The organism is Pseudomonas sp. GW821-FHT07B01 (assembly GCF_059419065.1).
The window spans coordinates 1-41,029 of record NZ_JBWKRA010000034.1 but is presented as its reverse complement, the minus strand read 5'-3'; the positions used below and the strand labels follow the sequence as shown (position 1 = coordinate 41,029).

The window sequence follows — 41,029 nt, the reverse complement described above, 5'->3', positions numbered from 1 at the left end:
TCAAACGGCAAGATCCCATCCAGCGCGCCGTCAGTAAGGGTGAGCAATTCCTCACCGGTAACCATCGACACCGGGCAACCATGGGTGACCGTTTTATCCGCAGGCGCCGCCGCATCGCCCTTCGGATTCGACGCCACCGCCGGCACATCATCCACACGCTCTTTCTGCGTCAGCACCGCGTTCTGTCGCGCCCGCCAGCGCATCTGCACCGTGCCTTGCTTCAGCCCTCCCACCACCCCGCGAACCGCCACCGCTTTGTAGCGGTCCACCGCCCGCATGAACGTTGTGAGGATCGTCAGCACACCGGTCACGAAACCCACGGCTGACTGAAGAATCCCTGCGCCGTACTTGACCAGGCGCATACTCAAATACGCCACGCCCGCTGCCGGCAGCGCGATGGTCAACACCACGCCAATCACCAGGTCAATCAGCAGCGATACCATAAAACCGGCGGCCGCTTGCGCAACTTCACTAGGCGGTAACGCCTCCAGCCAGATCATGGCGGTGCGCAGTAACAGGTACAGCGCCGCCTCATCACTGGCCAGCAACATCGCCTGTTCCATGACCTTGGGCGCATCGGTGGCGATTTGCGCCAACCTGGCCGCCTCGCTACCCAGGTGCTCGACGTACTTGAGCGGGTCTTCAAGAATCGCCTGCACCTGCTTGATGCTGTCCCACACGTCACGGATCGCTGCCCAACTGCCGGCGAGCACGCCGTTGCCTATTGCGCTGGCCGGGGATTGCTGCCAATGCGGCTTGAAGCCTTGCCACTGCTCGCGCAGCCATTGCTCCAGATCCGCAGTCAGCCCGGCATAGGAAGCAAACAAGGCATCGACTTGCTGCGCTGAAACACCGCTCTGAACCCTTACCTGATAGCGCCCGCCGGCGGCGCATTCGTGGAAACCGTCGCCGTGCTCGTCGAGCAGGATGACCCTGGAGCTGCCGTCATCCAGCCCGATCACTTCAACCGGAATATTGCCGATCGCCACGTCGTACGCTGACTCGAACCTGCTCTGGATCTTCAGCACACCCCCTGCCGGACAGCGGGCCACGGTGGAAAAGTCCGCATCGCCAAGACCGACCGACTGCTGTGCATCCCCAACCCGCAACACCCGATCCATACCCAGCAACGAAGGCATGTCCGCTGCATGACTGACCGTATCCAGCGCACGCGAATACCAGGCGCCCATCTGCTGGCGGTACTCCACCAGGCTCTGATGGAAACCATCCAGCTCGTGTTCGATAAAGGTAATTTTGGCTGCTTGGGTCATCCGCAGCGGCTCCCCACGAGGGGCGGCCAGGTAACCAAGGCACTAACAGGAAAAACCATCTGCAATCCCTCGCACTGTTTGATCAGTCGAGGGACTTTGCAGCGGTGGAAAGCGGAGGGGAGTAGAGCTTATCCGGCAGTTACGTGGGACGTTTCAGCAACCTTGTCGCGCAGTACCAGGCTGCACAGCGCCGGCAGAAACAACAGCGTCAACACCGTGCCCACCAGCACACCGCCAATCAGCACATAAGCCAGCGACGACCAGAACACAGACAACGTCAACGGAATAAACGCCAACGCCGCCGCCAGTGCCGTAAGGATCACCGGCCGCGCGCGCCGCACCGTGGCTTCGATGATGGCCTCGCGAATTGCCATGCCGTGGTCCTGGTTCTGGCGGATCTGGTCGGTGAAGATCAGCGTATTGCGCATCAGAATGCCGCCGATGCCAATCAGGCCCAGGATCGCGTTGAAGCCGAACGGCTGGTTGAACAGCAACAAAGTCGGCACTGCACCAATCAGGCCCAAAGGCGCGGTAGCGAACACCATGAACATCACGCCGAACGAGCGCACCTGGAACATGATCACCGTGAGGGTCAGCAGGATCATGATCGGAAACAGCGCCGCCAGGGCCACGTTGGCCTTGGCGCTTTCCTCAACCGGCCCGCCGATGTCGATTTTGTACCCGCTGGGCAGTTTGGCGATCAGTGGCTGCAGGTCTTTGTACACGGCCATTTCCACATCGGGCGGTTGTACGCCGTCGATGATGTCGGCGCGTACCTCCACGGTGGTGGCGCGGTCGCGGCGCTTGAGGATCGGCTCTTCCATTACCGCCTGGAAATGCCCGACCTGGGCCAGCGGCACCGACGTACCGGCGCTGTTGGTCAGCGTCATGTTGTTGAGGTTGGCCAGGTCTTCGCGTTGGCTGCCTTGGGCGCGGGCCACCACTGAGACGGTGCGGTTGCCTTCGCGGACTTCGGTGATCGGGTTGCCGCTGAGCAGGGCGTTGAGTTGGGACTTGACCTCGTCGGGGGTAAAACCCAGCAAGCGCAAGCGATCCTGGTCCAGCACCAGGCGATATCCGCTGGCACGCTCGCCCCATTCAAGGAAGGTGTCTCTGGTCAGCGTGTTGCCGGCCACGACCTGACGCACGTCTTCAGACAGCCCGCGCAGCACATTCAGGTCCGGCCCGGAGACGCGAAACACCACCGGGAACGGCACCGGCGGGCCGAAGACGAGCTGCGTGACCCGTACCCGCGCCGACGGAAATTCGCCTGCCGCAATGCGCTCGCGCATCCGCAGTTTCAGCGCGTCGCGGGCGTGAGAGTCCGGGGTTTGCACGATCAACTTGGCGAACGCCGGGTCCGGCATTTCAGGGTTCAACGACAGGAAAAACCGCGGTGCACCGCCGCCCACATAGGTGTCGACCATACTGGTCTGCGGCTCTTGCAACAGCGCCTTCTCCACCTGCGCCGCCACGGCTTCGGTGCTTTTGAACGCGCTGCCGGGTGGCATATACACTTCCAGAATCAGCTCCGAGCGGTCGGAGTCCGGGAAGAACTGTTTCTTCACCACCGCCATACCCAGGCCGCACACCACGAACGCGGCCACCACCAGCCCGGTCACCAGCCAGCGCCCGCGCACGCAGGCCTCCACCAGGCTGCGCAGTGTCTGGTAGTAGCGCCCGGCATAAATCGCATCATGCCCGCCGGGCACTGGCTTGATCTGCGGCAACAACTTCACGCCCAGGTAAGGCGTGAACACCACGGCCACTAGCCAGGATGAAATCAGGGCGAAACCCACGATCCAGAAGATATTGCCGGCGTATTCACCCGCCCCGGAACGCGCAAACCCAACCGGCAGAAAACCGATGATGGTGACCAGGGTGCCGGTCAGCATCGGCGCCGCTGTTGAGCTCCAGGCGTAGGTGGCCGCGTGGATGCGGTCAAAGCCTTCTTCGAGTTTGACCACCATCATCTCGATGGCAATGATCGCGTCGTCCACCAACAGGCCCAGGGAGATAATCAATGCGCCGAGGGTCACGCGGTCGAATTCACGGCCGGTGACCAGCATGATCACGAACACGATCGACAGCGTAAGCGGCACAGCCGCCGCCACCACCAGCCCCACGCGAAAGCCCAGGGCCAGCAGGCTGATCAGCATCACCACGGCCAGGGCGACGAAGAATTTGAGCATGAACTCATTCACCGCCAGGCTGATGTTTTTCGCCTGGTCGGAGACCTTGGCGAAATTCACGCCCAGGGGCAGGTCGGCCTGGATCCGCGCTTCTTCGGCTTGCAGGCTCTTGTCCAATTCCAGGCCGTTCCAGTGCTTCTCCATGATCACGCCCAGCATCAACGCCGGGTCGCCCTGATGGCGGATGCGATAACTGGGCGGGTCTTCATAACCGCGGCTCACGGTGGCCACATCGGCGATGCGCAATACGCGGCCATTGACTTGCAGGGGCACGTTCTCGATCAAGGCCAGGCTGTCGAACGCGCCGTCGATGCGGATATAAGCGCGGGCGCCCGCCGTTTCGACGAAGCCTGAGGGCGCCACGGCGTTTTGTGCGGCGAGGGCGGCGAAGATCTGTTCGGGCTTGATGCCCAGGGTTGCCAGGCGTTCATAGGAAAACTCCACAAACACGCGCTGGGCCTGCTCGCCAAGGATATTGACCTTCTTCACCCCCGGCAGGTTGAGCAAACCCTGGCGCAGTTCCTCGGCCATTTGCACCTGTTGACGGTGGGGCAGGTGTTCGGCTTCCAGGGCGTACAGCGCAAAGTACACGTCGGAATATTCATCGTTGAAAAACGGCCCGATCACGCCCTTGGGCAGGCGCGTGGCTTCGTCGCTGAGTTTTTTGCGGGTCTGGTAGAACAGCTCCTGAATCTCGCTCGGGCGCGTGGACTCCAGGAAGGTCATGCGCATCGACACAAAGCCTGGCTGGGCGATGGTCTCGACGCGATCGTAGTAGTCCAGTTCCTGCAGGCGCTTTTCCAGGCGGTCGGCTACTTGCTCCTGCATCTCCTGGGCGGTGGCGCCGGGCCAGGCGGCGGTGATGGTCATGACCTTGACGGTAAACGAAGGGTCTTCTGCGCGCCCCAGCTTGCCGAACGCGAAGACCCCGGCAACGAGGATCGCAATCAGCAAGAACAAGGTGACGGCGCGGTGCTTGACGGCCAGTTCGGAGAGGTTGATCCCGCGCATACTCATTGATCCTGCTTACGGTTGAGGGCCAGGGCCTGGGCGGGCAGCAAGCGCACCGTGTCGCCGCTGTGCAACAGGTGAGCGCCGAGGGCGACGATGGTTTGGCCGGGTGTTACGCCGCTGTCGAGCAAGGCGTCTTCCTGGCCGAGGCTGGCGACCTTCACCGGGGCAAAGCTGATCTTTTGATCATCGCCAATCAGCCATACGCCCGTGCCTTGCCCCGCATCCTGCAAGGCGCCAATCGGCACGCGGGTTTGCAGGGGCTGGCCGTTGCCTTGCAGGCGCACGGTGATGGTGGAACCGAGGGCGAAACGCTCGACCGAACCCTGCAGCACGTAACGTGCGCGGTAGGTGCGGGTGACCGGGTCGGCGCTGGCGGACAGTTCGCGCAGGGTGGCGGTCACGGCCTGGTCCGCTGCGCCAAAGGGAAACGCCAGGGCTTTTTGCGCGGCCAGGTCACGCCGGTTCTCCGGCAGGTTGACGATGGCTTCGCGGGCGCCGTCATGGGCCAGGCGCGCCACGATTTGCCCTTCGGCCACCACTTGGCCGCGATCGGCCAGCACGTCGGTGATGATGCCGTCGCCATCGGCCTTGAGGACCGAATAAGTGCGACGGTTTTCGATCTGGCTGGCGTCCGATTGCGCCGCGGCCAGTTCGGCCTGGGCGACGCGCAGGTTGGTGGCCGACTGGTCGAAGATCTGCCGCGACACCGCGCCGGTGCTGGCCAGGCGCTGGTAACGGTTTTCATCGTCACGGCGCTGGCGCAGTTGGGCCTGGGCGGCGTTGACGCGGTTCTTGGCCGAGCGCAGCGCCAGTTCGAAGTCGCCGATGTCCAGCACCAACAGGGTGTCACCACGGGAGACGTGCTGGCCGGGGTCGACCTTGCGCTCGATCACCTTGCCGCTGACCCGAAAGCCCAGGTCACTTTCAGTGCGTGCCGCCACCACGCCGGTATAAGCGCTTTGCTGGGTGCCGGCTGCTTCGACCTTGACGGCCAGCACCGGGCGCGATGTGGGCGCCTGGGCGGCGCTGTCGGCCTTGCTGTTACAACCACTGAGGACCACCAGCAGAGCCAGGGGCGTGAGAAGGCGCAGGGGGAGAGGGGGCATGACGAACTCCAGGGTGACCATAGGGCAAAAAATTATGGACATAATTTTTTGTTCATATTATGGTCGAAATATAAATTAATCCAGCCCCCGGATATTCCCCATGGCAAACGCCCCGGCACCCTCACGCAGCTTGCTGTTCTTGCTGGTTGCCCTCACCGCATTGGGTGAAGTCTCGACGCAACTGATCATCCCCGGCCTGGGTGCCATCGAGCACGCGCTGCAGGCGCCGCAAGGCTCGGCACTGATGGCGCTGTCGGCGTTCGTTGCTGCGTTTGGCCTGGGGCAGCTACTGTTCGGGCCGCTGTCGGATCGCATCGGCCGGCGGCCAGTCTTGATCGGGGGCCTGGCGCTCTACGTAGTGGCGACGCTGGCGATGCTGCTGGTCACCGACATCCAGCAGTTTATCGCCGCTCGGGTGTTGCAAGGCCTGGGCGCGTGCGCCGCGCTGGTACTAGCGCGCACCGTGGTGCGCGATGTGTGGAAAGCCGAGGCAGGCCCGGCCCTGGCGCTGACGATGATCGGCATGTTGTATGCCATCGTCGTTGCGCCGATAGCAGGGGGCTTGCTGATCAAATTACTGGGGTGGCGTGCGCCCATCGCCCTGGCGTTGGTGATCGGCAGCCTGGTGTTATTGCTGGCGCTGCTGTTCTTTCGCGAGAGCAATCATCACCTCGATCCCAGGGCCGCACACTGGCGCACCCTCGGCGGGCAGTATCTGGATCTGCTCAAGGGGCGCCAGTACCGTGCTTACGCGGTGGCCCTGGCGTGTACCTATGGCGCGATGTTTGCGGTGATCGCGGGTTCATCGGCGGTGTTTATCAATCTGCTGGGGTTCAGCAGCCTTGAGTACGGGCTCAACTTCGGGCTGATTGTGTCGATGCTGATCGTCGGCTCCACTTATACCCGGCGTAACATTCAGCGCTTGGGGCCGCAGCGCATTGTGGCGATGGGTGTGACGATGGTGGCGGTGGGCGGGGTGGCAGCCCTGGCGATTTACCTGGTGTTCGGGTTGTCGGTAGTAGGGCTGGATATTCCCATCGCCCTGGTCACGCTCGGCGGCGGCCTGGTGCTGCCCGGTTCCGTTACCGGGGCCGTGATGCCCAATGCGCACCGTGCAGGTTTAGCCGCCGGGCTCATGGGATTTGCACAGATGTTCGGCGCCACGTGCAGCGGGTTGTTGCTGAGCCAGTTACGCGATGGCAGTGCCGCGCCGATGATCATTATCCAGGCCGGGTTTGCACTGTCGGCACTGGTTGCCTTTCAACTGCTGCGCCAACGCCAGGTTAAAACGCTGTCCTATATATAGAACGATCAGGGCCATTTTTACCGGCTAGTGCTCAAGGGTGAGGCGATTTAAGGTGTACTCACTTTGGAGGTACACCATGAAAAAGCTGATTGGTATCTACACCAGCCCCCGCGCCCACTGGGTCGGCGACGGCTTTCCGGTACGCACGCTGTTTTCCTACGACACCATGGGCAAGCACATCAGCCCATTCCTGTTGCTGGATCACGCAGGTCCAGCCGAATTCACCCCGACTGAACAACGCCGCGGCGTCGGCCAGCACCCGCATCGCGGTTTTGAAACCGTGACCATCGTCTACGACGGCGAAGTCGAGCACCGCGATTCTACCGGTGCCGGCGGCAAAATCGGCCCGGGCGATGTGCAATGGATGACCGCAGCCAAAGGGATCCTGCACGAAGAGTTTCACTCCCAAGACTTCGCCCGTAGTGGCGGCGCACTGGAGATGGTGCAACTGTGGGTCAACCTGCCGGCCAAGGATAAAATGGCGGATGCCGGTTACCAGACCATCGTCGATGGCGACATTCCGGTGCTGCCATTGGCAAACGACGCCGGCCACCTGCGCCTGATTGCCGGGGAATTTGCCGGTACTCAAGGCCCGGCCCGCACCTTCACGCCGATAGACGTATGGGACTTGCGCCTCAACGCCGGTAAACCGGTCACGCTGGACCTGCACGCCGGGCGTAACACCGCCTTGGTGGTGCTCAGCGGCACGTTGTTGATCAATGGCGAGGAGGTCGCACGCCAGGGGCAATTGGCGCTGTTCGAGCGCGACGGTAAGCAACTGACCCTGGAGTCCAACGACGACGCCAAGGTGCTGCTGCTCAGCGGCGAACCCATCGACGAGCCCATCGTCGGCCACGGTCCGTTCGTGATGAACACCGAGCAGGAGATTCACCAGGCATTTGCCGACTTCCAGTCGGGCAAATTCGGGCAAATGCACGCCTGACGGTTCACCGCCACCTCCTGTGGGAGCTGGCTTGCCTGCGATAGCATCACCCTGGTGTAGCTGATACACCGCGGTGTTTGCATCGCAGGCAAGCCAGCTCCTACATTTTGTTTCCAGGTTTCTGATTTCATGCGATCTTCTCGGCATTCGCCCTGGAGTCGCCTGGATGCCCTCATTTATCGCTGATCACCCGATGTTGTGCGCCATGGCGTTGATCCTGATCGACATCGCCGTGTGGCGCCTTATTTCCCCCAACCTGGCTAACTGGAAACTCGCAGCGCGGCTGGTGATTTTCGCGGTATTCAGTGCCGTGTTGTTCAACGACGGCATGAACCCCATGCAAGCGGCGCCCTATGCCGATGACACCACCTTGCACCTGGCCGCCACGGCGCTGCAGATCGGCTGGTGGTTGTTCGCCGCGCGCACCCTCACGGTGTTGCTCGGCGCGGTGATGATGCAGCGGGTCGGCCATACCGGGCGTTTGTTGCAGGACCTGATGGGCGCGGTGATTTTCCTGATCGCGATCATCGCCGCCATGGCCTATGTGCTCGACCTGCCGGTCAAGGGCGTATTGGCCACCTCCGGCGCGGTGGCGATCATCGTCGGCCTGGCCTTGCAAAGCACCCTGAGCGATGTGTTTTCCGGGATCGTCCTCAATACCACCAAGCCTTACCAGATCGATGACTGGATCTCCATCGACGGCACCGAAGGCCGTGTCACCGATATCGACTGGCGCGCCACGCGCCTGCAAACCTCTCAGGGCAGCCTGGCGGTGATCCCCAACTCCCTGGCGGCCAAGGCCAAGATCATCAACTTCTCGCGTCCGGCGGACATGTTCGGCCTGGCGGTCAGCCTGCAAGTCAGCCCCCATGCGCGCCCGCAAACCGTGATCGAAGCGCTGGAGCGTGCGATGCAGGGCTGCCGGCCGTTGCTGGCCCAGCCGGCGCCCAGCGTCGCGTTCAAAGCGTCCACCGGCAGTGGCGTGGAATATGAGATCAGCGGCTTTGTGCCGGCCATGGGCCTCAAGCGCGAAACCCGCAACCAGCTTTACGACCTGGCCTACCGGCATTTGCAGGCGGCGGGCGTGGGGCTGTTGTCCGCCACCGAAGGCAGCACGCCGCCTGCGGTGTCTGGCGCCCGCGCCTTGCTGGAGCGCTCGTCGATCTTCTCGACCTTGCGCCAGGAAGAAAAAGACACCTTCAGCCAGAACATGACCCTGCACACCTACCGCGCCGGTGAGATGATCCTGGCGGCGGGGGAGGTCAGCGATCACCTGTTCATCATCGAGTCCGGCGTGGTCTCGGTGCTGTTGATCAAGGACGGGCACAAGTTCGAGGCTGGGCGCATGGGCCCTGGTGAGGTGATCGGTGAGTCCGGCATCCTCTCCGACCAGGCGGCGCTGGCGGATTTTTCGGCCAAGACCTACTGCACGCTCTACCGCATTGAAAATGAATACCTCAAGCCGTGCCTGGACGCACGGCATGATATCGGCGAAGCCATGAAGGCGCTCCTGGATTTCCGCCGCCATGCCGCCCAGGCCCTGACCGAAGACGCGCCCGTGGTACCGGTCAAGAAGGGCTTCATCCAGTGGCTGAGGAACCGCGGCCTGTAGATTGGTCACCTGTTCTTCGCCCGGATTGGCTATTTCTCCAGAACGCTGCGCTGACTACTCTGCGCACCTATCCCAACGTTCTGGAGATTCACCATGCAAACCCGTACCGATTTCTATACCGCCTCCCCGGACGCCATGAAAGCCATGCTCGCCCTGGAAGCGGCGGTGGGCAAACTCTCCATCGAACTGCCACTGCTGGAACTGGTGCGCTTGCGCGTATCGCAGATCAACGGCTGCGCGTTCTGCCTCGACATGCACACCGCCGATGCGCGCAAGGGCGGCGAGACCGAACGGCGCCTGTACACCGTGTCGGCCTGGCGTGAAACGCCATTTTTCACCCCACGTGAACGCGCCGCGCTGGCCTGGGCCGAAAGCCTGACGCTGCTCAGCCACACCCACGCCCCCGACGAAGACTTCAACGCCCTGGCTGCGCAGTTCAGCCCCCAGGAACAAGTGGACCTGAGCGTCGCCATCGCCACCATCAACAGCTGGAACCGCCTGGCGGTGGGCTTTCGCAAGATGCCCAAGTAACGATCGGAGAGTAGCCGTTTTTTGTGGCGAGGGAGCTTGCTCCCGCTCGACAGCGAAGCTGGAGCCGGATTTTGGGGGGCGCTTCGCACCCCAGCGGGAGCAAGCTCCCTCGCCACAGAGTCGGGGGTTCAGAAATTCACTGAAGCACTCAGGCGCGCCGTCAGCGGTGCGCCCTGGAACAGGTAGTCATCGCCCATGTATTCGCCGGCGTCGCGCCAGTAGCGCTTGTCGAACAGGTTATCGACGCTCAGGCGAAACACGGTCTCGTAGCCATCGACCTTGGTGGTGTAGCGGCTACCGACGTTGACCACCGCGTAGTCGCCCACTTCCACGTTGCCGGTGCGATTGGCGGACTTCTTGGCGCTGTATTGCACGCCGCCCAATACCGCCAGGCCGTTGACCCAGGGCAGGGCGTAGTCGGCGTAAAGACTGGCGCGCAGCTTGGGCACGTTGATCGCCTGATGGCCTTCGTATTCCTGCGTGCCGCTGCCGCTCACCCGCGCTCGGATCGCGGCCACGCTGGTGGCGATCTGCAGACGGTCGGTGGCCCAGCCGTTGGCGGACAATTCAATGCCGGTGTTTTTTTGCTGGCCCTGCTGCACGTAGTTGAACGTGCCACCTTCGGGCTTGGCGTATTGGTAAGCCTGGCGCGTCTGGAACACAGCGGCGGCGAAGCTGATACGGCGCCAGTCGTATTTCACTCCGGCTTCGATCTGGCGCGAGACGGTGGGGGCGAGTGTTTCATCGGCATTGTTTGCAAACCACGGCGCGGTGCCGCCCAGGGACAGGCCCTTGCTGTAGCTGGTGTACAGCGAAACGTTGTCCACTGGCTTGTAGATCAACGAGGCCTGGGGCAGGAACACGTACTGTTGGGTGTGGCGTGTCTGGTTGCCAGTGACGCTGTCGAAGGCTTTTTCGTCCAGGCGCACTTCACGGCCGCCGAGGATGGTTTGCCAGTGCTCGTTGAAGCGGATGCGGTCGGTGACGAACAGCCCGTACTGGCGGCTGTCGAGGTTGCGGTGGCTGTCGTTCAAGGGCTTGTCGGTCGGGGGAAAGCTCGGCACCTCTTCGTTGATATTGGCGGTGCCGATGAATTCGTTGACCGACTTGCGTTTGTCGATCACTCGGCGAAACGCGCTGCTGCCAAAGGTCAGTTCATGGCCGATGCCGGCAGTGTCGAAGAGGCCGGTCATGGCCGCCTGGATTTCGTCGTCGCGGCGAGTGTCGTCCGGGCTGCGGTAGTCGTAGACGTCGTAATTGCCTTCGGGGCTGAAGTAGTTCGGCACGCTGGCGGCACTGCAACTGGCCGAACCATAGCAACCCCAGGCAAACGAGCTGTAGTCATCAATCACCACCTTGCTACGCGCCGCGCTGACACTGCCTTTCCACTGATCGCTGAAACGGTACTCGAACTTGCCGTTGAGGTTCAGCGAATCAATCCCGACCTGCTTGCCGCCCGTCTGGTGCCCCAACAGCTTCTTCGGTGAAGCACCGTGGGGCACTTCGGTGCCCCCCAGCAGTTGATTCCCCGGTACCGAACGCTGTTGCTTGTTCTGGTATTCGGCGTCCAGTTGCAGCACGGCGTCGGGGCTGATGTTCCAGTCAAAGGCCAGGGACACGAAATCGCGCTGGCCGTTGGCGTGTTCCACATAGGAATTGAGGTCTTCATGGGCGACGTTGGCACGCAGGCCGAACTGCTGCTCGCTGCCAAACCAGCCGCCGACATCGGTGGCGATATAACCGCTGCCGCGATCATCGGTGGACACCGTCACCGAGCGCACATCCTGGGGGCGTTTGGTCACGTAGTTGATCACCCCGCTGGGCTCGGAAATGCCGCTCTGCAAACCCGCCAGGCCCTTGAGCACTTCCACCTGCTGCTTGTTCTCCAGCGCGACGTTCTGCTCGCCGGTGATGGTGCGCCCATTGATCTTGTAACTGCTGGCCGCGTTCAGCGAAAAGCCACGCACCACGAAATTCTCGTAATAACCGATGGGCGCGTAACTGTCGCCCACTGAGGCATCGTTGCGCAGCACTTCACTGAGCAAGCGTGCCTGCTGGTCCTTGATCAGCGCGGCGTTGATCACGGTGATCGAGGCGGGGGTGTCCAACAGCGGCGCTTCATCAAAGCCGCCCACCGACGCGGTTTCACTGCGGTAGCCCGACTCATCCTGGCCCTGGACCTTTACCGTCGGCAACTCGATCTCGGCGGCCAGGCTGCTGCCGATGCCGCCACTGAGCAACAGGCCGAGGGCGAAACGTGAAGTGACGACGGGGCGAAAACGCAAAACCATGGGGCAAGGCCTTAAAGCGCTGGGCGGGGGGCGCCTAAGCTAGGCATAAGTGCGGGCTTTTACAAGCTTTCGCGCAAGGTTCGCACGGCGAGACAACCCGTCTCAGCTCCGATGCCGATCCCGTTGCGTCTCGACAGCCAGGCGCCGGCTTGCGATAGACAAGGCTCCCCTCATCGTTTCAGGAGATTGTCATGGGTATCGCAGGTAAAGTCGCGCTGGTCACCGGCGCCGGGCAGGGCATAGGCCGGGCTATTGCCATGCGCCTTGCACAGGACGGCGCCGATGTCGCGTTGGTGGACATTGACGGCGCCAAGCTCAACGCCGTGGCCGCCGAAATCGTCGCCACCGGCCGCAAAGCCTCTGTGTTCATCGCTGATGTATCCAGGCGCGAACAGGTGACGGCTGCGGTAGAGCATGCCCACCAGACGCTGGGCGGTTTCGACATCATCGTCAATAACGCCGGAGTGGCGCAGATCGACTCATTGCTCGATGTCAGCCCGCAGCAGGTCGAGCGCACCCTGGATATCAACGTCAAGGGCGTGCTGTGGGGGATCCAGGCGGCCGCCAACAAATTCAAGGCGCTCAAGCACAAGGGCAAGATCATCAATGCTTGTTCAATCGCAGGGCATGAAGGCTTTGCGTTGTTAGGAGTCTACTCGGCGAGCAAATTCGCGGTGCGCGCCTTGACCCAGGCGGCGGCCAAGGAACTGGCGAGCGCGGGGATCACGGTAAACGCCTATTGCCCCGGTGTGGTGGGCACCGATATGTGGGTTGAGATCGACAAGCGCATGGCCGAGATTACCGGGGCGCAGGTGGGGGCAACCTACAAGCAGTACGTGGATGGGATTGCCTTGGGCCGTGCGCAAACGCCGGAGGATGTGGCGGGGTTTGTGGCATTTCTGGCAGGCCCGGACGCAGACTATATGACCGGGCAGGCGCCGTTGATCGACGGTGGCCTGGTCTACCGCTGACAGCGTGGGTCGACTCGCCTGCGTGGGAGTCGACCCCTTGTATCAGTGGGTTTTGCCGGGCATATCAATACCCAGCTGGTTCACGCGTCGGTACAGGGTTGCCCTTGAAATCCCCAGGGCCTGTGCTGCAGGTGAGGGTTTCCAGCGATGGCGAATCAACGCATCCAGAACCATTTGACGCTCGGGGCTGGCGCTCTGTTCGGCCAGCCCTTGAGGCTGCTCGCCCCGGATATCAATCGGCAAATCCGCCACTTGCAGCGTAGTGCCTTCGCACACCGCACAGGCGTACGCCAGCACATGCCGCAGTTGCCGCACATTGCCCGGCCACGCATAACCCAGCAGCAATTGCAGTGCGGCCTGGCCGATGCCCAACGACACGCCACTGTTACGCCCCTCTTGCTCCAACAGCCGATTGATCAGGGCCAGCTTATCGGTGCGTTCGCGCAACGGCGGCAGGCAGAAGCGCGCACAACCCAGGCGAAAGTACAGGTCTTCACGGAATCGGCCCGCGCTGACCAGCGCCGCCAAATCGCGGTGGCTGGCGCAGATCACCTGAATGTTCACCACGCGGGTTTTCGCTGCGCCCAACGGCGCGACTTCACCCTCGGCCAGCACCCGCAGCAACCGTGTCTGCAACGCCAGCGGCATATCGCCGATTTCGTCGAGGAACAACGTACCGCCGTCGGCTTGCAGTAGCAGCCCGCTCATGCCTTTGCTGGAGGCTCCGGTGAAGGCACCGGGGGAATAGCCGAACAGCTCGCTTTCTATCAGACTTTCGGGAATCGCCGCGCAGTTCACCGCCACAAACGGCCCGTCCCGGCGCGCGCTGTGCTCGTGCAACTGGCGGGCGAAGACTTCTTTGCCGACGCCGGTTTCACCTTGCACCAGCACGGGCAGGTTGCGGTCCTTGACCCGCGCAGCCAAGCGCAGGTGCTCCTGGATCCGCGGGTCGACTTGAGTCTCTGGCAGCGCCCGAACCGAGGAGCGTCGGGGTGCATTGACCCTCACGTGTACCGCGTCGGGCTTGCCCCGCCAGTGCAACTGCCGGGTTGACTGATCAGTGGCTGCGCGCAATGCATCCACGTCGAACACTTCGCCGATATGCTCAGGCAGCTGGCCAAAGCGCAAGCGCAGGGCTTGACGCGCCTTGCTGTTCAAGGCGTGCAGACGTCCGTCCTGGTCCCAGGCCAGCAGCAGGTCGGGTTGGCTGTCGACAAAGCCTGGAGTGCTATGGGCTTGTAACACCCAGTGCTGCCGGGCGCTGTGCATGAAAAAAGCGTTTTCGATGGCCTGGGCGCTCTGCGCCACCATCTGCCGTATCAGGTGCTGGCTGCCGCGGTCATCCGGCGACTTGAGCGCCGAGACATCCAGCACACCCAACAGGTGGCCCTGCGGGTCGAAGATGGGCGCGGCGGAACACGTCAGGCCGATAAACGCTGCGCGAAAGTGATCACGCTTGTGCACCGTCACCGCTGTTTTACTGGTCAGCACCGTGGCCACGCCGCAGGTGCCTTCCTCGGCTTCCGACCAGCAGGTGCCCAGGTAAAGGCCGGCCTTGCGGCAGTCGGTACGAATGTTCGCATCGACACGGTGATCGATGGTCTGGCCCTGAGCGTCGGTGAGCATCACGCAGTAGTCGGCATGGCGCACGCGATGGTGCAACTGTGCGACTTCTTCGCCGGCGATGCGCATGAACAGCTCGGCGCGCTCGCGGCATTCCTTGAGCAAGGGTTCGCTGAGGATACGTGGACCTTGCAGGGAGCCGGGGTCCAGGCGGTGTTGCTCCATGGACCGCCGCCACGAATCGAAGATCAGCGACGGCACGGGCGCCTGGGGCAGGCGCTCGGCATTGCGGACCACGCGACTGACACAGTCGACATGCTCCCTGGAGTTCATGGCGAGCATAAAGCCTCCGGTTCTCAAGCTTTGTTGTTATGCGCGTCATTAAGCGCGCATGTGCGCCGACGGACAAGGGCACCCTGACCAACGCCTGCATTGAGACGCTGCGTCTCATGCCGCTGAGACTCAAGGGTCGAACTGCGTGGTTGCGTCTCACATTTAGTCGACCACTTGCCTGGGCATCGCTGTGTGGCACGGCTCTGGATCAAGGCTTTGCCAGGTTTTCTCGACGGTTGGCACAAGCTGTGCTGAACAGCTTGGCACTGGCCGCAGCCAGTTTTTTGTGCGTCGAGACAACCTGGAGAACAACAAGATGTCCACCCACCTGTGCACCGATCAGTTACTGCATGCCTACACCGTGATGCGCACCATCCGCGATTTCGAAGAACGCCTGCATGTGGAGTTCGCCACCGGCGAGATCCCCGGTTTCGTTCACCTGTATGCCGGTCAGGAAGCCTGCGCCGCTGGCGTCATGGCGCACCTCAATGATGATGATTGCATCGCGTCCAACCACCGCGGCCACGGACACTGCATCGCCAAGGGCGTCGACGTGTTCGGCATGATGGCCGAAATCTATGGCAAGAAAACCGGCGTGTGCGGCGGCAAGGGCGGCTCCATGCACATCGCCGACCAAGAGAAAGGCATGCTCGGCGCCAACGGCATTGTCGGTGCCGGCGCACCGTTGGCCGCGGGGGCTGCGCTGGCTGCCAAGCTCAAGGGGAGCCAGGGCGTGGCAGTGGCGTTTTTTGGCGACGGTGGCTCCAACGAAGGTGCCGTGTTCGAAGCGATGAACCTGGCGTCGATCATGCAGCTGCCGTGTCTGTTTGTCGCCGAAAACAACGGTTATGCCGAGGCCACTGGCGCCGGTTGGTCGGTGGCCTGCAAAGACATCGCCGAGCGCGCCGCCGGGTTTGGTATGCCGGGGGTGATCGTCGACGGCAATGATTTTTTCGCGGTGCATGAAGCGCTCGGCGTTGCTGTGGAGCGGGCGCGCCAAGGCGACGGGCCAACGCTGGTCGAGGTCAAGCTCAGCCGTTTCTATGGGCACTTCGAGGGCGATGCGCAAACCTATCGCGGCGCTGACGAAGTGAAAAACCTGCGTGAAAACGCCGATTGCCTGGCCTTGTTCCGTCAGCGCTGCCATGCCGAAGGCTGGCTGGATGCAGCGCAGTTCGAGCGCATCGACGGTGAAGTGGCGCAATTGATCGAAGACGCCGTACGCCTGGCCAAAACCGATCCCAAACCCCAGGCCGCCGACCTGCTAAGCGACGTTTACGTGGCCTACCGCTGATACCAACCCTATAAAAACAAGACGTGGAGAGAATCTAATGGCTCGTAAAATCAGCTATCAGCAGGCGATCAATGAGGCCTTGGCTCAAGAGATGGGCCGTGACCAGAGCGTATTCATCATCGGTCAGGATGTGGCCGGTGGCACCGGTTCCCCCGGTGAGCAGGACGCATGGGGCGGCGTGCTTGGCGTGACCAAGGGCTTGCACCCGCAATTTCCCGGGCGCGTGCTGGACGCACCGTTGTCTGAGGTCGGCTACGTGGGCATGGCGGTGGGCGCCGCTACCCGTGGCATGCGCCCAGTGTGCGAATTGATGTTCGTCGACTTCATCGGCTGCTGCCTGGACCAGTTGCTCAACCAGGCTGCCAAGTTCCGCTATATGTTCGGTGGCAAAACCACTACACCGCTGGTGATCCGTGCTATGTACGGCGCCGGTTTGCGGGCGGCTGCCCAGCATTCGCAAATGCTCACCTCCATGTGGACGCATATCCCCGGCCTCAAGGTGGTATGCCCGGCCACGCCCTACGACGCCAAGGGCATGTTGATCCAGGCAATCCGCGACAATGACCCGGTGATTTTCCTTGAGCACAAAATGCTCTACGGCATGCAGGGCGACGTACCGCAAGAGCTGTACACGGTCCCGTTTGGCGAAGCCAACTTTGTGCGTGAGGGCAAGGATGTGACGCTGGTGACCTACGGCCGCATGCTGCATATCGCCCTGGAGGCTGCGGCCAACCTGGCGCGTCAAGGCATTGATTGTGAAGTGCTGGACCTGCGCACCACCAGCCCGCTGGATGAAGACAGCATCCTTGAAAGCGTCGAGAAAACCGGGCGCCTGGTGGTGATCGACGAATCCAACCCACGCTGCTCGGTCGCCACCGACATCAGTGCCCTGGTGGCCCAGCGGGGGTTCGCTTTCCTGCGCGCTCCCATCGAGATGGTCACCGCGCCGCACACCCCGGTGCCGTTTTCCGATGCACTGGAAGACCTGTACATCCCCAACGCCGCGAAGATCGAGGCCGCCGTGATGAAGATCGCCGACAAGAGGACCGCCGCATGATTCATACCCTGACCATGCCCAAATGGGGCCTGTCGATGACCGAGGGCCGCATCGATGTCTGGCTCAAACAACCCGGCGACCGAGTGGAAAAGGGCGAGGAAGTGCTGGACGTGGAGACCGACAAGATCTCCAGCAGTGTCGAGGCGCCTTTTAGCGGCGTGCTGCGTCGGGTACTGGCGCTCAGTGATGAAACCCTGCCGGTGGGCGCTCTACTGGGAATTGTGGTGGAGGGCGAGGCGACAGAGGCTCAGATCGATAGCGTGATCGAAAGCTTCAACGCCGGGTTCGTCTCCAGTGCCGCCGAAGCCGAAGAGGCCGGCCCCAGCGCACAAAAAGTCGAGGTAGGCGGGCGCTTGCTGCGTTATCTGGACATGGGCGAGGGCGGCACGCCGCTGGTGTTGGTGCACGGCTTCGGGGGCGATCTGAACAACTGGCTGTTCAATCAACCGGCCCTGGCCGCCGAACGCCGGGTGATTGCCCTGGACCTTCCAGGCCACGGGGAGTCGGGCAAGTCTCTGCAAACGGGAGACGCTGCCGAACTCAGTCACGCCGTACTGGCATTGCTCGACCATCTCGCGCTCGACCGTGTGCATTTGGCCGGCCACTCCATGGGTGGGCTGGTGACCCTCACCGTCGCCAGCCTGGCGCCTGCACGTATCGCCTCCATCACCTTGATCGCCAGCGCCGGTCTGGGTGCCGATATCAACGGCGATTACCTGCGAGGTTTTGTCGAAGCCAACAACCGTAACGCGCTCAAGCCGCCATTGACTCAACTGTTCAGTAACCCTGCGTTGGTGACGCGGCAGATGCTGGAGGACATGCTCAAATTCAAGCGCCTGGAAGGGGTGGATCAAGCGTTGCGCCAGCTCGATCACAAGCTGTTCGATGGCGGGCGGCAGATGCTGGATCTTCGCAGCGAGGTGGGCCGCCAGCCGAGCCTGGTGATCTGGGGCAGTGACGATGCGATCATCCCGGCAAGCCACGCCCAAGGGCTGCAGGCTCAGGTGCATGTATTGCCGGGGCAGGGGCATATGGTGCAGCTGGAGGCGGCGGAGCAGGTCAATCAACTGATCTCCACCTTTTTGAAAGCGCAGCCCTGATTGAGGTTCAAGGGAGGGACGGTTTGGCCTGTCCCTCCCACAAGGTCAAGGGTGTTTTTTCAGCTGGAGCGTTTCAGGGTTTCGCTGGGCAGCTCCTGAAAAAGCGCCCGGTAGCTGTTTGAAAACCGCCCCAAATGCCAGAACGACCAATTCATCGCGACCTCGGCCACCGTGGTGTCGGTCGTGCTCAGTAACTCCCGCCGCGCCCCGTTCAAGCGGCGCAACCGCAACCACTGCGCCGGGCTCATCCCTGTGTAGGTCTTGAACCCTTGCTGCAATTGGCGCAACGGCACCCCCGCAATCTGCGCCAGTTCCAACAGGTTGGCGGTTTCATCCGGCGCATCCGCCGCCCATTCGCCGATGCGCGCCATCAATTGGCGTTCTTCGCTGCGCTTTTGCAGTGAACTGCCGTCCAGGCACACGCAGGCGTTGTCGAGGATAAACAGGCAGTCGTCGAGCAGTTGCTGGGTGAGGGCATCGCGGCTGATGGGGTCGGTCAGTGCCGACAGGCGCGTAAGGGTGCCGCTCAGCCAGCGAGTGAACAGCGCATTTTGCCGACAGGTCAGCGGTGCCATGAACAAGCCTTCGAGTTTGGCTATATCCAGGCCCTGGCGCTGGACGAACTGCGGGCCGAACACCACGGCCACTTCGCGGTAGTTGACCGGGGTGATCCAGGTGTTGCGGCTTTCGCCATTGAGCAGGTACAGCGCGTTGTCACTGGCGTCGAAACAGAACGCCAGGGCGCCGGCAGGTGCGTTGAAATGCTGCTCCACCCGGGTGTTCATGCACTCTTCGTACACCTGCACCCCGTGCAGGTCGAGGTAGCGCACCCGCCCGGCAAAATGCCCGGGGGACATCTGCTGGTACTGCTGCACCCAGCCGGGTGTCGCACTGCATTGGGCGGCCACATCGCCGGTGGCGAAGGCCTGTACGCGCAAAGCGGTTGCCTGTGTCATGGTGATCCGTGCGCACTCTATTGGTGCGTTGTGCCGCGTGCAAAGTGGATAGATGCCGTTTCAAGGCTGGCCCAAGATAGACCTCAATGCGCTGGGAGTACAACCCGGCGTCGCATCCCACCCAAGACGAGGTCCTTATGAACGCCCCCTTCGATCAGCTGTCCACCTGGCTGAAAGAACACAAGATTACCGAAGTCGAATGCGTGATCAGTGACTTGACTGGCATCGCACGCGGCAAGATTGCACCCACCAACAAGTTCCTGCATGAGCGAGGCATGCGCCTGCCGGAAAGTGTGTTGCTGCAAACGGTAACCGGGGACTTTGTCGACGACGATATCTATTACGACCTGCTGGACCCGGCCGATATCGACATGATTTGCCGCCCGGTCGCCAACGCCACTTACGTAGTGCCGTGGGCCATCGAGCCCACCGCCATCGTGATCCACGACACCTTCGACAAGCAGGGCAACCCCATCGAACTGTCGCCGCGCAATGTGTTGAAGAAAGTCCTGCAGCTCTACACCGACCAAGGCTGGCAGCCGATTGTCGCGCCGGAAATGGAGTTCTACCTGACCCAGCGCTGCGAAGATCCGGACCTGCCATTGAAAACTCCCATCGGCCGCTCGGGCCGCGCCGAAACCGGGCGCCAGTCGTTTTCCATCGATGCCGCCAACGAATTCGACCCGCTGTTCGAAGATGTCTATGACTGGTGCGAAGCCCAGGGCCTGGACCTCGACACCCTGATCCACGAAGACGGCCCGGCGCAGATGGAAATCAACTTTCGCCATGGCGACGCCCTGGACCTGGCCGACCAGATCACGGTGTTCAAGCGCACCTTGCGCGAGGCCGCCCTCAAGCACAACGTCGCCGCCACCTTCATGGCCAAGCCGGTGGCCGACGAGCCCGGCAGCGCCATGCACCTGCACCAGAGCGTGGTCGAAATCGCCACCGGCAAACCGGTGTTCGTCGATGCCGACGGCAACATGAGCCCGTTGTTCCTGCATCACATCGGCGGCCTGCAGAAGTACATCCCCAAGCTGCTGCCGATGTTTGCACCCAACGTGAACTCGTTTCGGCGTTTTTTGCCGGACACCTCGGCGCCGGTCAACGTCGAATGGGGCGAAGAGAACCGCACCGTCGGCCTGCGCGTACCCACTTCCAGCCCGGAGGCGATGCGCGTGGAAAACCGCCTGCCGGGCGCCGATGCCAATCCTTACCTGGCGATTGCTGCCAGCTTGTTGTGTGGCTACCTGGGCATGATCGAGCACATCGAACCCAGTGCCCCGGTGGAAGGCCGCGCCTATGAACGCCGCAACCTGCGCCTGCCGTTCACCCTCGAAGATGCGCTGGCGCGCATGGAGGATTGCGACACGGTCAAGCAGTACCTGGGCGAAAAATTCGTGCGCGGCTACGTCGCGGTCAAGCGCGCCGAACATGAGAATTTCAAGCGGGTGATCAGTTCCTGGGAGCGTGAGTTCCTGCTGTTGAGCGTCTGAAAACAAGCATAAGAGGGGTGACGATATGCGTCTTGTGAACAAGCTTCTTCCACTGGCCCTGGTCGCGGCGTTCAGCGGTGCCGGTCAGGCGGCGCCGACGGTGAGTGTCTACAACTGGACCGATTACATTGGCGAGACCACCTTGGCGGATTTCCAGGCCAAGACCGGCATCAAGGTGATCTACGATGTGTTCGACTCCAACGAAACCCTGGAGGGCAAGTTGCTGGCCGGGCGCACCGGGTATGACGTGGTGGTGCCGTCCAACCACTTCCTGGCGCGCCAGGTGAAGGCCGGCGCGTTCCTCAAGCTTGACCGCGCGCAGTTGCCCAACTTCAAGAACCTGGACCCCAAGCTGCTGAAGTTACTGGAACAGAACGACCCCGGTAATGCGCACTCGGTGCCGTACCTGTGGGGCACCAATGGCATTGGCTACAACGTCGACAAGGTCAAGCAAGTGCTGGGCATCGACCGCATCGACTCGTGGGCCGTGCTGTTTGAACCGGAAAATATCAAGAAGCTGCATGAGTGCGGCGTGGCCTTCCTCGATTCAGCGGATGAGCTGTTCCCGGCGATCCTCAACTACATGGGCAAGGACCCACGCAGCGAGAATGCCGAGGACTACAAGCAGGCCGAAGCCAAGCTGCTGACGCTGCGGCCGTACATCACCTATTTCCACTCTTCCAAGTACATCTCGGACCTGGCCAACGGCAATATCTGCGTGGCCTTCGGTTATTCCGGCGATGTGTTCCAGGCCGCCAACCGCGCCAAGGAAGCCAAGAACGGGGTGAACATTGCGTACTCGATCCCCAAGGAAGGCTCTAACCTGTGGTTCGACCTGTTGGCGATTCCGGCCGATGCGAGCAACCCTAAAGAAGCCCATGCGTTCATCAACGACCTGCTTGAGCCTGAGGTGATTGCCAAGGTCAGCACCTCGGTGGGCTATGCCAACGCCAACCCGGCCGCCAAGCCGTTCATGCCTGCGGAGCTGGTGAACAATCCTGAGGTGTACCCGCCCCAGGACGTACTCGACAAACTCTATATCTCCACCACGCCTACCCCGGCGACCATGCGCGTGATGACCCGCGCCTGGAGCAAAGTGAAGTCCAACCGATGATGCAGTCCAATGAACATGCCCCGTCCTATTACCGCGCTTCGGCGAATGCCATGGTGCAGCGGCCCGCACTTGAGGCAGACCTGAGCGCCGATGTGTGTGTGATCGGCGGCGGTTTCACCGGGGTCAACACCGCCATTGAACTGGCCCAGCGCGGGCTTTCGGTGGTGCTGCTGGAAGCGCGCTGCATCGGTTGGGGCGCCAGCGGGCGCAACGGTGGGCAATTGATCCGTGGCATTGGCCATGATGTCTCCGGGTTTGCCAAATACGTGGGCGAGGAGGGCGTGCGCTATATGGAGCGGGCCGGTATCGACTCGGTCGCCCTGGTGGGCCAGCGCATTGCCGAGCACGGCATCGACTGTGACCTGCGCTGGGGCTTTTGCGAACTCGCCAATACTCCGGCGCAGTTCGCGGCGTTCAAGGGCGAACAGGCGCACCTGGCGGCCGTGGGGTATGCCCATGAAACGCGGCTGGTCGGCCCACAAGACATGGCACAGGTGGTGGGCTCTGCTATGTATGCCGGCGGCCTGGTCGACATGGGTTCCGGGCATCTGCACCCGCTCAACCTGATATTGGGTGAAGCGCAGGCGGCCGAGGCCCTCGGGGTGCGTATCTTTGAGTACAGCCCGGTGCTGGAGCTGATCCATGGCGAGACGGTGCGGGTGCGCTGCACAGGCGGCAGCGTGCGCGCAGCCAACCTGGTGCTGGCATGCAATGCCCATCTTGAGGAGCTGGAGCCGCGCTTGAGCGGCAAGGTACTGCCGGCGGGCAGCTACATCATCGCCACCGAGCCTCTGCCTGAGCCCGTGGCCCAGCAGTTGATCCCACAGAACCTGGCGCTGTGCGACCAGAAAGTCGGCCTGGATTACTACCGGCTGACCGCCGACCGGCGCCTGTTGTTCGGTGGTGCCTGCCACTACTCGGGGCGCGACCCCCAGGACATCGCCGCGTACATGCGCCCGAAAATGCTCAAGGTGTTCCCGCAGTTGGCCAACACGGCTATCGAGTTCCAGTGGGGCGGCAAGATCGGCATTACTGCCAACCGTTTTCCCCAGGTCGGGCGCCTCAAGCAGTACCCCAACGTGTTCTATGCGCAAGGCTATTCCGGTCACGGCTTGAACGTGACGCACTGGTGCGCACGGTTGCTGGCCGAAGGGATACACGCGGGTGCAAGCCAGGGCCTGGATATTTTCAGCCAGGTGCCGCACATGACCTTTCCCGGTGGCAAGGCGCTGCGCTCGCCACTGCTGGCGTTGGGGATGTTGTGGTATCGGTTGCGCGACGCACTCTGATTCCTGACCCAATGTGGGAGGGGGCTTGCCCGCGAAGGCGGTGTGTCAGTCACTGAATCTTCAACTGAACCACCGCTATCGCAGGCAAGCCAGCTCCCACACTGGTTCTGCGTTGTCCACAAAATCATCACCCGGCATAGATACCCTGTGGGACGTCAGTCAGATAGCCTCGGGTTCGGTCAGCACTTTGCGAAAGGTTTCCACCAGCGGCCTCAAGTTGACGCGGTGCCAGGCCGCCCACAGCGGTGTGGTGTAGGCCAGCCACTGCAGTTCGCGCAATACCACGCCCGGTGGAGCGTTGCGGCTCAGGCCCTTTTGCACCATCGCCACCCCTAGCCCCGACGCGACCAGGCCCAATGCAGTAAAGGGCTCGCTGGCTTCCATAGGAATCTGCGGGGTGAAACCGGCACGGATACAGGCGGCGACGAAATCATCGGCCGGGTTGGCGCCAGGTTTGCGCTGCACGCCGATCCATTGTTGGTCGGCCAGGTGCTCGGGTAACAGTTCATGTTGTTGAACCAGCGGATGCTGTTCGGGCAGGGCCAGCAGCATCGGGTCATCGAGGACTTGCCAGGCGGTCAGGTCCGGGTCGTCGGCGGCAGGTGGTTCGCTCACCAGGGCGATGTCCAGGCTGCGTTGGCGCAAACCTTCCAGTTGTTCCAGGGAGGGCAGGTTATACAGCTTGATGTGAACGGCGGGCCTATCGTCGCGCAGTATGCGCAAGGCATTGGGCAGGACACCGGCGTGCATGGCGTTCTCGATATAACCGATGCACAAACCGCCTTCTTCGCCGCGGCCCAGGCGCTTGCCCAGGGACTCCAGGCGGTTGGCGTGGGTCAGCAGGGCCTTGGTTTCGGCCAGGAACGTCTGGCCGTCGCGGGTCAGGCGGATGCGCTGCTGGCTGCGCTCGAACAGGGTCAGGCCCAGGCGTTCCTCGAGCTGGGCGATCTGCCGACTCAGGGGCGATTGGGAAATGTGCAAGCGCTCGGCGGCGCGGCCGACGTGTTCTTCTTCGGCCACCACTTCGAAGTAGCGCAACTGGCGTAGATCAATCATGTAAGACCTGCAAGGACTCAAGTTGGTCGCAGTATGTCTTGGACGGTCTGATCTGCGCAATCTAGCATCTGCTCAACGGTCACAGCGACCTCGCACCGATTGAGGAACCACCATGAGCTTGAAAGACACACTGCCCGGCGTACTGGGCTTTGGCACCGCCCCCTTGGGCAATATGTTTCGCGCTATCCCCGAAGAAGAAGCCCAGGCCACCGTCGAGGCCGCCTGGAGCCGCGGCGTGCGTTACTTCGATACCGCGCCGTTCTACGGCTCGGGCCTGTCGGAAATCCGCTTGGGCCAGGCCCTGTCCAACTATCACCGCGACGACTACGTGCTCAGCACCAAGGTTGGCCGGGTAATTCTCGATGAAGTCGAAGAAACCGCCCGTGACCTTGGGGAAAAAAGCGGCGTATTCGAACACGGCCGGCCCAATAAAATAATCAATGACTACAGCGCCGACGCCACCCTGCGCTCCATTGAAGACAGCCTGACACGCCTGCAAACCGATCGCCTGGACATCGTGTGGGTTCACGACATCGCCCAGGATTTTTACGGCGACCAATGGCTGGAATACTTCAACCAGGCCCGCACTGGTGCCTTCAAAGTACTCACCCGTTTGCGCGAGCAAGGAGTGATCAAGGCCTGGGGGCTGGGCGTCAATCGTGTCGAGCCTTGCGAGTTGACCCTGGACCTGGCCGAAGCCCAGCCCGACGGCTTTCTGCTGGCGGGTCGCTATACGCTGCTGGACCACGACCGCGCCTTGCAGCGCCTGATGGACGCAGCCCACGCCCAGCAGGTCGAGATCGTCGTCGGTGGCCCGTACAGCTCCGGCATCCTCGCTGGCGGTGCGCACTTTGAATACCAGCAAGCCGGTCCGGCGATCATTGCCAAGGTCGAGCACATCAAGGCGATTGCCCAGGCGTTTGGCGTCAGTATCAAGGCCGCTGCGCTACAGTTTTCACTGGCGCATCCGGCGGTGGCGGCGGTGATTCCCGGTGCCAGTCGTCCGGGGCGGATTGCCGAAGACGTCGCGGCGTTGTCTGAACAGATTCCAGCAGCCTTCTGGCAGGCGTTGCGCGAGGCCCGCTTGATCTCGGACCGTGCACCTTTGCCTCTCTCACGTTAAGGAGCTTGAGCATGAAGATTGATGTAAGCGGCAAAGTGGCTATTGTCAGCGGCAGCACCGCCGGTATCGGCCTGGGCATCAGCCAGGCCCTGGCGCAATCCGGTGCCACGGTGGTGGTGATCGGGCGTGATGCAGGCAAGGTGGACGACGCCTTGGCGAGCATTCGCCAGGCGGTTCCCGCTGCTCAACTGCGTGGTGTGGTGGCCGACCTCGGCACCGTTGAAGGCGCACAGAAACTCTTCGCCGCCGAACCCCGCGCCGACATTCTGGTCAACAACCTGGGCATCTTCGACGCGGTGGATTTCTTCGACGCGCCGGACAGTGAGTGGGCGCGCTTCTATGAGGTCAATGTGATCTCCGGTGTGCGCCTGGCGCGGCATTATGTGCCGGGTATGGTCGAGCAGGGCTGGGGCCGGGTGATCTTCGTGTCGTCGGAGTCTGGCGTGGCGACGCCGGCCGACATGATCAACTACGGGGTGACCAAAAGCGCCAACCTGGCGGTGTCCCACGGCCTGGCCAAGCGCCTGGCGGGTACTGGGGTGACGGTGAATGCTATCTTGCCGGGGCCGACCTTTACCGATGGCCTGGAACACATGCTCAAGGACGCTACGGCCGAATCCGGGCGCAGTGCCCGCGAGGAAGCGGATGTGTTTGTGCGCCATGCGCGGCCCACCTCGATCATCCAGCGCGCGGCCAATGTGGATGAAGTGGCGAACCTGGTGGCGTACATTGCTTCACCGCTGTCTTCAGCGACGACCGGTGCCGCGCTGCGGGTCGACGGTGGCGTTGTCGACAGCATGGCAATCTGATTTTTTCCTGACTGGAGTATTGATCGTGGCAACAGCGTCTTCTGTGATTGAAATTGCGGTGTCGGCCGACCAGGTCTGGCAACTGATTGGCGGCTTCAACAGCCTGCCCGACTGGCTGCCTTTGATTGCCAAGAGCGAGCCGAGCGAGGGTGGTCGTGTGCGTCACCTGACCGCCGCTGACGGCGGCACGATTGTCGAGCGCTTGCAGACTTTCGACAACGTGGCGCGCACCTACAGCTACACCATTGAAGCGTCGCCGTTTCCGGTGAGTGCCTACCTGTCGACCTTGCAGGTTGAAGCGTTGACGGACACCTCGGCGAAAGTGACCTGGTCCGGCGTGTTCACGCCGGCAGCGGGTACCACCGATGCGCAAGTCGAGGAATTGTTTGCCGGTATTTACGAAGGCGGGCTTGAGGCGCTGCGCGGTAACTTCTAAAGATTGTGGTGAGGGAGCTTGCTCCCGCTGGACTGCGTAGCAGTCCCACAAAGAGCGGGGCCGCTTCGCTCCCCAGCGGGAGCAAGCTCCCTCGCCACAGGGTTGGGTTTTAGCCTATATGGAGCAAGGCTGCCGCGACAGCCTCTGCCGGCGTCATCTGCGCCGTATCCAGCCTGAACGGTGGTACCTCCCAGCGTTCATACTCATGTGCCTGTACCGATTCCCAGGTCGGTGGCACCAGCCCGGGAATATCGCCCACACGCCCTTCGACTCGACGCCGATGCGCCTGCTGATCGGTACACACCACCTCGATATTGATCAGTGCCACGCCGGCCGCTGTCGCCACCGCTTGCCAGGCATCGCGGCTTTCCTTCACCGGGTTCACACAATCGGCGATCACCCGCTGTCCCAGGCGCAGGTTACTCAGCGCCAGCGCATTCGCCACACCGTAGCCGCTGGCCCCCACATCGCCCACCAACACCGCAGCCTCCCGCAGCGCCTGCTCAATCACATCGATACGCAGGTAAACCGCGCCCAACTGTCGCGCCAGCTCCCTGGCAATCGTGGTCTTGCCACTGCCAGGCAAGCCGCTGAATACAATAAGCATGACCCATCAACCCCATATGTAGGAGCGAGCTTGCTCGCGAAAAACGCCAACAAAACGCGTACTGCCTGAATAAACGCGGTGCCTGTGAGTTTTTCGCGAGCAAGCTCGCTCCTACAGTGGTATTAGAACCGCGTGATTCATTTCACCCACAGGAGCGCCCATGACCCTGCCGTTCGTGAAGATGCACGCCCACGGCGACGACTTCATTATCATCGACCGCCGTGGCGAGGATAACCCCGTTAATGCGCAGATTGCCCGCCACCTGGGTAACCGCCGCACCGGCATCGGTTTCAATCAACTGGCGGTGGTGCTCGACTGTGAGCAGGCCGCCGCGCGCGTTCAGTTCTGGAACCCGGACGGAACACGCCTGCAAACCTGCGGCAGCGCGACTCGTGGCGTGGCCGATCGCCTGATGCATGAGGCAGGCGCCGAGACCATCGTGCTGCTTAGCGACCGCGGTTTACTGACATGCACACGTGCTGATGGGCAGCGGGTGTCGGTGGACATGGGCGCACCCTCGCTGGGCTGGGCGTCGGTACCCTTGGCCAAGGCGATGGACACCTGCGTGTTGCCTATCGACGGCCAGCCGGCAGCGTGCAGCATGGGCAACCCGCATTGCACGTTTTTTGTAGAGGATGTGACTGCGCTCGATATTGAGGCCATGGGCTCGACCCTGGAAGTTCACCCGCTGTTTCCGGCCAGGACCAATGTGCATTTCGTGCAAGTGCTGGACCGCGGCCATATCCGCCTGCGTATCTGGGAGCGTGGCGGCGGTGTGCCGCTGGGGTCCGGTTCATGCTGTTGCGGGGCGGTCGTCAACGGCATCCGGCGAGGGCTGCTCGATGAGCGTGTGGAGGTCCAGTGCGACGGCGGCGCAGTCACGGTGCAATGGGACGGGCAGGGCGGGGTGATATTGACCGGCGGTGTCGAGCCGATCATGCAGGGCACCGCGTACCTGTACTAGAACTTCACGGTAAACGTGGTACCGGCGCTCGCACAGGAACTCACCGCCACGTCGCCGCCATGTACTTTGGCCAGTTCGCGCACGATATACAGGCCCAGGCCTACGCTGCGCACGTCGCTGCCCTGGTCGGTGCCGCGGGTCATGGGTTCGAACAATCCGGCCAGCAGGGTTTGGGGAATCGCCGGGCCGTGGTTGTGCACCGCGACCGCGCAGGTGTTGTCGCCCAGGCGTGAGGTGATGGTAATCGGCTGCAGCAAGTCGCCATAGGCCACGCTGTTGGCCACCAGGTTACCGATCATCTGTTGCACACGGTCGGCGTCCAGGCACGCGTCGCCCTGGCCCTCGGCGTGATGCACCAGCGTGGCCTTGGGGAAGGCCACCCGCAGTTCGTCGACGCTGCGATGAATAACGCCATGCAGGTCCAGCGGTTGCGGCTTGATGGTAATGCCCTGGCCGACCCGGGCCTGGGTGAAGTCCAGCAGGTCGGCAATCATGCGATGGGCGCGTTCGGATGACTGGCCGATATGCCCCAGTAGCTGGCGCTCCTTGGCCGTGCGCTCGCCGCGCTGGAGAAAGTCGGCGGCCATGCGGATCGCCGTCAGAGGGTTTTTCAGGTCGTGGCTGACAATCGCCACCATCTGTTCGGCAAACAACGCCCGGCGCTGGGCAATGGCGTAGGCCTCGCTTAGCTCGGCCTGGGCCTGTTGCAGGGCCAGTTCCGTGGCGGTTTTTTCCTGCAGCAGGGCTTCGGCCTGCTTGCGCGCATTGAGCAGTTCGCGCTCGTACTTGTCACGGTCGGTGGTGCCGAACAGCGCCAGGTCATACACCACGCCGTCCGGCTGCTGGCGCTGGTTGGCATTGAGCAAGACCGTGACTTTGTGCCCGTTGCAATGGCGGATGTCGAGTTTCACCTCGGTGACGCTACCGTGCATGCGCAGCATTGGCGCCAGGTGCGTCTGGTAGAAAATCCGCCCGCCCATGGCCAGCAGGTCCTGGAAACGCCGGCCCAGCAGCTGGGCCGCAGTGAAGCCCAGCCAATCGCACAAGCGCGGGTTGACGTGCAGGATCGTGCCATCTTCCTGGGTCACCGCCAGGGCACAGGCCGCGCTGTCAAACAGCGGGTCAACGGGCATCGGCAGCCGCCCAAGGGGCCAGGAACCGGTCCATCGCCGCGGCACACGCCTGGGGGGCGCTCATATGCGGGCAATGGCCGACATTCTCGACCAGGCAATAAGTGCTGTTAGGTAACACGGTGTGCAGGTATTCACCCACGGCCACGGGGGCGATCAGGTCGTCGGTCGATTGCAGGATCAGCACCGGGGTGGTCAGGCCGAACACATCCTGGCGGTTATCCGACAGGAAGGTCACGCGGGCGAACTGCTTGGCGATGTCCGGCTCGGTGCGACAGAAGCTGTCGGTGAGCGCCTCGCTCAGGTGCGGCTGCGTCGGGGCGCCCATGATCACCGGGGCCATGGCGCTGGACCAGCCCAGGTAGTTGCTGTCGAGGGTGTCGAGCAGGTCGTCGATGTCGTCGCGCTTGAAACCGCCGACATATTCCTCGGTATCGATATAGCGCGGCGATGGGCCAATCATCACGTGCGCGGCAATGCGCTGCGGGATGAAACGGTCGGCGAGGGTGCCGATCATCGCGCTGACCGAGTGGCCCACCAGAATCACCGGGCCTTGGGCGTAGGCGTCGATAATCTCGTTCAGGTCATGGGCATAGCCATCCAGGCGGCTGTATTTGGCTTTGTCGAACGCACTCACGTCCGACAGGCCGGCGCCGACCAGGTCATACAGCACCACGCGAAAGCGCTCGAAAAAGTGCGGTGCCAAGGCATTCCACATAGCCTGGTTGCAACCAAAGCCGTGGGAAAACACCAGCGTCGAGGGACCGTTGCCCATCACATGTACATTGTTGCGGTGACGTAGGTCCATGGAGTTCTCGTGGATGGCTAATTGCTATGCAGCGTAGTGGGCAGTTTAGATAGTCGCAGGCCCTGGGTCACGCGTTTGCGTGCAGATAAGGTAAAGTCGGCGCCTTCAGGGAGAGACTTCAGGTAACCATACATGATCGTGCTTGTGCGGCAATCGGTGTTCAGCCTACTGGCCCTGGTATTTTCCAGCCTGTTTATCACCGCGCATGCGGACACCTCGCCGATTGGGGTTGCCCTTGATCAGCGGGTCATTGACCTGACCAATACCCTCGATTCGGGCACCGTGCTGCGCCTCAAGCAACAACTCGCCGACCTTGAACAACGCAAAGGCGCGCAAGTGGCGGTATTGCTGGTGCCAACCACCGGCAGCGCCGATATCGAAGGCTACGCCAACCAACTGTTTCGTGCCTGGAAACTGGGACGCAAGGACGTCAACGACGGCATCCTGCTGGTGGTGGCCAAGGACGACCGCAAGGTACGTATCGAGGTGGGCTACGGCCTGGAAGGCATCGTCACCGACCTGCTGGCCCATCGCATCATTGAAGAGCGGATCACGCCTGCGTTTCGTCAGGGCGCCTTTGCCGGTGGCATCGAGCAAGGCGTGAACGCGCTGGTCGTATTGGTGGACGGCGGCGACCTGCCTGAAATGGCCGGGCCGGGGCTTAACCCTCAATTTATCGCAATATTGGCGGCGTTTATCCTGGGGGCGCTCGCAGGTGTATTGATCGCTGCTGGCACGTTGCACTGGCGCAGGGCCTCGATCGTCGCAGTAGCTGCCACGCTGTTGTTGGCTCTGCTGGCGGGCGGTCGGGATTGGCCGATGTTTCTGTTTGTAGTGCCGCTGACGTTGTTGATCGGCGGCGCTATATTTGGCGCGTTGTGGCAGGCACGTACGCTGTTTTACGGCGTGATCGGGCTGCTGGCTTATATCCTAGGGTTGGTGGTGGCAAGCCAGTACGTGGACGTCAGTTTCATCCATTGGCTGCTGTGGCCATTGGGCGTCTTGGTGGTGCTGGGCTTGTACCTGGTGCTGCTGCTGATCATGAGGGAGACCTGGCGCACCAGCCGCGCGGGCTTTGCCGTACGACTGCTGGCGGCAGTGGCCGTGTATGGCGTAGCGGGGTGGGTGCTGGACGGTGATCGCGATGCCTGGTTGCTGGCATTTCCTATCGCATCGTTTGTTGCGCTGATTATCTTTGGCAAGGTCGGCGAAGGTTCTGGCTCTGGCGGCGGGTCCAGCTCAAGTTCCAGCGGCTCCAGCTCCAGCAGCAGCTCGTCGGGCGGTGGGGGTTCCAGTGGCGGCGGTGGGGCTTCCGGGAGTTGGTAAGCCATTCAACGGATGTGCCCCCACTTTAAATCTGGAAGCTGGGTGTTTTTAGTGTTGGGGGACGATTTTTATCTGATGTAAGGATTTTATTTTGTGAGAGAGTTGCCAGGAATAGAGGAACTTGCCTATTTGTTATCTAAGGCCCGAAGTGCTTCAGAAGTAGACCGGGTCTGGATGTCGACTGGCTTGAAAGAGAATGTCACTGCGATAGTTGCCTTGGAAGATTATGCGCGGGCAAATATTCCAAACGCTGTAAAAAAATACGCGAAAGGCGATGATGCGGTACTGGTTCCCTATTTTTCGGGCGGGGAAGTCTATTTCTTAAATGATAAGATCCTGTTTTCCTATTGTCAGCAAGGGCGTGCGGACTTTAAAGTCGATTATAGTTTGATGTTTGATACTAATATGGCCTCGTACGTGAATGCGTTGATGCGCGGGCGCTCGTTAAAAACCATGCACCACAGAGTGGTCGCTTTTGTCGATGATATTTTGAATGATGATCTGAACTTTGATTATTTTTACTATATGGCGGAGAACGTAAAAGAGGTGAAAAATATTCACCAGTGCGCTGCGTATTCACCGTTGAGGTTTTGGAAGACTTTAAGTAAGAAGTTCAGGAGTAACTTAGTCAGTCTGCAGCTTTTTAGAAGCATCGATTGCGCTGAATACAAACGCACCTCTAATCCTAAACCCAGGTTCAGCCACCGAGAGGCCACCCGCAGGGCGATTAATTTCAGCCACAGCTATTACGCTTCTGAAGAAGGGCGAGCGCAGGTTCTGAATTTTGCGTTGATGCAACGTGTCATCTTGTTGCAAGTGATTGGGATGGTGAAGATTCAATTATCATCCAATAAGTCGGCGAAATATAAGATTGCCGAATTTTTTGATTATGTTAATGACGTGGTTGGCGTTTATTTGGACCGTGAGGCGATTGTTGCACATAAGTATTTTGTTGAACCTCGGTTGATTTCGATGCTGGAAAAAATAAAAAAAAGCCAAAAGGCGCCCAAAAGGCTATTGAAAAAACTGGACAATATTGCTTGGGATATGGCGGCGCCACGGCTCATGGAGACACTCATCATGTCTCAAGGTATGGGCGACTTTTTTATACCCATGTTTATAAGCTTCGATGGTGGGTTGAAACAGGTGTTGAAAGCCTACGAAGTAAAAGGCGTTGTGTTTGATAGTCGCCGTGGCGGGTTGATTCCGTTGCCGCGGGTCAATACCGAGGAGTATTTCAAAGAGCATGGATGTGCTGACGCACTCTTAAAAATCAGTGAAAAAAGGAATGAGCGGTCCGACAAACCCACAACGAACAGAGACAGCGTGCATCAGTTGATCAAACGTGAATATGGTGTGCTGAGAAAACTGCTATCACCGCGAGGTCGGTGAGGGGTGGCAGGGTGCTTGTTTGTGGTAAACCTGAGGCATCTCAACCCAGGCTACAGGCGCCCAATGCCTGCAGTCACCATTCGTCAAGCCACCGCTGAAGACGCCCCGTGCATTGGCATGTTGGGTATGCAAGTTTTCCTCGACACTTACGCCACCCATGGTATTCGCAACGCGATTGCCACTGAGGCATTGCAAGCTTTTGTGCCTTGGAAGTTACGACAGCTTAGGCAGGAAGCAGTCGGTTGCAGTGTTACGTCTTGCGGGGGCAACAAGTGAAGTCGCGCAGGTTTTTGGCTGCTTCACGATGAGAACCGCTTGCGTGGCCTCTGGGCCCGATGGCCTTTGTCAGACAGCCATCACCATTTCATGCCATGCCATCCCCCCGTGATCCGACGGTGAAGGACGCACATAGGTGTAGCCCATTTGTTGGTACAGCGGTACATGCTGCTTCTTGCACATCAGGTGGATGGTCTGCTTGCCCATCGTTCTCATGCGGCGCACGAATTCGTCCATGAGCTTTTTTGCATAGCCTTTACCTTGCTGGGCCGGGTCGACCACCACCGACATGATCACCACATTCGGCGCGTCGGCCGAATGGCCCACCAACTCCTTGAAGGCTTCGTCCGACATCACCACCTCATGGGCGCAGCCAGAATTGATGAACCCAACCACTTCGCCATCCGTTTCCAGGATTAAAAACCCCTGGGGATACTGCGCGATGCGCGTGGCAATCTTCGCAAGCGTGGCGGCTTCATCGCCTTCGTAGGCGCTGGTTTCGATTTCAAAGCAGCGTGCGGCGTCGGTGGGCTGGGCGTTGCGCAAGGTGAGGGAGGGCATGGGCGGTTCCAGGGATGTTCAGTGAAGGCCACATCATAGAGAAACATTTGTACCTTTGGCACCGCTAGGCCATTGGCCCTGAAAGCTGAAACGGGAGGTTCAACTTTAATGCGACGCTGGACCTGTGGCGACGGCCCCACATCCCGCGCTCCAATGTGGGAGCTGGCTTGCCTGCGACGGCGTCCTGACAGCCGACACACCGCTCCCTGACGTCCCGCGATCAACCTGTAGATACTCTGTTTACGGTCAAGCTTTTTGGGTGTGTTTACCGCTAAAAAGCTTGGCTGTACTGAAGTTTTCGCCTGCCCGCATGCAGGCCCATAGTCCGGTCAGGTATTTGCGCATGACTGCGACAATAGCCTGCATCTTCCTCTTTCCTCGAGCCACCAAGGCTTCGTAAAACGCTTTCACGTTTGGGTCGCAACGTATGGCGGTCAGCGCAGGCATGTACATCGCTGAGCGCAAATAGGCATTGCCGCCCTTACTTATCCGGCCGGGTTTATCAATGCTGGTGCCTGATTGCGTGAGTCGGACATCGAGTCCGGCATGGCGGCTGACCTGCGCTGACTTGAGCGTTACCGGTAAGGTCGTCAGTTCAGCCAGCGCCGCAAATACTGAGATCTCACCCATGCCAGGGGCGGCGATCATGTGGGCGAACTGGGCGCTCAACGTTGGGCAGTTGTCGATCAATGCACGACCCGCTAGTCGGAAACGCTCGATTCGTTTGTCAAAGGCTTTGATGGCTTCTTCTTCGTCCTCAATCAGCATCAGAAGAGTTGTTTGAGTGGCTTTTAGTGCATGCAGCTCGTTTTTGGCGCGGGTGCGATGACCCGTCAAACGATTGAGGTGGCGACCGATAGCGCGCAGCTCAAGTTGTATTGACGTGGGCGGCGTCTACAACCTTGGGCTCATGCGTTCGCCGTACTCAGCTAATAACTGGGCATCGATTGCGTCCGTTTTGCTGTTTTTCAGCATCACTTTTGCAAAGTTGTGAAAACTCTTCGGATTGATAACCGAGACTGGCAAACCCGCCGCAGCGAGCTCCATGGCCAAGTCCAGGTAGTAGATTCCTGTGGCTTCCATCACCACAGACATAGGCTTGAGCTCAAGCAATTTGCCGACAGCAGCTTTGCGCCCCGCCGGTGTCTGGTCGATATTGCACTGACCTGCAAAGCGGCCGCCATTGCGCCAGCCCATCGCTGTAGTGCGAGATCCCACATCCAAGCCGACGTGCATGTTCATGCTTTCAACTCCAAGAGAACTGAGTTAAAAATGCTTCCTGGTTCCCCTGACCTCGAACTTCATGCCACTGCAACCTTGTAATGCGAAGTCCGACTCGTCGGCTTCTCGATACTCTTCGTGGTGGGCAATGAGGCGGGGGGACCTCTCTACAGACAAGGTCAGGAGCAAGTCCTGCCTTAAGGAGCGATCGGTCTCCCCCAGAAACACATCTTCGTATGTCGCACCAGCGAGCTTAGATCTCATTTATGCTGGTGTGTGGGGAACATACAAGGAGCGAGCTTGCTCGCGAAAAGCGTCAACAATAACGCGTGCTTCCTGAATAAACGCGGCGCCTGTGAGTTTTTCGCGAGCAAGCTCGCTCCTACACGTTGTGACGGGTAGGGCAGGCGCGACCGAGCGTCGGTATCAAACCCCACCCACCAACTTGCCCCCGTCCATCCGGCGCTTATACGCACTGTCCCGACTCGCCAACCAGAAGTACAACGGTGACGTCACGGCCAGCCCCACCACCCACGACAAGTCCGCGCCGTTGATGTGCTGCGAAATCGGCCCCACGTACAGCGGCGTGTTCATGAACGGAATCTGCACCGCGATCCCCACCGCATAGGCCAGCAGCGCCTGCGGGTTGTACTTGCCGTAGATGCCACCATCTACACGGAAGATCGAGGCGATGTCGTATTGGCCTTTATGAATGGCGTAGAAGTCGATCAGGTTGATCGCCGTCCAGGGCACCAGCACCACGAGCAGCACCAGCACCATGTCGACGAAGTGACCGATGAAGTCTTGGGAAGCAAACACCGCCGCAATCGAACAGGCGGCCAGCACGATGATGGAGATCACGGCACGGCTTTTCGCGGTCGGGATCCAGCGGTAGGCGAAGGTCTGTACCAGGGTGATGATCGACAGCACCGCGCCGTACAGGTTGAGGGCGTTGTGGCTGATCACGCTGAGCAGGAACAGTACCAGCATCAACGGGCCGATGGCGCCGGTGGCGAGTTTGACGGCGTCCATGGTGTCCATGCCTACCGGCGTGGCGAGCACTGCCACGGCGCCGAAGATGAACGCCAGGCTCGACCCCAGGGCCGAGCCCAGATAGGTGGTCCAGAAGGTGGCAGCCACCGGCACGTCGGCTGGCAGGTAGCGTGAGTAGTCCGACACGTACGGCGCAAAGGCGATCTGCCACAGCGCGGCCAGGGAAACGGTGGCCAGCCAACCCGAGATGTTGAAGCTGCCACGGGTGAGGAAATCCGTGGTCTGTACATGGGTGAAGATGTAGCCAAAGCCCAGCACGATGCCGGCGCCCAGTACCCAGGTGCCGATGCGGTTGAGTACGTGGATGAAGCGATAGCCGATGATGCCGATGATCCCGGAACCGATGGCGCCGATGACGATGCCCACCGGCACAGGCACGGCGTCCACCACGCCATGCAGGGATTTACCGGCCAGCACAATGTTGGAGGCGAAGAAGCCTATGTACATCACCCCGGCAATCACCACCACCAGCAACGCGCCGAGGGAGCCGAACTGAGCACGGCTCTGGATCATCTGCGGGATGCCCATCTGTGGGCCCTGGGCTGAGTGCAATGCCATCAACACACCGCCGACCAAATGGCCGACAAGGATGGCGACAATGCCCCACACTAGGTTGAGGTGGAACAGTTGCACACCCAGTGCGCCAGTGACGATCGGCAACGGCGCAATGTTGCCGCCGAACCACAGGGTGAACAGGTCTCTTACCTTTCCATGGCGATCTTCCGGGGGCACGTATCCAATCGTGTGTTTTTCGATGAGCGGGGCGGAGGATGTTGCAGTGGTGACCATGACGAGCTCCAAGGCAAGGTGAGTACGTGGACGTACTTCGCTATGCGCTGCACGGGCGGCGCTTTGTTGTTGGAGTGATCATCTGTAATGGGCGCAGGCAGGTAAATTAGTAAGTTTGTTGCTATAGACCTTAAAAAAAATATCTCACGTGGTTTTATGCTCCGGTATGTTGCATGGGCTTCAATGGCTTGAAAAACCGGTGTATCTGCGCACCTGTTTGGGGCGAAAACCCACGTTTATGGAGGTGCCGATGGCTGCTTACAACCTGCGCCAGCTCAGATATTTTGTGACCACGGCCGAATGCGGCAGCGTCGCCGAGGCATCACGCAAGCTGTATATCGCCCAGCCGTCGGTGTCCACGGCGATCAAACAGCTGGAAGACAGCTTTGGCGTGCAGCTGTTTATCCGCCACCACGCCCAGGGCGTTTCCCTTACGCCCAGTGGCGCGCGCTTTTATCGCAAGGCTTTGGAGCTGTTGCGGGTGGCCCATGAGTTCGAGCAGAACGCCCTGGCGGATAATGACGTGGTGGCCGGGCAGATCGACATCGGCTGCTTTGAAACCGTGGCGCCGTTGTACCTGCCACGCTTGATCGCTGGCTTCAAGGCGCGCTGGCCAGGGGTGGAGATCCGCATCCGCGATGGCGAGCAGCAAGAACTGGTGCAGGCGCTGACCGCAGGCAGTATCGACGTGGCGATGTTGTTTGAGCACGACCTGGGCGGCACTATCGAGACCACGCCACTGATGCCGCCCCAACAGCCCTATGCGTTGCTGCCGGCCGATCACCGCTTCGCCCAGCAGGCCAGGGTGTCCTTGGCCGACCTAGTGCTGGAGCCAATGATTTTGCTGGACGTGTTGCCCAGCCGTACCTACTTCGTGAGCATCTTCGAAGAGCGCGGGCTGACCCCGAATATCGTATTCAGCTCGCCCTCCATCGAAATGGTGCGGGGCATGGTGGGGCGCGGGTTCGGGTTCTCGATCCTGGTGACCAAACCCTTCAGCGAGTACACCTATGATGGGCAGAAGGTGGTGTGCATTCCCTTGGCTGAAACGGTCACGGGGTCCGGGCTGTCGGCCGTGTGGTTGCGTCGTGCACCGCTGACCAAGCCGGTGCAATTGTTTGTCGACTATTGCCGTGAAGAACTTGCGCGGTTACTGGCGTGACTGCGAACCAGCCCCGCGCGCTTATGCGGGTCAGTTTTCAGCCAACTGGAGCTGTTGCTTGGCCAGCTTCACCACATTGTCCAGGGTAAACCCGAACTTCTCCTGCAACTTTGCCAGCGGTGCCGAGGCCCCAAAACTGTTCATCACCACCTTGGCGCCGGTCTGCCCGACATAGCGGTCCCAGCCCAAGGGACCTGCCTGTTCCACCACTACGCGGGCTTTCACCGCGGGCGGCAGCACACTGTCGCGGTAGGCTTGATCCTGGTCTTCAAACAGCTCCCAACTGGGCATCGATACCACGCTGGCGGCAATGCCTTCACCTTTGAGCTGCTCATAGGCGGCTACCGCCAGGCTGACTTCGCTGCCTGTTCCTATCAGGATGACCTCAGGCTCTTGCGCACTGGCCAGCACGTAGGCACCTTTGGCCGCACCGCAGGCCGCCGCGTACTGGGTGCGATCCAGGGTGGGCAGCGGCTGGCGTGACAGCACGACACAGCTGGGCCGATGAGTCTGGGCCAAGGCGACTTTCCACAATTCCAGCGTTTCATTGGCATCGCCCGGGCGCAAGGTCAACAGCCCCGGCGTGGCCCGCAGTTGGGTGAGGTGTTCGATAGGCTGATGTGTCGGTCCATCCTCGCCGACGCCGATGGAGTCATGGGTAAACACGAAGATCACGGGTAATTCCATGATCGCCGCCAGGCGGATCGGCGGTTTCATGTAATCGCTGAATACCAGGAAGGTCGAGGTATACGGGCGCAGGTAGGACAGCGCCATGCCGTTGGCGATTGCGCCCATGGCGTGTTCGCGGATACCGAAGTGCAGGTTGCGCCCGCTGTAATCATCCGCGCTGAAACGCCCGGCGTCGTCGAAGGTGAGGTTGGTCTTGGTCGAGGGCGACAAATCCGCCGAGCCGCCCAGCAGCCAGGGGATCTGTTGGGCGAAGGCATTCAACACTTCGCCGCCTGAGGCACGGCTGGCGACGCCTTTGGCATCGGCGGCAAAGTCTGGCAGGTGCGCTTGCCATTGCTCGGGCATTTCCCCGGCGCGCATGCGTTGCAGTTCATCGGCCCGTTGCGGCTCGAGGGAGGCCAGGGTCTGGTTCCATTCGGCGTACAACGGCTCGGCACGTTCGTAAAGGGCATCGCGCAACACTGTGCGAGCCTCTTGCGGCACCAGGAAGCTCGAATCCTGCGGCCAGCCATAGGCGGCCTTGGTCAGGCGAATTTCATCGTCCCCCAACGGCTCGCCATGGGCAGCAGCGGTATTGTGTTTGTGCGGTGAGCCGTAGCCGATCACGCTGTCCACGACGATCAAGGTGGGCGCGCCGGTGTTGGCCTTGAAGGTTTCCAGCGCCACGCTCAAGGCCTGCAAGTCATTGGCGTCGGTGACATGCACGGTGTGCCAGCCATACGCCTGGAAGCGTTGGATCACGTCTTCACTGAACGCCAGCTCAGTGTGGCCCTCGATGCTGATGGTGTTGTTGTCATAGATCCAGCACAGGTTATCGAGCTTCAAGTGCCCGGCCAGGGACGCGGCTTCGCTGCTGATGCCTTCCATCATGTCGCCGTCACCGCACAGGGTGTAGACGTCGTAGTCAAACAGCACCTGGCCGTCGCGGTTGAAGCGCTGAGCCAGCCAACGCTCAGCCATGGCCATGCCCACGCTGTTGGCGCAGCCCTGGCCCAACGGGCCCGTGGTGGTTTCTACGCCTGTGGTCATGCGGTACTCGGGGTGGCCAGGGGTCTTGGAGCCCATCTGCCGGAACTGCTTGATATCCTCGAGGCTGACGGCCGGTTGGCCGGAACGCTTGCCGTGGGCGTCGATCTCTACCACGCCGGCCAGGTGCAATAGCGAATACAGCAACATCGAGGCATGCCCCACCGACAACACAAAACGGTCACGGTTGGGCCAGTCGGGATGTTCGGGGTGATAACGCAGGAAGCGACTCCACAGTGTGTACCCCACGGGCGCCAGGCCCATGGGCGTGCCAGGGTGACCCGAATTGGCCTTCTGCACGGCATCCATGGCCAGGGTGCGTAGGGTATTGATGCATTGGGTGTCGGCAGCAGTGGCAACGTGACTCATAAAACCGTTCTCCCTGGGGTGGCGATCTACAGTGGAGGGCGGGGCGGGGCAAAGGTTTGATCCCATCGCTTGCGCCGCGACGAACGGGTCGTTCTTGACTTCAAACATGACAAGTCTTGTTGGAATGGGCTAGCTTCAAGGGCGTAGACCATCGATCAATCTGTGGAGGTACGCCATGCCAGTGAAACACGACCTGTATCAGGACTTGGGATTGAGCAAGGAAGTTGTTCACGAACGCAGGGCGCAGGACAAACGGTTGGATGCGCTGCTCACTCAATACGACGACGCCGACGCTGAGGTGCTAAAAGCGGAAAAAGCCAGTGCCAGCGATGAGGATGTGGAAAAGCTGAAGAAGAAACGGCTATTGGTCAAAGACGAAATCGCGCAGCGGCTGGCGTAAGCAAACCCGCAACCTGTGGCGAGGGAGCTTGCTCCCGCTGGGGTGCGAAGCGCCCCCATTGGCGGCGGCTGCGCAGCCGAGCGGGAGCAAGCTCCCTCGCCACACACACGGAATGTGCACATTTGTTCAGAATTGTCTGGAGGACAAGTGCCGTTTCACTCCTTATGATGCGCACCGTCCACTCGGCTCTGGGGCTTGTTGCGACGCAAGGATTGCGTTGTTTGAGCCGGGTGGGCATCCTCAGAATTCATGCAACACAGGGCCGAATCGGTCGGCTGCAAATGCTGCCCGTGGGAGCTGGTTTGCCTGCGATGGCGGCCTGACAGTCAACACAGTTGGACCGTGTACATATCCATTCCTGCGGTAACGGCCACTTAGGGTTCCGCTTTTAC

At 61.1% G+C, this 41,029-nt stretch carries 31 protein-coding genes and 2 pseudogenes; 19 read left to right on the top strand and 14 right to left on the bottom strand.

From position 1 onward, the window contains the following. The 3 genes and pseudogenes from AC07S6_RS25630 to AC07S6_RS25620 all read right to left on the bottom strand — a co-directional run. Positions 1-1,271, bottom strand: a pseudogene (locus AC07S6_RS25630) (type IV secretion protein Rhs); the annotation flags it as partial. Positions 1,272-1,399: 128 nt separating this feature from the next. Further along, the gene (locus tag AC07S6_RS25625) at positions 1,400-4,474 is read right to left on the bottom strand and encodes an efflux RND transporter permease subunit (RefSeq protein WP_463389202.1); all 3,075 of its coding nucleotides are present in this window, start codon (positions 4,472-4,474) and stop codon (positions 1,400-1,402) included. Between the two features lie 2 nt (positions 4,475-4,476). Then, positions 4,477-5,583, bottom strand: a complete 1,107-nt coding sequence (locus tag AC07S6_RS25620) for an efflux RND transporter periplasmic adaptor subunit (protein WP_181125005.1) — start codon at positions 5,581-5,583, stop codon at positions 4,477-4,479. 100 nt (positions 5,584-5,683) lie between these two features. On the opposite strand from AC07S6_RS25620, the gene AC07S6_RS25615 reads away from it, so the two are divergent. The 4 genes from AC07S6_RS25615 to AC07S6_RS25600 all read left to right on the top strand — a co-directional run bounded on the left by AC07S6_RS25615 (position 5,684) and on the right by AC07S6_RS25600 (position 9,975). Next, positions 5,684-6,889, top strand: coding sequence for a multidrug effflux MFS transporter (locus AC07S6_RS25615; RefSeq protein ID WP_495113303.1), 1,206 nt, complete (start codon positions 5,684-5,686; stop codon positions 6,887-6,889). 76 nt (positions 6,890-6,965) lie between these two features. Next, complete coding sequence (locus AC07S6_RS25610; protein WP_495113302.1) at positions 6,966-7,832, top strand: pirin family protein; 867 nt, start codon at positions 6,966-6,968, stop codon at positions 7,830-7,832. A 166-nt stretch (positions 7,833-7,998) separates the two neighbouring features. Next, positions 7,999-9,444, top strand: a complete 1,446-nt coding sequence (locus AC07S6_RS25605; protein ID WP_314544271.1) for a mechanosensitive ion channel domain-containing protein — start codon at positions 7,999-8,001, stop codon at positions 9,442-9,444. Between the two features lie 93 nt (positions 9,445-9,537). Further along, a complete protein-coding gene (locus tag AC07S6_RS25600) occupies positions 9,538-9,975 on the top strand; it encodes a carboxymuconolactone decarboxylase family protein (RefSeq protein WP_034125784.1) in 438 nt (145 codons plus the stop codon). A 128-nt stretch (positions 9,976-10,103) separates the two neighbouring features. Here AC07S6_RS25600 and AC07S6_RS25595 read toward each other — a convergent pair whose 3' ends face one another. Further along, positions 10,104-12,266, bottom strand: coding sequence for a TonB-dependent siderophore receptor (locus AC07S6_RS25595; protein WP_495113301.1), 2,163 nt, complete (start codon positions 12,264-12,266; stop codon positions 10,104-10,106). A 191-nt stretch (positions 12,267-12,457) separates the two neighbouring features. Between AC07S6_RS25595 and AC07S6_RS25590 the strand changes: the two genes are divergently transcribed. Further along, positions 12,458-13,237 (top strand): acetoin reductase, encoded by a 780-nt coding sequence (locus AC07S6_RS25590; RefSeq protein WP_003190660.1) that lies wholly within the window; start codon positions 12,458-12,460, stop codon positions 13,235-13,237. 42 nt (positions 13,238-13,279) lie between these two features. Here AC07S6_RS25590 and AC07S6_RS25585 read toward each other — a convergent pair whose 3' ends face one another. Next, entirely contained in the window at positions 13,280-15,142 is a 1,863-nt protein-coding gene (locus AC07S6_RS25585) for a sigma-54-dependent Fis family transcriptional regulator (protein ID WP_495113300.1), read from the bottom strand. 307 nt (positions 15,143-15,449) lie between these two features. Between AC07S6_RS25585 and AC07S6_RS25580 the strand changes: the two genes are divergently transcribed. Genes AC07S6_RS25580 through AC07S6_RS25570 form a run of 3 tightly spaced genes read left to right on the top strand, consistent with a single transcriptional unit; the run spans position 15,450 to position 18,584 of the window. Beyond that, a complete protein-coding gene (locus AC07S6_RS25580; RefSeq protein ID WP_003190663.1) occupies positions 15,450-16,427 on the top strand; it encodes a thiamine pyrophosphate-dependent dehydrogenase E1 component subunit alpha in 978 nt (325 codons plus the stop codon). A gap of 37 nt (positions 16,428-16,464) precedes the next feature. After that, complete coding sequence (locus tag AC07S6_RS25575) at positions 16,465-17,484, top strand: alpha-ketoacid dehydrogenase subunit beta (RefSeq protein ID WP_003190665.1); 1,020 nt, start codon at positions 16,465-16,467, stop codon at positions 17,482-17,484. After that, positions 17,481-18,584, top strand: coding sequence for an acetoin dehydrogenase dihydrolipoyllysine-residue acetyltransferase subunit (locus tag AC07S6_RS25570; protein WP_072434440.1), 1,104 nt, complete (start codon positions 17,481-17,483; stop codon positions 18,582-18,584). The genes AC07S6_RS25575 and AC07S6_RS25570 overlap by 4 nt, the downstream gene beginning before the upstream one ends. Before the next feature lie 59 nt (positions 18,585-18,643). Here AC07S6_RS25570 and AC07S6_RS25565 read toward each other — a convergent pair whose 3' ends face one another. Beyond that, positions 18,644-19,540: a helix-turn-helix domain-containing protein gene (locus tag AC07S6_RS25565; RefSeq protein WP_236279414.1), complete on the bottom strand. Its 897-nt coding sequence runs from the start codon at positions 19,538-19,540 to the stop codon at positions 18,644-18,646. A gap of 137 nt (positions 19,541-19,677) precedes the next feature. On the opposite strand from AC07S6_RS25565, the gene AC07S6_RS25560 reads away from it, so the two are divergent. Genes AC07S6_RS25560 through AC07S6_RS25550 form a run of 3 tightly spaced genes read left to right on the top strand, consistent with a single transcriptional unit; the run spans position 19,678 to position 23,439 of the window. Continuing rightward, positions 19,678-21,036, top strand: a complete 1,359-nt coding sequence (locus AC07S6_RS25560; RefSeq protein ID WP_014718136.1) for a glutamine synthetase family protein — start codon at positions 19,678-19,680, stop codon at positions 21,034-21,036. A 25-nt stretch (positions 21,037-21,061) separates the two neighbouring features. Next, positions 21,062-22,150 (top strand): polyamine ABC transporter substrate-binding protein, encoded by a 1,089-nt coding sequence (locus tag AC07S6_RS25555; protein WP_034125776.1) that lies wholly within the window; start codon positions 21,062-21,064, stop codon positions 22,148-22,150. Next, a complete protein-coding gene (locus AC07S6_RS25550; protein WP_495113299.1) occupies positions 22,147-23,439 on the top strand; it encodes an NAD(P)/FAD-dependent oxidoreductase in 1,293 nt (430 codons plus the stop codon). The genes AC07S6_RS25555 and AC07S6_RS25550 overlap by 4 nt, the downstream gene beginning before the upstream one ends. A gap of 159 nt (positions 23,440-23,598) precedes the next feature. Here AC07S6_RS25550 and AC07S6_RS25545 read toward each other — a convergent pair whose 3' ends face one another. Next, the gene (locus AC07S6_RS25545; protein ID WP_495113298.1) at positions 23,599-24,495 is read right to left on the bottom strand and encodes a LysR substrate-binding domain-containing protein; all 897 of its coding nucleotides are present in this window, start codon (positions 24,493-24,495) and stop codon (positions 23,599-23,601) included. Positions 24,496-24,607: 112 nt separating this feature from the next. Here AC07S6_RS25545 and AC07S6_RS25540 point away from each other — a divergent pair, with 112 nt between their 5' ends. The 3 genes from AC07S6_RS25540 to AC07S6_RS25530 are packed head-to-tail and all read left to right on the top strand — an operon-like array spanning position 24,608 to position 26,863. After that, positions 24,608-25,618, top strand: a complete 1,011-nt coding sequence (locus tag AC07S6_RS25540) for an aldo/keto reductase (protein ID WP_495113297.1) — start codon at positions 24,608-24,610, stop codon at positions 25,616-25,618. An 11-nt stretch (positions 25,619-25,629) separates the two neighbouring features. Then, complete coding sequence (locus AC07S6_RS25535; RefSeq protein ID WP_020301857.1) at positions 25,630-26,427, top strand: SDR family NAD(P)-dependent oxidoreductase; 798 nt, start codon at positions 25,630-25,632, stop codon at positions 26,425-26,427. 25 nt (positions 26,428-26,452) lie between these two features. After that, on the top strand, positions 26,453-26,863 hold the full coding sequence (locus tag AC07S6_RS25530; RefSeq protein ID WP_054918606.1) for an SRPBCC family protein: 411 nt from the start codon (positions 26,453-26,455) through the stop codon (positions 26,861-26,863). Between the two features lie 109 nt (positions 26,864-26,972). On the opposite strand, the gene AC07S6_RS25525 is transcribed toward AC07S6_RS25530, so the two are convergent. Continuing rightward, the gene (locus AC07S6_RS25525; RefSeq protein ID WP_054918604.1) at positions 26,973-27,470 is read right to left on the bottom strand and encodes a P-loop nucleotide/nucleoside kinase family protein; all 498 of its coding nucleotides are present in this window, start codon (positions 27,468-27,470) and stop codon (positions 26,973-26,975) included. 160 nt (positions 27,471-27,630) lie between these two features. Between AC07S6_RS25525 and dapF the strand changes: the two genes are divergently transcribed. Then, the gene (gene dapF / locus AC07S6_RS25520; protein ID WP_197884190.1) at positions 27,631-28,434 is read left to right on the top strand and encodes a diaminopimelate epimerase; all 804 of its coding nucleotides are present in this window, start codon (positions 27,631-27,633) and stop codon (positions 28,432-28,434) included. Here dapF and AC07S6_RS25515 read toward each other — a convergent pair. Together AC07S6_RS25515 and AC07S6_RS25510 are read right to left on the bottom strand one after the other, a co-directional pair. Then, positions 28,431-29,567: a PAS domain-containing sensor histidine kinase gene (locus AC07S6_RS25515; RefSeq protein ID WP_034125767.1), complete on the bottom strand. Its 1,137-nt coding sequence runs from the start codon at positions 29,565-29,567 to the stop codon at positions 28,431-28,433. The genes dapF and AC07S6_RS25515 overlap by 4 nt on opposite strands. After that, positions 29,557-30,372 (bottom strand): alpha/beta fold hydrolase, encoded by an 816-nt coding sequence (locus AC07S6_RS25510; RefSeq protein ID WP_054918600.1) that lies wholly within the window; start codon positions 30,370-30,372, stop codon positions 29,557-29,559. The genes AC07S6_RS25515 and AC07S6_RS25510 overlap by 11 nt, the downstream gene beginning before the upstream one ends. 132 nt (positions 30,373-30,504) lie before the next feature. Between AC07S6_RS25510 and AC07S6_RS25505 the strand changes: the two genes are divergently transcribed. Together AC07S6_RS25505 and AC07S6_RS25500 are read left to right on the top strand one after the other, a co-directional pair. Then, the gene (locus AC07S6_RS25505) at positions 30,505-31,698 is read left to right on the top strand and encodes a TPM domain-containing protein (RefSeq protein WP_495113296.1); all 1,194 of its coding nucleotides are present in this window, start codon (positions 30,505-30,507) and stop codon (positions 31,696-31,698) included. Positions 31,699-31,791: 93 nt separating this feature from the next. Continuing rightward, entirely contained in the window at positions 31,792-33,090 is a 1,299-nt protein-coding gene (locus tag AC07S6_RS25500) for a hypothetical protein (protein ID WP_495113295.1), read from the top strand. Between the two features lie 345 nt (positions 33,091-33,435). Here AC07S6_RS25500 and AC07S6_RS25495 read toward each other — a convergent pair whose 3' ends face one another. The 3 genes and pseudogenes from AC07S6_RS25495 to AC07S6_RS25485 form a co-directional block, all read right to left on the bottom strand. Next, positions 33,436-33,927, bottom strand: a complete 492-nt coding sequence (locus AC07S6_RS25495; RefSeq protein ID WP_490614654.1) for a GNAT family N-acetyltransferase — start codon at positions 33,925-33,927, stop codon at positions 33,436-33,438. Between the two features lie 246 nt (positions 33,928-34,173). Then, positions 34,174-35,169: pseudogene (locus AC07S6_RS25490) on the bottom strand (IS110 family RNA-guided transposase). 405 nt (positions 35,170-35,574) lie between these two features. Then, positions 35,575-36,990 carry a purine-cytosine permease family protein gene (locus AC07S6_RS25485; protein ID WP_073525282.1) on the bottom strand — a complete coding sequence of 472 codons (1,416 nt, stop codon included), beginning with the start codon at positions 36,988-36,990 and terminating at the stop codon, positions 35,575-35,577. A 250-nt stretch (positions 36,991-37,240) separates the two neighbouring features. Between AC07S6_RS25485 and AC07S6_RS25480 the strand changes: the two genes are divergently transcribed. Beyond that, positions 37,241-38,152 carry a LysR family transcriptional regulator gene (locus tag AC07S6_RS25480; protein ID WP_034125760.1) on the top strand — a complete coding sequence of 304 codons (912 nt, stop codon included), beginning with the start codon at positions 37,241-37,243 and terminating at the stop codon, positions 38,150-38,152. A gap of 30 nt (positions 38,153-38,182) precedes the next feature. On the opposite strand, the gene tkt is transcribed toward AC07S6_RS25480, so the two are convergent. Beyond that, the gene (gene tkt, locus AC07S6_RS25475; protein ID WP_495113294.1) at positions 38,183-40,237 is read right to left on the bottom strand and encodes a transketolase; all 2,055 of its coding nucleotides are present in this window, start codon (positions 40,235-40,237) and stop codon (positions 38,183-38,185) included. 175 nt (positions 40,238-40,412) lie between these two features. Here tkt and AC07S6_RS25470 point away from each other — a divergent pair, with 175 nt between their 5' ends. Then, a complete protein-coding gene (locus AC07S6_RS25470; protein ID WP_060764685.1) occupies positions 40,413-40,637 on the top strand; it encodes a DUF465 domain-containing protein in 225 nt (74 codons plus the stop codon). Positions 40,638-41,029: the final 392 nt, after the last annotated feature.

What these genes read in the sequence shown, in the direction of transcription:
- AC07S6_RS25495 (WP_490614654.1), bottom strand. Translation starts at nt 33,927, where the DNA reads ATGCCCTCCCTCACCTTGCGCAACGCCCAGCCCACCGACGCCGCACGC.
- AC07S6_RS25605 (WP_314544271.1), top strand. Translation starts at nt 7,999, where the DNA reads ATGCCCTCATTTATCGCTGATCACCCGATGTTGTGCGCCATGGCGTTG.
- AC07S6_RS25625 (WP_463389202.1), bottom strand. Translation starts at nt 4,474, where the DNA reads ATGCGCGGGATCAACCTCTCCGAACTGGCCGTCAAGCACCGCGCCGTC.
- AC07S6_RS25510 (WP_054918600.1), bottom strand. Translation starts at nt 30,372, where the DNA reads ATGGACCTACGTCACCGCAACAATGTACATGTGATGGGCAACGGTCCC.
- AC07S6_RS25560 (WP_014718136.1), top strand. Translation starts at nt 19,678, where the DNA reads ATGAACGCCCCCTTCGATCAGCTGTCCACCTGGCTGAAAGAACACAAG.
- AC07S6_RS25580 (WP_003190663.1), top strand. Translation starts at nt 15,450, where the DNA reads ATGTCCACCCACCTGTGCACCGATCAGTTACTGCATGCCTACACCGTG.
- AC07S6_RS25615 (WP_495113303.1), top strand. Translation starts at nt 5,684, where the DNA reads ATGGCAAACGCCCCGGCACCCTCACGCAGCTTGCTGTTCTTGCTGGTT.
- AC07S6_RS25540 (WP_495113297.1), top strand. Translation starts at nt 24,608, where the DNA reads ATGAGCTTGAAAGACACACTGCCCGGCGTACTGGGCTTTGGCACCGCC.
- AC07S6_RS25535 (WP_020301857.1), top strand. Translation starts at nt 25,630, where the DNA reads ATGAAGATTGATGTAAGCGGCAAAGTGGCTATTGTCAGCGGCAGCACC.
- AC07S6_RS25555 (WP_034125776.1), top strand. Translation starts at nt 21,062, where the DNA reads ATGCGTCTTGTGAACAAGCTTCTTCCACTGGCCCTGGTCGCGGCGTTC.
- AC07S6_RS25550 (WP_495113299.1), top strand. Translation starts at nt 22,147, where the DNA reads ATGATGCAGTCCAATGAACATGCCCCGTCCTATTACCGCGCTTCGGCG.
- AC07S6_RS25610 (WP_495113302.1), top strand. Translation starts at nt 6,966, where the DNA reads ATGAAAAAGCTGATTGGTATCTACACCAGCCCCCGCGCCCACTGGGTC.
- AC07S6_RS25575 (WP_003190665.1), top strand. Translation starts at nt 16,465, where the DNA reads ATGGCTCGTAAAATCAGCTATCAGCAGGCGATCAATGAGGCCTTGGCT.
- AC07S6_RS25585 (WP_495113300.1), bottom strand. Translation starts at nt 15,142, where the DNA reads ATGCTCGCCATGAACTCCAGGGAGCATGTCGACTGTGTCAGTCGCGTG.
- AC07S6_RS25505 (WP_495113296.1), top strand. Translation starts at nt 30,505, where the DNA reads ATGATCGTGCTTGTGCGGCAATCGGTGTTCAGCCTACTGGCCCTGGTA.
- AC07S6_RS25595 (WP_495113301.1), bottom strand. Translation starts at nt 12,266, where the DNA reads ATGGTTTTGCGTTTTCGCCCCGTCGTCACTTCACGTTTCGCCCTCGGC.
- AC07S6_RS25470 (WP_060764685.1), top strand. Translation starts at nt 40,413, where the DNA reads ATGCCAGTGAAACACGACCTGTATCAGGACTTGGGATTGAGCAAGGAA.
- AC07S6_RS25485 (WP_073525282.1), bottom strand. Translation starts at nt 36,990, where the DNA reads ATGGTCACCACTGCAACATCCTCCGCCCCGCTCATCGAAAAACACACG.
- AC07S6_RS25480 (WP_034125760.1), top strand. Translation starts at nt 37,241, where the DNA reads ATGGCTGCTTACAACCTGCGCCAGCTCAGATATTTTGTGACCACGGCC.
- AC07S6_RS25620 (WP_181125005.1), bottom strand. Translation starts at nt 5,583, where the DNA reads ATGCCCCCTCTCCCCCTGCGCCTTCTCACGCCCCTGGCTCTGCTGGTG.
- AC07S6_RS25590 (WP_003190660.1), top strand. Translation starts at nt 12,458, where the DNA reads ATGGGTATCGCAGGTAAAGTCGCGCTGGTCACCGGCGCCGGGCAGGGC.
- AC07S6_RS25570 (WP_072434440.1), top strand. Translation starts at nt 17,481, where the DNA reads ATGATTCATACCCTGACCATGCCCAAATGGGGCCTGTCGATGACCGAG.
- AC07S6_RS25565 (WP_236279414.1), bottom strand. Translation starts at nt 19,540, where the DNA reads ATGACACAGGCAACCGCTTTGCGCGTACAGGCCTTCGCCACCGGCGAT.
- AC07S6_RS25525 (WP_054918604.1), bottom strand. Translation starts at nt 27,470, where the DNA reads ATGCTTATTGTATTCAGCGGCTTGCCTGGCAGTGGCAAGACCACGATT.
- AC07S6_RS25600 (WP_034125784.1), top strand. Translation starts at nt 9,538, where the DNA reads ATGCAAACCCGTACCGATTTCTATACCGCCTCCCCGGACGCCATGAAA.
- tkt (WP_495113294.1), bottom strand. Translation starts at nt 40,237, where the DNA reads ATGAGTCACGTTGCCACTGCTGCCGACACCCAATGCATCAATACCCTA.
- AC07S6_RS25545 (WP_495113298.1), bottom strand. Translation starts at nt 24,495, where the DNA reads ATGATTGATCTACGCCAGTTGCGCTACTTCGAAGTGGTGGCCGAAGAA.
- AC07S6_RS25515 (WP_034125767.1), bottom strand. Translation starts at nt 29,567, where the DNA reads ATGCCCGTTGACCCGCTGTTTGACAGCGCGGCCTGTGCCCTGGCGGTG.
- dapF (WP_197884190.1), top strand. Translation starts at nt 27,631, where the DNA reads ATGACCCTGCCGTTCGTGAAGATGCACGCCCACGGCGACGACTTCATT.